Source organism: Caballeronia telluris (assembly GCF_001544495.1).
Taxonomy (GTDB): domain Bacteria; phylum Pseudomonadota; class Gammaproteobacteria; order Burkholderiales; family Burkholderiaceae; genus Caballeronia; species Caballeronia telluris.
In genome coordinates, this window is record NZ_FCNZ02000001.1 from 228,384 (window position 1) to 286,054 (window position 57,671).

A 57,671-nucleotide genomic window follows, 5' to 3' on the forward strand; every position below is an offset into this window, starting at 1 on the left:
GTTCATGCACAGCGCGAACGACGAAGGCATCGTCACGTTCCTGCTGACGGCGGCCGCGATCGGCATCATCTACAAGGAGACGGCGTCGATCTCGGGCGCCGAAGTCGGTTGCCAGGGCGAAGTCGGCGTCGCGTGCTCGATGGCCGCCGCCGCGCTCGCTGCCGTGATGGGCGGCACGCCGACGCAAGTCGAGAACGCCGCCGAAATCGGCATGGAGCACAACCTCGGCATGACCTGCGATCCGGTCGGCGGGCTCGTGCAGATTCCGTGCATCGAACGCAACGCGATGGGCGCGATCAAGGCGCTGAACGCGGCGCGCATGGCGATGAAGGGCGACGGCCAGCATTACGTCTCGCTCGACAACGTCATCAAGACGATGCGCGAGACCGGCGCGGACATGAAGACGAAATACAAGGAGACGTCGCGCGGTGGTCTCGCCGTGAACGTCATCGAGTGCTGAATCCAGCAAGCCTAAGCACGCCACGAAGGAAAGGAAACATCATGAGCCGTTATTCGATCTTCAGCCTGTTGCGCAACGGGATGTCGTATCACGAGAACTGGGAGCGTCAGTGGAAGAGCCCGGAGCCGAAGCGTGAATACGACGTCGTGATCGTCGGCGGCGGCGGGCATGGGCTTGCCACCGCGTATTACCTCGCGAAGGAACACGGGATTCGCAACGTCGCGGTGCTGGAGAAGGGCTGGATCGGCGGCGGCAATACGGCGCGCAACACGACCATCGTGCGTTCGAACTATCTGTGGGACGAATCGGCCGCGCTCTACGAGAAGGCGATGAAGCTGTGGGAAGGGCTTTCGCAAGACCTCAACTACAACGTGATGTTCAGCCAGCGCGGCGTGATGAACCTCGCGCATACGCTGCAGGACGTGCGCGATACCGAGCGCCGCGTGAATGCGAACCGGCTGAACGGCGTCGATGCCGAGTTCCTCACGCCCGCACAGATCAAGGAACTCGAACCGACCATCAACCTGAACAGCCGCTATCCGGTGCTGGGCGCGTCGATCCAGCGTCGCGGCGGCGTCGCGCGTCACGATGCGGTGGCGTGGGGCTTCGCGCGCGGTGCGGATCAGGCGGGCGTGGATATCGTGCAGAACTGCCAGGTCACGGGCATCCGTCGCGACGGCAGCCAGGTGACGGGCGTCGAGACGACTAAGGGCTTCATCAAGGCGAAGAAGGTTGCGGTGGTCGCGGCGGGCAACACGTCCACGCTCGCGGACATGGCAGGCATCCGTCTGCCGCTCGAAAGCCATCCGCTTCAGGCGCTCGTCTCCGAGCCGATCAAGCCGGTGGTCAACACGGTGGTGATGTCGAACGCAGTGCACGCGTACATCAGCCAGTCCGACAAGGGCGACCTCGTGATCGGCGCGGGCGTCGATCAATACACGGGCTTCGGGCAGCGCGGCAGCTTCCAGACCATCGAAGGGACGCTCGAAGCGATCGTCGAAATGTTCCCAGTGTTCTCGCGCGTGCGGATGAACCGGCAATGGGGCGGCATCGTCGATCTGTCTCCGGACGCGTGCCCGATCATCAGCAAGACCGACGTGAAGGGTCTTTACTTCAACTGCGGCTGGGGCACCGGCGGCTTCAAGGCGACGCCGGGCTCGGGCTGGGCTTACGCGCACACCATCGCGAAGGACGAGCCGCATGCATTGAACGCGGCGTTCTCGCTCGACCGCTTCTATACCGGTCATCTGATCGACGAGCACGGCGCTGCTGCCGTTGCCCACTAACGCCACGGGAGATAACACATGCTGCTGATCGAATGCCCCTGGTGCGGGCCGCGCGCCGAAACCGAATTCTCGTGCGGCGGCGAAGCCGACATCGCGCGACCGCTCGACACCGACAAGCTCACCGACCGCGAATGGGGCGACTACCTCTTCATGCGCAAGAATTCGCGCGGCGTGCATCGCGAGCAATGGATGCACGCGCAAGGATGCCGCCGCTGGTTCAAGGCGCAGCGCGACACGGTGAGCTACGAGATTCAGGGCTACGAGACGTTCGACCGTCCGCTGGCCGTCATGGATAGCAACGAGGGCACGACGAAATGAGCCAGAAAGACCGACTCGCCACGGGCGGACGCATCAACCGCGCGATCCCGCTGACCTTCACGTTCAACGGCCGCACCTATCAGGGCTTTCAGGGCGACACGCTCGCCTCCGCCTTGCTCGCGAACGGCCAGCACTTCGTTGCGCGTAGCTGGAAGTATCACCGGCCGCGTGGCATCGTGACGGCGGGCGTCGAGGAACCGAACGCCGTCGTGCAACTCGAAACCGGCGCCTACACGGTGCCGAATGCGCGCGCGACCGAGATCGAGCTGTATCAGGGACTCGTCGCGACGAGCGTGAACGCAAAGCCGAACATCGAGAACGATCGCATGGCGGTCAATCAAAAGATCGCGCGCTTCATTCCGGCGGGCTTCTACTACAAGACGTTCATGTGGCCGCGCAAGCTCTGGCCGAAGTACGAAGAAGTGATCCGCGATGCGGCGGGTCTCGGCCGCGCGCCCGAGCAGCTCGACGCCGATCGCTACGACAAGTGTTTCGCGCATTGCGACGTGCTGGTGGTCGGCGGCGGACCGTCGGGGCTGGCGGCAGCGCATGCGGCGGGTTTGTCGGGCGCGCGCGTGATGCTCGTCGACGATCAGCACGAACTCGGCGGCTCGCTCTTGTCGTGCCGCGCGGAGATCGACGGCAGGCCGGCGCTGCAATGGGTGCAGCGCATCGAAGCCGAATTGCGCAAGATGCCCGAGGTCAAGATTCTTTCGCGCAGCAACGCGTTCGGCTATCAGGACCACAACCTCGTGACGATCACGCAGAAGCTCACCGACCATCTGCCGGTGTCCATGCGCAAGGGAACCCGCGAGCTGATGTGGAAGGTGCGCGCCAAACGCGTGATCCTCGCGACGGGCGCGCACGAGCGGCCCATCGTCTTCGGCAATAACGATCTGCCGGGCATCATGCTGGCGTCGGCCGTGTCGACTTATCTGCATCGGTTTGCGGTGCTGCCGGGGCGCAATGTGGTCGTGTTCGCGAACAACGACGACGGCTATCAATGCGCGCTCGATCTGAAAGCGGCGGGCGCGCAGGTGACGGTCGTCGATCCGCGCGCTGGCGAGTCGAAAGGCACGCTGCCCGCGCTCGCACGACGCCACGGCGTCAAGCTGATGACCGGTGCTGTCATCACAGCGGCGCATGGCAAGCTGCGCGTTGGATCCGTCGATGTCGCCGCGTATTCGAACGGCACGGTCGGCGCGAAACAGGCCGAACTGAATTGCGATCTGGTCGCGATGTCAGGCGGCTGGAGCCCGGTGCTGCACCTCTTCGCGCAGTCGGGCGGCAAGGCGCACTGGCACGACGAGAAAGCGTGCTTCGTGCCCGGCAAGGCGATGCAGGCAGAGAGCAGCGTCGGCGCATGCGCGGGCGAATTCGCGCTGGCGCGCGGCATCCGCTTCGCGGTCGATGCGGGCGTCGAGGCGGCGCGCGCGGTGGGTCACATCGTGACGCGTCCGAATCCGGTGCACGTCGCCGAGATCACCGAAGCGCCGATGCAGCCGCTGTGGCTCGTCGGCGGACGCGAACTCGCGACGCGCGGTCCGAAGCAGTTCATCGACTATCAGAACGACGTGTCCGCTGCCGACATCTTCCTCGCCGCGCGCGAAGGCTTCGAATCCGTCGAGCACGTGAAGCGCTACACGGCGATGGGCTTCGGCACCGATCAGGGCAAGCTCGGCAACATCAACGGCATGGCGATTCTCGCGCAGGCGCTCGGCAAGACGATTCCCGAGACCGGCACGACGACCTTCCGCCCGAACTACACGCCGGTTACCTTCGGCACGTTTGCCGGGCGCGAACTCGGCGAGTTCCTCGATCCGGTGCGCAAGACGGCGGTCCACGAATGGCACGTCGAGAACGGCGCGGCGTTCGAAGATGTCGGCAACTGGAAGCGTCCCTGGTATTACCCGAAGGCGGGCGAGGACATGCACGCGGCCGTCGCGCGAGAATCGCTCGCGGTGCGCCAGAGCGTCGGCATTCTCGATGCCTCGACGCTCGGCAAGATCGACATCCAGGGTCCGGATTCGGCGAAGTTGCTGAACTGGGTCTATACGAATCCGTGGAGCAAGCTGGAAGTCGGCAAGTGCCGCTATGGCCTGATGCTCGACGAGAACGGCATGATCTTCGACGACGGCGTGACCGTGCGCCTCGCCGACCAGCACTACATGATGACGACGACCACCGGCGGCGCGGCGCGCGTCCTCACGTGGCTCGAACGGTGGCTGCAAACGGAATGGCCCGACATGCGCGTGCGCCTCGCATCGGTGACGGATCACTGGGCGACGTTCGCGGTGGTCGGTCCGAACAGCCGCAAGGTATTGCAGAAGGTTTGTCACGACATCGACTTCGCGAACGCCGCATTCCCGTTCATGAGCTATCGCGAAGGCACGGTCGCGGGCGCGGCATCGCGCGTGATGCGCATCAGCTTCTCGGGCGAACTCGCTTATGAAGTGAACGTGCCGGCGAACGTGGGACGCGCGGTGTGGGAAGCGATCATGACGGCCGGCGCCGAATTCGACATCACGCCGTACGGCACCGAAACGATGCACGTGCTGCGTGCGGAGAAGGGCTACATCATCGTCGGCCAGGACACGGACGGATCGATGACACCCTACGACCTCGGCATGGGCGGCCTCGTCGCGAAGTCGAAGGACTTTCTCGGCAAGCGTTCGCTCGCGCGTTCGGACACGTCGAAGGCGGGGCGCAAGCAGTTCGTCGGCCTGCTTTCCGACGATCCGACGATCGTGATTCCCGAGGGCTCGCAGATCATCGCAGGTCCTTTGCAGGGCGAGACCGCACCGATGCTCGGGCACGTCACGTCGAGCTACTACAGCCCCATTCTGAAGCGCTCGATCGCGCTTGCCGTCGTGAAGGGCGGGCTCGACAAGATCGGCGAATCGGTCACGATCCCGCTCGCGGGCGGCAAGCAGGTTGCAGCAAAAATCACCAGCTCGGTGTTCTACGACAGCGAAGGAGCACGTCAACATGTGGAATGAAACCAGAGGTTCGTCGACGGTCGTGGATCGCGCCATCGCGGGTCAGGGTGTGTGGCAGGAGTCGCCGCTCGTCGGTGTGGACGCGCTGCTGAAGAAGCATCAGGCGACGGCATCGAAAGCGTTTCGTCTGTCCGAGCGGCCGTTTCTCGAACTGGTGATCGTGCGCGGCGACACGCGCGATGCTGCGTTCATGAGCGCGGCGGAAAGCGTGATCGGCTGCCGTCCGCCGGAGAAGCCGAACACGATCGCGCAAGGCAATGGCTACGACGTGCTGTGGCTCGGCCCCGACGAGTGGCTCATGCGTTCGGCCACGGCGCACGATGCATCGCGCACGGCACCGCTGCAAGGCAAGCTGATTGCCGCGTTCAAGGGCGTGTTTGCGTCGGCGGTGGATATCGGCAGCGGCTACACGGTGCTCGACATCACCGGTACGCGCACGCGCGAGGTGCTGTCGCGCGGCTGTCCGCTCGACCTGCATCCGAAGCTGTTCGGCCGGGGGCAATGCGCGCAGAGCCATTACTTCAAGGCATCGCTGACGCTGCTGCCGACCGGCGACGACAGCTTCGAACTGATCGTGCGCCGCAGCTTCGCGGATTACTTCGTGAAGATCATGCTCGATGCGGCCGAACCGCTGATGTCGTGAAGCCGTTCGAACCGTTGTCTCCGGGAGGACGCGGCTGGCGCATCGCCGTCGATGAGCTGGCCGTGGATACGCGCGAAGGCACGCGGCGGCCGGGTATCGAACTCGACTGGCGGCGCGCGGACTTCGAGGCGTGGTCGATGCGGGAGCCATGACGTCATGCTGTCGACGCGGGTTGAAACTTCGCGGCTCTCCGAGCTTGCCTGCAAGCAACGCGACGTGAGTGCGGCGGTGGCCTTGCTCGAACAGAGCATTGCGCTCAAGCATCGGAAGATCGCGCTGATCCGGTATCTTCATGCGCAGTATCTCGGGGCGCCGCTCGATGAGCGGCATCACGAATATGCGCGCAGGGTGGCCGCGCGGCTCAGTCATGAAGCGCTGGCGCGCGTGGTGCTTGCTGCGCGGGCGCGGGTGAGGTGATCGCTGGTGTTCGTGCACGGTTGTGTTGTCCGGCACATTGGATTATTTGCACCTCGCTGCTGCGTTGAGAATGGCGGGGCGGCACTCATCAGGCAACGTATCGGCCATATGGCAATGCGACGCTCAGCGTACTACAGCAGGCTATCGAACAACGCCCGAATGCTGGCGCTGTCGATCAGCGCTTGATGCACTTCGACAACCATTCGCTGAAACTCCGGGTCGTTTCTCGTTTCATGCCCGAACTCCTCGGCAAGCATCCCTTCCACCATAAATCGCATGAGACTGCGTGCGTCGCTCACGCCGCTGTCTTGCAATGACAGAATCAGTCCTTGCAGATTCGCTGCTGCGTCGTTTGAACTTGCGTGCGGCCCTTTGCCCAAGCCTTTGTTGCGAACCTCACGCGAGCAATCGACGATGCAAGCCATGCGGTCGCGCTCCTGCAGCGCCTGACGCAGGATCACGATGACCCGGTTCACCGTAGACACGGAATCCATTTGAGTACTCGCTTCAATGCCGCGCCGTGCTGGACGCGTATCCGGCCAATAGCAGATGGCGATGCGTCGCCGGATTGGCTGACGCCACGTCCGGCCTGGTGTCTCGCTCCTCGATCGATTTCAGCGTGGCGCTCATGTATTCATTCAGGGCCGGATTGAGCGTGTTGCATTGAAGCGCCAGGCGAAGTCGCTCCGCCGCCTGATCGATTTCGTCATAGACGAGCAGAAACAAGCCGTGCGCGCAGAGGCGTAAGGCATCGTTCGGCTCGAGCGCATCTAGCGCCTTCCAGGCGACGATCGCTTCGTTCACGTGACCTTCGAAAAGTTCGAGAAGGCCGAGCATAAACCAGGCAGCGTGCAATGCAGGCTCCTTCGACGTGCAACGCAGAAACGCCTGACGCGCAGTGTCGAATTTGCCGACGCTGGCAAGATTTGCGCCTTGTAGAAACCATAAGCGGCTATCTTCCGGGTCACGGCTTAGTGCTGCTTCTATCATCTCTGGAGCGATTGCGTCGGATCGTTGCAGGGCGTCTGCGATCTTATGCAGCCGGGCGTTGTCTGCCAAGAAGTCATGTTCATTCGGATAAGCGTAGTCGGTCATGTCAGCCAATCGTATAAAGTTGCCGCGAACCGCCGAGATGATCGCGCAGTCGCGCGAGCGCGGCATGATGAAGTTGTGAGACGCGCGCCTTGCTCACCCCCAGAATGTCGGCGATCTGATCAAAGCGCAAGCCGTTGAAGTAATGATAGTGAATGATCTTGTGGTCGCGCTCGGGCAGACCCGAGACGGCCAAGAGCAGGCGCTGGCGAGTCTGACGCCACGCGACACTTTGCCACGGCGCCGGGATCGGGCTCGGCGTATTGTCGGCGTGCGCGAGCAGGCCGGTATCGTCGAGCATATAGCCGATCGCAAGGCCCGCGGTCAGTTGCGCGAGGCGCTCGAACGTGTCGTGCGGGGCGGCGCGGTTTGCGGCACCGGCAGCTTCGAGCGAGGCGAGCCGCTCACGCTGCGCGCGCTGCATGAACGAGATCTGTTCCTGAGCGTCGGTCAACTTCTGCACGCCGTCCAGCACGGCGCCTCTGATTCGGCGCGTGCAAAACGTTTCGAACGAGACGGATCGTTGCGGATCGAATCGATCGATCGCCTCAAGCAGACCGACGAGCGCTAGTTGCCGGAAGTCGTTGAAGTCGACGTCGTTGCGATGCCGCCCTGCGTAAAGCTGCGCGGCGAGCGTACGCGCGTAGGGCATGTAGAGCTGAAACAGCGCTTCGCGCGCCTGGGTGTCTCGGGTCGCGACGAAGGTTCGCCAATAATGATCGTACGGCGCGTTGGGCGACTGTTCCGCAGTGCGCTCGGGTGCCGTCATCGGAAGCTTCCCAGGACGCCGCGCAAGATCAATCCCCAACCGTCGACGAGTACAAACAACAGCACTTTGAGCGGTAGCGAGATCGTCGCTGGGGGCACCATCATCATGCCGAGTGAAAGCAGCACGCTCGATACGACTAGGTCAATGAGCAGAAAGGGCAGCAGCACGACGAAGCCAATCTGGAAAGCCACCCTCAGTTCGTTCAGAATAAACGCGGGCGTCAACTGCAACAGACTAACCTCGGCCGGTGTCTGCGGCAGCGCCTTGCCCGACAGTTCATAGGTAAGCTTCAGTTCGTCATCGTGGACTTGTCGGAGCATGAAATCGCGCAGCGGTGCGGCGCCTTTGGTGAGTGCCTCGTCAAGGTTGATCTGTCCGCTCATGAACGGCTGGAACGCGTCGTTGTTGACGGCTTCCAGAGTAGGAAGCATCGCGAAGACGGTCAATAGCAGCGCCAGTGCGATTAACACGGGCGTGGGCGGCGTCTCCGGCATTCCGAACGCGTGGCGGATCATGGACAGAACGACGATGATGCGGATAAACGCCGTCATCGAAATGACCAAGGCGGGGCCGACACTAAGTACGGTCACGAGCGCGGCCATGCGCACGGTGCTGGATGTTGCATCACTGGCGCGCGCGCGTGTCTCGTCCGACGCAGGAATGGACCATGTCGAGCGCGGCGTGTGCGCGCCATGAGCACGTGCGTCGGCCAGTGAGATGTTCAGGAAGGGCGAAGACACGATGAAGCACAGGGCCAACGTGCGCAGCAGGCTGAGAATGGAGAACTTCAAGGCTGGGTTTCCTGCTTCGACGTGGCGCTGTGCAGCGTCCTCGCCCCGTTCGAATCGCAGGCGATCAGAATCTGGGCGTCACCCGACTGGATCAAATGGAGCGTGGTTTTCGAATTTAACCGGACGGTATCGAGCACCTGAATGCGCTTGTCGACCGTACGAGAGCTGATAAAAAGCGGCATACGGATGCGACGCATGAGGATGACGGCGACGATGCTCATCAGCAGGCATAGCGCCAACGCCGCCACGACCCGGATCGGGCTGATGTCGCCACCGGCCAAGACACCGCCGATCGCCCGCATGTCAGAGACGGGCTGAATCATGAGAAAACTCGGTCATGCGCACGCCGAAGTACTCGCCCACGGCAACGATTTCTCCGTTTCCAATAAGGCGTTCGTTCAGTAGCACGTCCACGGAATCACCAAGGTGGCGGTCCAACTCGACGACCGAGCCGGGCGCGAGCGCCATCAGATCGGCGATCGACATCACGGTCGAACCGAGGCGGATGTCGAGCGTGACCTTTACGTCGCCGACGATATCAAGCGAGCGGGTGGGCTTTGTCGACCCATGCGTCGTGTAGAAGGTCTCGTCGAACTGTGGAAGTTCGACCGCGTGAACGGCTACCACGTCGTCTTCGCAGTGCTCCGTTTCGGCGAAAGCGGGGACCGGCTGTTGCTTCTTCATGCGTTTTCCTGAGCAGTATTGGAGTCGAGTTGGATCGAAAGGGCTGTGCCGGTGCGCCCCAGCCGGCCCGGTGCGATGGATCGTCCTGCGGTTCGATCGCTGGAAGACACCAGCAGATCGACTGGTTCGTGCAGCTTGCGATTCACCGTGATGACATCGCCCGGCGCCAGGCCGAGCAACTGATCGAGCGTGATCTGCGCCTGGCCAAGACGTGCGTGGAGGGCTACTGGTGTGGACGAAAGCGCGTCGTGTCGAGAGTCGACCGAGTGACGCCGGCGCGAATGATCGTCGCGTCTGGGAGCGCACCGCTCGCAAAGCAACGAGGGCGGACAGACGACTGCGCACAGCTCGCTCCCGCACGGAGCGGCGATGCTCAGGAGAACACCCTCGCGCGGCGCGGTGTCTTTGAATGAGGGCGTCAGCGGCCCGGCTTCGGCCGGACCCTCGCACAAGGACGCGAGCGCGCGCGACAACTCCGCGACCATGCGTTGCCCCAGCGCCCTGACTGCCGGCACAGCTTCGTTTGCCGCTCGAGGGAACGATGTCGCGGGCAAGTCAAGGGCGAGCGCAGCGAGCAACCGCGGCGCATCGCGTTGCAGCGCCCACCAAAGGGAGGATTCGCTTTGCGATACGCGCATCGCGCGCGCGAAATCGTAGGGCGCGTCAGCGGAAATGAGTCGCACCGCTCGCACGTCGAGGGCTTGGGCACCGCGCGCACCGAACCAGTCCTTGAGCCACGGCGCGATAACCTGGCCGATGAGCATGCGCGCATGCTCGAGATCGAACTGGGCGAGAGGCCGCCAGCGTTGAGGTGCTGGCTTCAACTTTGCCCTCGCATCTGGAAGAGTTGCATGATCATTTCATTGGCGGTGGTCACGACCTGCGAGGAGGCCTGAAACCCCCGCTGGATCAAGATCAGTTGGCCGAACTCTCGGGAGAGATCCACGTTCGACGCTTCGACGCTCGACGAGAGGAGGCGTCCCGCACCATCCCGACCGCTTGCGCCATAGGCCGGTGGCGATGCATGGGAGGCGTCGAACAAACCTTTTCCCGTCTGAATCAGTTGCTGGGGGTCGGCGAAATTCGCAATGGCGATCGAATCCGTGTGATCTGTTTTGCCGTTCGAATATTGAAACTCGAGTTGACCAGCGTCATTGATGGACATGGTGGTCAGCGTGCCGGCCGCATAGCCGTCCTGGTCCGCCATGCGCAGCGTGGACGTGCTGCCCGCGGAGAAATTTGTCACGCCATTCGAAAAATCCAGCTTGAGCGTCAAGGGCGGAGCGTCGGCGGAGGTCAGGGTGAGATCGATCGTGTCCGCGCCCGGCATCACGATGCCGCCGACGAACTGCAGTGAGCTTTCGGTCACTGGCAAACCTTTTTCATCCGACACAGTCACCTTCCAGCGGCCGGGCATGATGCTGGAATCGGGCGAGAAGGCGATGGTGAGCTTATGCTTGCCGCCCGTCGCGTCATAGACTTCGACGTCGGGAATCGAAAAGTCTGTAGCGCCCGGCGAAAGATTGTCCGTGAACTTTACGACGCTGGTGGCCTTCGGCGCGCTGATTTGTCTGTCGGTCATCGAGATCGGCACGGGCTTGCCCGACAGATCGAGCGCCGCCAGTTTGAAACCGCTCACCGCGTCCTCGATGAAACCGTCCGTGCCGGCGGTGAACTGGCCGGTGCGCACATAACGCGGCGTGCCGCCATCCAGCAAAGTGAGAAAGCCGTTGCCCTGGATCGCCAGATCGAGTTGCCCGCTGCTGTTGCGAATGTCGCCTTGCGACATGTTCAGAGAGGCATACCCGTAGTCGACGCCGCTGCCATAGGGCATCAGCGCCGGGGCGCCGGGGGTGTTGCGTGCGAACCGTTGGCCATAGTAGACGTCCTCGAACTGCGGCGTCGATGTCTTGAAGCCGGGCGTGTTCATGTTCGCCACGTTATTGCTGATGGTCTGCAAGCCCTTTGAAAAAGCGCTGAGTCCGCTCATGCCTACGTAGATGCTGTCGAGCATGTCCTGCGTTCCTGTCGAAAATCGGTTGAATGAGCCGGTCCGCGTCAGCGGACCGTGACGATTTGCGCGAGCGTCGCGTTGGTGAGGAACTGGCCGTCGGCAGATTCGATCGTCAGTTGCGGTTGCGATCCTTGCAGGGATACGCCCTTGACCACGCCCGAGACGAGCGACGCGTCGGTCTTCACATCCACGTTGCGGCCGAGCAGCCCGAAAGTCTGCCCTGCCGACTGGAGTGAGAGCAGGCTGTCCAGCTTGTCGGTCGTCTGCCGCGACTGTTCGAGCGAGGTGAACTGGGCTAGTTGCGAGACGAACTCGAAGTTGTCGACGGGCTTGAGCGGATCCTGATAGGTGAGCTGCGTCAGAATGATCTGCAGCAGCGACTGCATGTCGAGCCCAAGCGAATTCAAGTTGGTGTCGGTGCTGCCGCCAGCGTTTGCGGTCGAGCCGATAGGGCTAATCGCCATGATGTTCTCCATCCAGAGTAACGGTGTGGTGTTCCAGTCGCGCATGCGCATGCTCGACTCCATTCACGAGAAGGCGCACAGGCTTCGGGCCGCCTTGACGTCGAAACGTTTCGAGGGCGTGACGGGCAAGCGCGACGGCTTCGTCGGTTGTTGCCGACGCAATACGGATCGCTAGCGAGGCGCCGGAAGCACCTTGCAATAAAGTGATGCGGAGGTCGGACGCTTCGATGCGGAAGGGCGAGAGTGATGCGCCCGGCCTGGTCGCAGGTCCTTTGAGAGCGCTTGACGGCGGCCGCATGCACGGCTCCGGCGGTGATACCGGTGCCTGCGGGGCCCATGCGGGTAGGGACTTCAATGCGCTTGGCTTCTGTTGCTCAGGTCCGCACGGCTGGATCGGTTCGACTTGCGGCGATACTTCTTCGTGATCCATACCGTGCTCTGACATGGGGATCGACGGCGCCTGCTGGAGCGCGCTCGCGCGCACCTGGCGAACGGGCCAAGCCAGCCCGTCCCCGGAAGAGGGCGGAAGCGTTTGCGCCACGCGCGGCGCGTGTGTATTGTTTGGCCGGCAACCCGACGCCGCACCGCGCCACATGTCGCGTTCGAGCCGGCGCAACACGCTATCGAAGGCATCGGCGGCGCTTGCGCCCGGCTGATAGGACAAGGCGTCTTTGGCATACGTTATCGTGTCGATCTTCATGGCCGTACTCCCCGCGCGCGCAACGTCTCTTCGATCGCATCGCTTTGGCGTTGCTCAAGCGTGCGTGTGTAAGTCCGCGTCGTGCGTGAAACCGTTTCATCGGCCAGTTCTACCAACCGCTGGCTGTGCGCGTGCGCCACGCGTTCGCGCTCGTCGTGCTCGGCTGTGCGCTTCGCATCGTTCAGCGCGGCATCGGCACGGGCGCGCGCGGCGTTGATCGACGCGATGGAGTCAGCGATGAGATTGGGCGCGATCGCCGAGTCGGCTTGCAGCGCACGCCGGAGAGCCACCGTTTGTGCGTGCAGGAGCGCGCGCGCATCGATTTCGGCAACGTGGGCCCGAAGGGCTTCGGCTGCGACCCGTTGCGCTTCGAGTCGCTGCCGATCGAGTTGCAGCGAGCGGATTAGTGCCACTTGTGTGGCTGAACGCATGCGTTCGCGCGTGTTCACGTCGGGCTCCGGAGTAGTGCGGTGAGGGTAGCGATGGCGTCGTTGCGCGATACCGAAGACAGCGCCTCCTGTCGCAAAAAGGCGATGAGGCTTTCCCGCAACGCAATCGCCCGGTCGAGCGCCGGTCGCGTGCCTGCGACATACAACCCGGCTTCGATCAGGGTCCTCGACGCCTCATAGATCGAAAGCTGCGCGACGGCATCCATGGCGAGGGCCCGCTCGGCGGGTGTGGTGACATGCTGAAACGCACGGCTTATGCTGCGCGGCACGTCTATGGCGGGGAAATGGCCCTGCTCGGCCAGCGTGCGGGTGAGCACGATGTGACCGTCGAGTAAAGCGCGCATGGTCTCGGCCATCGGATCGTCGATCTCGTCCGTTTCGGTGAGGACGGTCATCAGTGCCGTGATCGCACCGCCCGAACGCAATCCTCCGCAACGCTCCACGATTTTCGGCAGCGCGGCAAACACGCCCGGCGTGTAGGCGCGCAGAGTAGGCGGCTCGCCCGCCGCAAGGCCGGTTTCGCGCAACGCGAGCGCATAGCGCGTGACGGAGTCCAGCAGTAGCAGCACGTGCGCGCCGGTCGATCGAAAGTACTCGGCCACCGACAGCGCATAGAGGACGCTGCGCGCACGGAGGATCGCGGGCTGGTCTGACGTCGCTACGATCATCGTTGAACGGGCGCGGGTCTCGTCGGAGAGCGTGCGGTGCCAGAACTCCTCGGCCTCGCGTCCGCGTTCGCCGACGAGGCACACCACGCAGACGTCCGCTTCAATGTGACGCGCAAGGCTACCCATCAGGGTCGACTTTCCGACGCCGCTGCCGGCGAAGATCCCGACGCGCTGCCCAACGCCGAGCGTGAGAAGGGCGTCGATCGCGCGCACGCCTGTCTGCACCGGCACGCAAGGCGAGGTGCGTTCGAGCGGCGAGAGAGCGATGCCGGCGAGCGGCCAGATTGATTCGAGCCCACGCGGCGCAGCGTTGCCGTCCAGCACTCGCCCTAACGGGTCGAGCACACGACCCAGCAAACCTTTGCCAACCGGAATGTCATGCTCGGCGCGCAGCGAAGATACCGCATCGCCGACGCGGATTGATGTAACGGCGGAAAAAGGTGCCAGTGTGACGCGGCCGATTTCCACGCGAACCACTTCGGCGAGGACGGGCGGCGAAACGTTTATCTGGCAAAGCGCTCCGATCGGAACGCCGGGACCATCCGCCTCGATGAAGGTTGACATCACGCGCGTGACCGTTCCGGTGCGTGCCAGCACGTCGGCTTCGCTAACGGCTGTCACGAAGCGGTGCATGGGGTGGTTCGCCGCGTACGTCATGAACTTGCTTCCAGCAGCGCCGTTCGGATGCGCGCCAGTTGGCCGTCCAGACTTGCGTCCAGCGTTCCGAGATTAAGTCGTATCAGGCATTGTCCGGCTTTCAACTGCGTGTTCACGCCGACGCGCACGGCGTGGTCTCGTGCAAGGGGACCTGCGGCCCGTGCGAGATCGTCACTCGAAGGAAAGTCGGTTGTGGCGAATTCAAGTGCGAGAACCGACCCGGCGGCCAATTGGGCGACATGATGCGCTGCTGTTCGGGTAATCAACTCTGCATGCTCGTCAGCGTCTCCGAGCATGCGTTCGAGCGCGACGACTGCGATGTCGATCGCGAGGGGCTCAAGAGCGCTGAGCGATGCATGGAATGCGGCGACGGCGGCATCGACGCCGCTGCGCAGGCTGGCGTCCCGCCTTTCGTGATCTTGCACCGCGAGTTCCCGGCCCTTCGCGAGTCCCTCTGCCAGGCCATTTTCGTAGGCGGCCGCCGCTTCCGCCGCAGCGGCATGTTCGAATTCCGCGTGCGTCGAAGTAAGCTGGACTAGTTGCGACTTGAGCGCGAGCAGCTCGGCGTCGCGCCCGTCTGGGGCGCTAATCGCTTGCTTCGACGTCTGCGATGTCAATGTCTGGTCGCGGGGCGTCTGCTCCATCAAACTCATTCCCAGATCGCCATGTGGTTTCGCGGCGGCATGCGCATTCCGCCGATATTGCACGCTGCGCGCTTTGATGAGAGTCGTCATGCTTGCACTCCGAATCTCCGCAGCACGCGAAGCAGCTTGCCGGGGAAACTGCCGGACGACGCTGCGCGCGTGACGCGCTTGTCGCCAAGGTTGCTACGGGCTGGCTCATCGGTGGCGACACGGACGCACACTTCCAGCCACGCCCTGCGCGCGTGCTCAGTGACGGAATCCATATCTCGATGCTCGCGCATCGCGCACAGGCGCGTAGCCGGCAGCCGTGAAGAGATGGCGCGCTGATGATTGCTCTCGAGACTGCCCAAGAGCCGTGCCGCGAGCTCGACGGGCATCGTCGCGACCTGATACGCGAGCAGGGCGATATCCCGTCCGCTTTCGACGGACTGTTCTGGTTGCGCATGAAAGGCCGTCGCGAGGCGTGCCGACGCCTGCTCGTTCAATCCGGATGCCGCCGATAGAATCGGCTTGAGCCGCTCGCGCTCGTCAGTCGAGAGCGCGTTCCAGACGAGTTCGACATCCTCGATCGGGTGTCGTAGCAGGTCCGCGACGGCCTTGCGCAGTTCGCGTTGCGGATCGGGCTTATTCACGAGCGGTCTCCTCGTGCGCAAGGAGCCTGCGCAGTCGCGCCGCGTGCTGTTCACGCTGTGCGTCGGTCAACCGCGCGGCTTGCGGCTCTTTCGTAGCGATGGACCGTTTGATGAGCCAGCAAAGCAGGATCAACAGCAGGGCGCCGCACACGAGCCATGCCGAAAGACGAGTCGCGGCTGGGAAACTCGCGCGCACAGCGAGCGCAGGTTCGGATGCGGGAGATGCCTGAATCGGTTGTTGTGCCGCCGCATTGGCTACGGTGCGCGCGTCCGCATCTTTTTTTACCTCGCCTTCGTGTCCTTCGCGCACAAAGGTCGACAGCACGTCGCCGCGCGCGGAGTCGAATCCGATCGCAGTCGAGATCACCGAGGTCAACCGCGTCATCTGGTCTTGCGGCAATGCGTGATCCAACACGATGCCGACCGACAACCGGCGTATTGCGCCCGTGGCTTTCACGACCTGTTCCAGATCGCGCACCGTGCGCGAATCTGTTCGCAACGACGGAGACGATGCTTGTACGGCGGGAAGCGGCGGTCTGCCCTCCTCGCGTATCGAACGCGAGGAGGGAAGGGGCACGCTGGTTGAGACCGAACCCGCGTCGCTCGCAAGCGGGCGCGTCACTGTGGCCTCGTGGGTCGCGCGAACCTGATCGTTGTTGATGGTTGCCTCGACACTCACCGACGCATGTCCGTCTCCCAACGCTGAGAGGATCAGTGCGGCGATCTTGCGCTCGTAGCTTCGCTCGATCGCCTGTTTCAACTGCAAACCCGGATCGTCGATCTCGTTGCTTGCTGCGCTCGCGGGCGCGCCACGCGCGTCAAGCACGGCGACATCGGCCGGCGACAGCTCCGGCACCGACGCCGCGACGAGCCGCTGGATGCCGCGAATCGCGTCGGCCTCAAGCGTCTGTCCGTCGCGCATGAAAAGAGCCACCGATGCTTTCGGCTTCTCATTGTCGTGGCGAAAGATCGACGATTCCGGCAGCGTAATGTGTACACGCGCCAGATCGATTTCGTCCAGCGTCATGATCGTGCGGGCGAGTTCGCCCTGGAGGGCGCGCTGATAATTGACTTTCTGCGCGAACTCAGTGAGGCCAAGATCCGAGTTGTTGAACAACTCGAACCCGACGACGCCCTGCAAGCGCAAGTCGCGGCTCATCAGTTTCAGCCGGGTCGCCCGCGTATCGCCAGACTGCACGAGAATAGCTGCGTTCTCTTCGTCGTAGCGGAACGGAATCTTTTGCTTTTCAAGTTCGGCGGCGACGGCAGCGGCATCCTGGCGCTTGAGGCCGCTGAACATGACTTCGTAGGACGGTCGGAGCGCGAACCAGACCGCGAGCGCAGCGAAGACGACGATAAGCGCCAGGCCGATGGCGAGCCAGGCGCGGCGCGCTAGCGACGCGCCTGCGATGGACGCTAGAAGACGTGAGGAGAGCGCATTCATGTTAGATCTGCATCCGCATCAGTTCCTGATAGCCCTCGACGATCTTCGCCCGTACCTGCAGCGCGAACTGCAATTGAAGGCGCGCGTCTTCCAATGCGAGCATCACTTGATGTGGCGGCATGTCGTCGCCAATCGCGAACCCGGTGACAGCCGCCTCCGACGCTTGCACGGCATGGTCAACGCCCTCGACGCCGCGCATGAGCAGCCCGCCGAAGTCCTGCGTAGTTGCGATTGGGCCGTTATTCCATGGGCTCGACAAGCGCGGCGCGTCGATCAACGCGATACTTTCGATGTTCATCCCTTGCTCCCGAGGTCGAGCGCGCGCATATACATGGAACGTGCGGCGCTGAACATCACGGTGTTTGCTTCGTAGACTCGGAGCGTCTGTACCATCAGTGCCATCTCGCCGGCATGATCGAGACCGGGGTAGTGGACGAAGCCCTTCGCATCGGCATGTGGATGCGTCGGGTCGTAGACAAGACGTGGCGGTGCATCGGAGGCCTCTACGCCAAACGTTTGGACGCCCGAATACGATGTGGCCGATAGCGCGTTTCCGTTTGATGTAGCGGCGACGGCCGCCAGTTGAGCATCGAATGCCGCAACGCGCGGGCCGGACACAAGGCGTAGCGGTTGGTACGCTTCACCCGTCGCTGTGCGCGTGGTATTCGCGTTGGCAAGGTTCTGCGCGATGATTTCAAGGCGTTGATGTTCGACATCCATGCCTGATCGTGCGATCGAAAAAATCCCGGTTGACATGCGGCGTCAGACTCCCTTGATGGCCAGCGTCTGCAACTGCAGCGTTCGGTCAAGCATGCCGGTCAGCATCGCGTAACGCGCGGATGTTTCGGATGCCGTTGCGATCTCCTGATCGAGTTGCACGCCTTCGCTGCGATTCATCGCAGCGAGGTCCAGCGTTGGCGTGACACCGGCGACTCGCTCCGACACCCGTGTCGGCTCGTCACCGTGACGCGGCGAGGCGGCGGCGCGTAGTGCATCCTCGAAAGAGATGCGCGCCGGCGTGAAGCCGTCGGAATTGGCGTTCGCGATGTTGTCGGCGGTCACCGTCTGCCGCACGAACAGTCCATCGAGCGCTTTGCTCACAATGGCCGAAACCAGATCGATACTCATGCTTTTCTTCGTTCCGAAACTTGCGGGTTATTGGATGATGAGGTCCGCGTGCAATGCCCCGGCGGTCTTGACCGCCTGCAGGATGGAGATGATGTCACGCGTGCTGACGCGGGATTTCGACAACGCCCGAACCAGGTCGCCCACCGTGCCGTCCGGGAAGGATGCTGCCACCGCGGGGCCGGGTTCCTCGACGGTGAGGTCCGTGTTGCCGATCACCATGCTGCGCACGCCAGGACCGGTGAAGCTGACGAGTCCGGGCTGCGACGCGGTGTATTCGGTGGAGATCGACACTCTGATGTCCCCGTGCGAGATGGTGATGGGCGAAATGCGGGTATCGCCGCCCGACACGACGGTACCCGTGCGCTCGCTGATGACGACACGCGACGACTGGTCAGGCTGTACCGCCAGCTCTTCGATACGCGCGACGTAATCGTTCATCGAACGCGCATTTTGAGGCGCGCGTATCTGTACGGTTTTGGCGTCGAGCGAGCGGGCGGTGTCGAAGCCGAGACTTTGGTTGATGCGTTGCTCAATACGTCGTGCAGTGCTTGCGTCCGCATCCATCAGCACGAAGTGGAGGTATCCGTCGTCGGCCAGCAGCTCGGCCCGCAAAGGAATTTCCACCGTCGCGCCAAGCGGCACGATGCCCGCGGTCGGATGATTCTTCTGCTTCGTGTTGCCATTGGCATCGTAACGGTACCCGCCGACCGACAGCGGGCCTTGCGCGAGCGCATAAGTCTTGCGGTCGGGCCCACGCAACGACGTCATGATGAGCGTGCCACCCGCGAGGCTGCGCGCGTCGCCCATCGAGGTGACATTGATGTCGATCTTGTCGCCTTTATCTGCGGTGGGAGGCATGGTGGCAGTCACCATCGCTAGCGCGACGTTACGGCTCTGGATCTGATCCTGCGTGATGGCCATGTCGAACTGCGACATCATGTTGGCGAGCGCTTGCCGCGTCGCTTGCGAGCGTGGGCTGTCGCCCGAGCCGGCGAGTCCTGTCACCAGGCCGTAGCCGACTAGCATGTTGTCGCGCCAGCCGAGAAATCGGCCCAGATCCTTAAGCCGTACGTCGCTGATTGCGGCGCTGGCATCGTGAGGCGCAGCGACGCAGGCGAACAGAAACGCGCATGCGAGCGCGGCGAGAAGCGAGATTCTGCGCATTACCATAATCCGAGCCAGGCGAGAAAACGCGGAATCAGTCCGGGGCGCGAGCGGTCGGTGATGAAGCCCTCGCCGGCATATTCGATCTGCGCGTCCGCGAGTCGGTTCGACTGCACGGCGTTGTTCTGCGCGATATCGACCGGGCGAACGCGGCCTTTGAGATGGATCTTGGTTATCTCGCCGTTGACGTCGATGTTCTGATTGCCGGCCACGATGAGATCGCCATTGGGAAGCACGTCGACGACCGTCGCGCTGATCTGCGCGAGAAGACGGCCAGTGCGCTCGATTTTGCCCTTGCCGCCGTAGTTGTCGCCGGCGCCGATCTGCGCCATGTTGTTGCCGGCGTACAGGGTGGAGACCTTGCCATTCAGCGCGAAGCTGGTGTTGGTCGAGGTGTCCGCGCTATTGCTGGCCGAAGAGTTCTCGTACACCAGGATCGTGATGATGTCGCCAGTTTTTGATGCGCGGCGATCGGCCGTCAGAGACTGCCAGGCGTCGGCATCGAAGAGGTTCGCGGCCGACGCGGCGGGCGACGTGGTCGCCAATGTCACGCATGCCATACACACGAGAATGAGACGGCGCATCAGGACTGGTCTCCGGATGACGACGGCGTCTCGCTGAGTGGCAGGCGGCCGATCGCTTCGTCGCGTGGTGCAATGAAAGTGCGGCTCACAGTGACGAGGCCTGCCGAGATGCTCGACATCGTGGGTTCGCCGCGCCGCACGCGCGCGAGCGTCGACAAGGGCAGCGCAGTAACGACGTCGCCGGGAGAAAGCGCCTGGGCCGCGTGTACGACACGCGTATCACGCGAGTACGCCACGCGACGCACGGCCTCGTTCCCACACGCAACGGTGGACGGATCGATATCGTCCCGACGGATCGCGACGCCGGCCGCCACCGGATGCTCGATCCGCATGCACGAAGATGCGTGGACGCGCGTCATCGCTGGCGCCTGCTGCTCAGCGACGCGCGTGCCATACTCGATCACGATGGTCCGCGACGCAATGTCGTTACCCTGCATCCACGGTGTGATGCCGGGCATTCGAAGGCGCGCGGCGCGGGCAAGCCGCGCAGTCGGCAGCTGGTTCGCTTTGCAGCACCTGGGCAGGTTCGCGACGACGATCCGCGCGGCTTCGGTCTGCCACTGCGCGGGCAGAACCGATAGGTTCACAACGTCGCCCAGACGAACTTCCCGGTCCGCCACATTGGCTGTATCAAAGAACACGACTTGCGGCAGCGGAGATGTGGCGCAGGCGAATTCATTGGCGAGCGCGATGACGATCGCCAGCGATGCGGCGCGCATGCGCGCCCTGAATAGGGGTAGTAGCAATCTGAGGGAGCAACGGGTCATCGCGTCGGTTCCTAACGTTTGAGCCCGTTGGCGATAGACATCAGTTCGTCGCCGACCTGAACGAGGCGCGCGTTGGCCGCATAGGCGCGTTGAAAAAGCATGAGCTTGACGAGTTCGTCCGACAGCGTCACGTTCGATCCTTCGCCGTAGCCCTGCACGAGCGAACCGGCATTGTCCTCGCCGGGTTTGAGGCGCGAGAGCGCGACGCCGTCGTCCTGGATGCGATAGATGCCATCGCCCTGCGTTTGTAACGCGCGCGTGTCCGTCGGCATGACGAGTTCGATCTGGCCGATCTCGAGCGGATCTGCTTGATCGGGAAGCATGGCCGACACCCGACCGTCGGTACCGATGGTGAGCGCGGCGGCGTCATGCGGCACGGAAATCATTGCCTTGAGCGCCTGTCCGTTGGGTGCCGCGAGAAAACCGTCCGTGCCGACGTGTAATGTGCCGCCGCGCCACAATGTCGCTTCGCTTGATGCGCGGTCGGATTGCAATTCGATGAAGCCATCGCCCTTGATCGCAACATCGAACGCGTTGCCGGTTTCATGCAGCACACCGGGGGTGAACACGCGTAGCGTGGGATCAACCGCGACGCCTGCCGCGACAGGTGCGGAACGCTGACCGCGCGCTACGTTTGCGGATATCGCCCCGTCGGTCATCAGTTCGGAAAACGATGCTTCGCCACGCTTGAAAGCGGCGGTATTCATGTTGGCGAGATTGTTCGCCGTGATGTCGACCGCGCTTTGCTGCGCATTCAGACCCGTCGCGCCGATGTAGAAGACGTTGTTCATGCTGACATTTCTCCGAGACGCTGCAGGGCACTACCCATCATGTCGTCGTATGTGTGGATCAGTTTCTGGCCGGCTTCAATGCGCCGCACAGCTTCCATCATCTGCATCATGTCCGTGGCCAGTGTGACGTTCGACGACTCAAGATTGCCCTGGCTGATCTGCACCCCGTCTACGGGCGCCGCGCTCTGACCATCGGCAACGAAAAGGCCGCCATCGATGCGCCGCAACTTCGACGGATCGCCGAATTCGACGACATTGATCACGGCCACAGGATCGCCGTTTTCGAGTACGGTGCCGTCCTTTTCGATACGCCAGTCGCCAGAAGAACTGACCACTACGTCGCCCCCAGAGCCTTGCAGCGGCCAGCCTTGGGCAGTCGTGAGTCGGCCGGACGCGTCGCGCGTGAAGGAGCCGACTCGCGTGTAGGCGGGACCGTCCGCTGTGGCCACTTCGAAGAAGCCGCGGCCATCGATCGATACATCGAGCGGGTTGCCAGTGTGGATGAGTTTGCCCGCCGAAAAATCCGTGCTCGTGGCGAAACCCGCTTCGTGGTTTTCAACGACCGGCACGGCGCTCGCCAACAGGTTCTGAAACGCAATGGCGCGCTTGTAACCGGGGCTCGCCGCGTTGGCAATGTTTTGTCCCGCGGTTTCCACGCGTCGCGTCTCCGACGCAATCAGGCGCGTGCCTAAAGCCATGATGCTATCCATGCCGATCTCGTGTTTAATGTCTCGTGTGTTGTGGTATCGCGGCTACGCCCGAACTAGCGCCGCGGTCGAACCTTGAGCTTCCCCGACTGCGTGCGACCGAGGCGCAGGGTGTGCCGGTGCAGCGTTCGCCTGACCGATGTCTACCAGGCCGAACGAACGCAGATTGATCTGATGCGGAACCTCGTTCATGGACAGCACGACAAGCCGGGCAATGGCGCGTCGCGTGAAGGTTTTGAGGTGACGCCGGATGTCGGGACGGCAGAGCAAGACCGGCGAAAGCCCTTTGCGCAGCATGGCGTCGCTTTGCGCCAGGAGTCGGGCCAGAAATGCTTCGGCCATGCGCGGGTCGACGACAAACGCGGCACCGTCCGCCGCCCCCAAGTTGTGCGCGATGGTCGCTTCCAGCGCGGGATCGAGCGTGAGCACGGCAAGCGTATCGTGATCGCCTTGGGCGGCCTGGCAGATCGCATGACCGAGCCTCTGGCGGACTGTCTCGACAAGCATCAAGGGGTTCTTTTCATGACGGCCATTGTTCGCCAGCGTCTCCATGATGAGATCGATGTTGCGGACTGGCACCTGCTCGGCAAGCAGGCCCTGCAACACCTGCTGGATATCGCTCACGGCCAGCACGTTAGGCACCAGTTCCTCGACGAGACCGGGCTGACGCGTGCGCACGCCTTCAAGCATCGTCATCACGGCGGCGCGGGACAGCAGCATCGACGCATGCGCGCGAATGATCTCGATAACATGCGTGATCAGCACCGTGACGGGATCGACGCACGTATATCCCTGCGCGCGGGCCGGTGCTTGCTGGTTAGCCTCGATCCATACCGCGGGCATGCCGAAGGCCGGATCGCGCGTCGCAATGCCCGGCAGGGGATCAGTGCGCGTTTGCGCATGGATCGCAAGAATGCGCTCCGGGTAGAGCGTGGCATGTCCGAAGCGGCTGCCGAACAGCGTGACGCGGTAGTCGTTCGCGACTAGACCCGCGGCATCGCGAAACACCACCGCAGGCACGACGAGGCCGACCTCCATGTGGAACTGCTCGCGAAATGCGGAAATGCGTTCGGCGAGCACCGCTTGCATAGGCGTCCAGGCCGTCGAGAGGGCCGGGCCGAACAGTACTTCGATCGCAGCCAGCGCGGGCGTTTCGTTCTGCGTGTCGGCGGGTGCTCGCTCTCTTGCTTCGGCACTTGCCGACGAAGCAGGCGCGCGCTTCGATTGCTGCAGCAGGAAGCGTCCGCCGAGCGCTGCGAGCGCGAGCAGGGCCATCGGCCACTTGGGCATGCCCGGTAGAACGAGCAGCGCGGCGACTGCTCCGATCACGAGAAACTGGATCTTGGGAAAGCGCACAAGCTGACGCAGCACTTCGTGGCTGAGTTTGCCGTCCGCCGATGAGCGTGTGACGATAATGCCCGTGGCCACCGAGATCACGAGAGCGGGCACTTGCGTGACGATGCCGTCGCCGATTGTCAGTAGCGTGAAAGTGCGCATGGCGTCGCCGAGCGACATGCCCATCTGCGCTACGCCGACCGCCCAGCCGCCAAGGATGTCGATGAGCAGGATCACGATGCCCGCGATCGCGTCGCCTTTGACGAACTTGCTCGCGCCGTCCATAGAGCCGTAGAAGCCCGCTTCCTTTTCTAGATCTTTGCGGCGACGCTTGGCTTCGTCCTGGTCGATGAGACCCATGTTGAGGTCGGCGTCGATGCTCATTTGCTGTCCCGGCATGGCGTCGAGCACGAAGCGCGCGGCGACTTCCGAAACGCGCTGGGCACCTGCTGTCACAACTACGTACTGCACGACGATCAGGATAAAGAAGACAATCAGCCCGATGACGAAGTTGCCTTGCACGACAAATTCGCCTATCGCACCAATCACCTGCCCAGCGGATGCGCCCGACAGAATCAACCGCGTCGCCGCGATGTTGAGCGACAACCGGAAAAGCGTGGCGATCAGCAGGAGCGACGGAAATGTCGAGAAATCGACCGGTCGCGCGACGTAGAAGGTCAGCAGCAGAATCGTGAAGGCAAAGGCAAAATTCACGATGATGAAGAAATCGAGCGCGCTGGCGGGGATTGGCGTGAACAAGATCAGCAGAATCACGACGACGCCCAGCACGAGCGCGAGGTCGGACTGGTTGCGCAGTCGCTCGAGCAGCGCGTTCATGTGGCGCTCCGCTGTGAAGGCGCGAGCCCCGCGCGCAAGAAGAGTTCGGCTGTGTCGCGATACAGGCCGCCCGGAATCTCGCGTTCGAACGCGGCTTCGCGGAACAGCCGTCGCGCCAGCGCGCGCGACTCGATCACCGGGACGTTGTAGATGAAAGCGAGCCGCTTCAGACGCAACGCGAAGTCGCCGCTGCCGCGCGCGACGAGGGTGGGTGCATCCATTGCCGCGGGCTCGTAGCGCAGGCCGACCGCATAGTGAGTCGGATTTGTGACGAGCACGTCCGCTCCACGCATATTCCGCATGCTGGCGGAGCGTTGCAGCAGTTCGCGTTGAAGCTGACGGCGGCGCTGACGGATGCGCGGATCGCCCTCGCGCTGCTTGTGCTCCTGACGCACTTCGTGACGGCTCATGCGCATCTGTCTGGCGAATGCGCGGCGCACCAGCAACTGATCGATGACCGCAAAGATGATCGCTGCGAACAGAAGGGACGTCAGCAGCCTGAGACTGCGCGCGCTCAATGCTTGAGCGAGAGCGACAGCCGAAAGGGAGGCGTGATCGGCTGCGGTAATCGTATCTGCAATGCAGACCCATGCAATTGCGCTATAGACGATCATCTTGAAGCATGCCTTGGCTGCTTCCGTCAGGATGCGCTTCGAGAAAAGCCGCTTGAATCCCTGTGCCGGATTCAGGCGGCTGAAATCGGCCTTGAGCGCGGCAGGCGCGAAGAGAAGCCCGGTCTGCATCAGCGAGCCCAGAAGCGCGCCCGCGACTGTTATGCCGATGAACGGCGCGATGCTGCGCACCGACCGTAGCATCAACTGGCCGATCCAGACCAGGATGCCCTGACTGCCCAGCGAGAGGAAGGCGGCGTCGCGCAGCGCGTGCGCGCCGATGAACGCGAGCGCTTGGGCGGTCTGGTCCCCCTTTGCCCACAGGTAAACTACGGCGCATGCGAGGCTGACTACGATGCCCGCATCGGGGCTGCGCGGCACCATGCCCTTCTTGCGCGCCCGCTCCAGCTTGTAGGCGGTGGCCTGCTCGGATTTGTTCTGGTCGTGATCAGACATGATTCAAACCAGGGAAGAAAGAAAAGCGAGCGCCATGTTGATGAGGCGAAATACTGCAGGCGCGATCAGCCCCGTCGAAACGGACGCGACTACCAAAGTGGCGAGGGTCTTCACCTGCAAGCCGAGCATTAACGCATTCATTTGAGGCAACGTGCGAGACAGGAATGCGATCACGATGTCGATCATGAAGAGCGACAAGATGATCGCGGCTGCCGCGCCGAGTCCCGTCATCATCATGAGGCCCATGTAGGCGATGACCTCGCGCGCATCAATGCCGACGCGTGCGAAACCCGGTGGGAGGATCCGCGCGAACTGCGCGATCAGCCTGAGCAACTCGCCGGGGCCGTCGAGCGAAAAAAACATCACGCCGGCCACGAGCGTGAACATCGTGCCGAACAGCGGCGCCTGCTGTCGCGAGCCGGGGTCGATCACCATGGCAAGGCCATAGCCAGCCTGCACATCCACGACACGGCCAGCGAAAGACAACGCGCCGAATGCCGCCTGAAAGGCCAGGGCAATGACGAGTCCCAGCACCAACTCGACGCACGCGGCAACAACGAGTTCTCCGTTTCCCATCGTGGCAAGCGATGTCGACGGACTCGCGTCCGCCAAGCAGGCGCCAATCGTGAACGTGAGGCATACCCGAACCCGCAGCGGTATTTGCAGTTGGGAGAACGGAGGCGCTAGTACGAACAGTGGCCCGATGCGCAGGCAAAGCAGCAGCGTAGAGAGCCCCCAAGCGGTTGCGGCGAGAGGAAGCATCGTCAACCGAGCGTGGGAATGATATTGAACAGGGACGTAGCGAAGCGCGTGAGACGGCCGAGCATCCAGGGCGCCATGGCAACGAGCACGATTGCGGCTACTGCGAGTTTCGGTACGTAACTCAGGCTCATTTCCTGGAGCTGCGTAACTACTTGAAACACGCTGACGGCCAAACCGACGATTAAACACGCCCCAAGAACCGGTCCCGCAACGACCAAGCCAGTCCACATCATTTGCGCCATATATTGGAGCGCTTGGTCGGTCGACATATTCAGCCTCGTTTTATTGTCGTTAATTTATAGGCAGGAAGTCTAACAAAGCGAAGTAATAGTTCGTAATGCGATACATGTGAATTTTACACTTTTGTATCAGATATGTTTTTTTGCGCCCTCCATCCGCAAGGCGATTAGCGACCCGAGCGACGGTCCCCCAGCGGTCAGCGAACCCTCCATCGCCTGACGCATAACCTCGGTCGCGCGCGCCTGATCTCCCGCCTGCGAAGCGAGCAGGCTCGAAGCGAAGGCCGCCGCGAGGCATTTTGAGTCGAGGCGAAGCGCGGTCGTGACCAAGTGACGTGCCTCGTCGAAGCGCTGTTCGCGACAAGCAACGACAGCGAGCCCTCCGGGCGCTTCGGCGAAGCCTCTGTCGATGTGCGCGGCTCGTTCGAAGCACCTGCGCGCGGCGGCGAGATCGGCAGCAAAAAGGTGCGCCCATGCGGCGGCGGCCCACGAACCCGCATGAGATTTCAACGTAGCGGCGGCGGAGTCCAGCATCTCGGCGGCCCGACCGAATTCCTGCCGCGCGAGCAGACACAGCCCCATGCCAAGCTGAACTCGGCCACTCGACGGGCGCGCGGCTATCGCGCTCTCGAGGAGCGTGGACGCCGTGTCCTGCTCGCCTTCGTTCAGCGCGAGGAGTGCGAACACAGCCTGACAGTCTGGCGCGTCCGGGGTGAGAGAAGCGAAATGCCGGGCGAGTTCGAGCCGCGATGCGTCGAAACAGACGGTCGCCAGGGCGCCGGGCAATTCGCGGTCGAACTCGGCATGTTCGAGGTGACGCTGGCCGAGTTGTATGGCTTCGTCGAGTTGCCCGAGATGATGCAGCACTCGCACGCCGAGCGTCACGGCGGGTGGCAACGCTTGTACAGCCGGATCTTGGAGCAGCGCGAATGCCTCTTCGTAGCGTTCGAGCATCGCATTGGCGTAAGCGATGTTATAGCGCAAGGTCGGGTCGGTGCGTGCAGCGTCGAGCGATGAGAAATGCACGAGCGCGGTTGTGTAGTCTCCTTCCGACATGCAAGCCAGGCCGTGGAGATTGACGAGCGACGAGCTCAAGGCTCCCGGCGCCTCTTGGCGGCTCAGAATCTTGCGGCAGAGCGCGTATTGACCGGCATCAAAGGCAGCTTGCGCGGCGTGTTGTAGCAAATGGGTATTGTGCGGATCGATCTCAAGGTAGTCGAGCCACTTGGCGAGTTCCGTTGGAGGGAGTGTCGAATTTTGAGGCATTGAGTATCCAGATATTTGGCTGACTTCGGACGAAAGCGCACGCCATCATCCGCTCATGAAATTGCTGTTAGCAGTATGCGCTGCTGGCTTGCGACGCGCCAGCAGGCGCTGATGAGGATGACGCTCACGCAAATCATTCTCGGTGAATTTGTAAAGGTATGCAAAATATAACGCCCGACCCTTAACTCAGTTTGAATCGCACGGACAACCTGCATATAAACCGGACACGTTGAATCGGTGTCCAGATCGAACCATCATCTAGGTTGAGGTGCAAAGTGGTAGCAATCTTCACGGGTAACGGGCTGGGCACGCATTCGTCGTTGGCATTCGGTTTGGGCAAGCGCGGGCAGGTAGGCGACGCCGCGTTCGGTCAGACCGGTGAGCAGATCTTCGTGAACGCGGCCAACGGCAACCTTTTGGTTGAGGACCGTGATCAGATGCTGCTCGGGCGCGGCGACGAGGGTGCGGTGTACAGGGCATACAACAGCCTCGGCGCGGTTCCGGATGATAGCTGGCGGCCGGGAGGCGTACGCACGGTGAACGGGCTTGGCGGCGTCCTCAACACGGCGGGCAGCACGGTATTGCTCACCGACTGGGACGGTTCATCCACCTCGTACACGTATGACGTCGCGCGCAAGGTCTATGTATCGACTGCGTCTTACGCGGATGTGGCGCCCGCGCCGAACGCCGGCCCCGCCACCGTGACGACCCCCGGCGCGCGCGCCACGCTATCGTTCGACCTGGCCACGCAAAGCTGGCTCTGGAGGGATGGTGCGAACCAGCTCACTCAAACCTTCGATGCTGCACATGATGGCCGCCTCGTGTCCAGTAGCGACCGTGACGGCAACGCTGTCAGCTATGCCTACAACGCGCAAGGCCAACTGACGCGCGTGACGACCGCTGGCGGTGACGTCAGCTATCTCGACTACAACGCGTCAGGTCAGCTGACGGGTCTGCGGGCCGAATATCGTCAGCCGGGTGGCGGTGTCGTGACAGCGACGACCACGCGCTACGTCTACGATGCCAAGGGCCGGTTGTCGGAGGTGAACGTAGATCTGAGCCCGCTCGATGGCAGTATCGCCGACGGGAATGTCTTCAAGACCACCTATGCCTACGACGGCGCAAGCAGCCGGATTGCGTCGATATCGCAATCGGACGGATCGCGCGTTGCGTTCACCTACCAACTGGTGGGGAGCGATTACCGCGTGGCAACGATCGCGCAGACCGGCGACGGTGGCGCGACTCGAGTCACGTCACTCAGCTACGACACGGCTACGCGCACAACGACCGTCACCGATCCGCTCGGCTCTCAACAGCTTCTCACCTACGATGCCGCGGGGCGCCTCACAAAGATCGCTACGAGCGGGTCGGGAGATACGCACAGCCAGTCGTTCACCTACGACGCGCGAGGCAATGTCCAACAGATCAACGATAGCGAGCTCGGTAGCGTTCGGTTGGTCTATGACAGTGCCGGTAACCTCATCCAACAGACAGGCGGAGGATCGGAACTGCTCCGCACCTATGGCGCGAGCAATGAACTGCTGACGGAGCGAGTTTCGGGCAGTAGTCCGACCACCACCACAGGTAACCAGACGGTTCGCTACGCCTATGACGGGCTGGGTCATCTTCGCTATAGCGTGAGCGGCGAGGGGCGCGTCACCGAGTATCGCTATAACGCGCAGGGCCAGCGAATCACCGAGATCCGCTATGCGGGCGGCGTGTTCGATGTGAGCAGCCTCGGCGCAGATGCACCCGTGCCGATGTCGGCGCTGGATGCGTGGGTGGCTGGCCTCGGCGACCGCAGCGATGCTGTGCGCATCGACACGACATGGGACTACCGCAGCCAAATCGCCAGCGAAACTCGCTATGAACGGTTAAAGGCAGATGGCAGCGGCGATACCGCAGCGGGAATCGTGCAGACGCGCTACATTTACGACGCCTTCGGCCGTCTGCTTCAACACTTTGTCGGCGCTCCAGGCCAAGAAACGGTCGAGCAATTTACCTACGACGGACTTGGACGCCTGTTGAGCGCGACGAGCTTCGATGGTGTCGTCACGCTCTACCAATATGACGACGCGAAGCATACCGTGGCGGTGACCTTCGGTAACGGTCTCACGCGAACATCCGCGTACGACGCGGCGGGCGAACTCGTTTCTGTATCCGACAGCGTGCAGGGCAAGCTGCTGTCCCGGATCACCAATGCGTATGACTCCGACGGCCGCTTGCGCATGAGCACGGACGCCGGCGGCAAGGCGACCCAATATCTCTACAACGGGCGCGGCCAACGCGTGGCGATGATCTCCGCGGATGGCACGCTCACAGAGTACAAATTCGATGCCCTGGCAGGCTATCAAAACGCCACTGTCACTTACGCGACGCGTCTTAGCAACGCGCAGTTGAGCACGCTCGCGGACGGCTCGGGACGACCGGTCGAGCGGTTGCCTTCCGGGGCCGCGCTGACTCTCGACAGTTCCGGGCTCCGTCCGCAGGCTTCTACATCGGACCGGGCGGAATGGCTGGTGCGCGACAGCAACGGCCAAGTAATTGGCACCATCGACTCCGACCGGCATGCCATCAAGTACGATTACGATACACGCGGCAATCTCATCAAGACGACGAAGTTCTCGAATCTCGTAGACGCCAGCAAGCTATCCGGCGCCAGCGTGAAGAGCGACAGTTTTCCAGTTGCCGATGTATCGCGTGATCGCGTCAAAGACTACTACTACGACCGCGACGGGCTCCTGCGCGGCGAGATCGATCCGGAAGGCAGCATTACCGAGTACCGCTACAACGCGGCGGGAGAACGCACGGAAACGGTTCGGTATTTCACGCAAATCGATGCGGCGACGCGCCTGTCCGGGCTCGACTTCGCGAAGCCAATTCCATACGCGCCCGCTCGGGATGAGTCCGAGCGCTTCGTCTACGACGCGCGAGGCCTGCTCAGCGCACAAATCGACGCGGAAGGATACGTTACCCGATATCGCTACGACGCGCGCGGCAATGTGATCGAGCGCGTTCGTGGCGAGCGCATCGATCCAGGCATGTTGAGCCAGCCGCAAATGGTGCCCATGACGTTCACGGCAACCGGTCAGACCGGCGCGCCGCTGGAGATCTGGATCGATGGCCTCAGGCAGGCCAGCCTGACCCTGACGTCGCCAAGCGGCTCATACTCCGTGATGGTGTTGAACCAGATTCCACTTGCGAGTCATACGATCGAATTTCGCAGCGTGAGCGCGAATCCTGTCAAGGTGGGAACGGCATCGTTTGGCGAACGTGCCTTCACGGGAGAAGTAGCGGATTCGATAGCGATTGGCGGCAATCCGCCGATGACCGGCGTGCGCTACGCCGCAAGCGCGGCCTCGCTGCTCTCCTCGGTCATGACCGGCGCTCAAACCGAGCGCACGACATACGCTTACGACGCGATGGGCCGTGTGCTCGAGCGTTCGATGTATGAAGTGACGGGATCCCGTACGACCCGTTATTCCTACGACAGCCAGGGAAATCTGACAAGCCAGACGGAAAATGGACGCACGCAAACCAATCGCTACGACGCCCAAGGACGCCTGACCGGCCAACTTACGGGCGAGGGCAGCGCCGCTCTTGCCGCGCTCGGCGCCAATCCTGCACAAGCGCAGATCGATAGCGTGTGGAGCACGTGGGGCGTGCGTTATACGTACGATCCGGCGGGCCTGCGGACCGCGATGACGGATGCGAACGGCAACGTCACGCGGTACTACTACGATACGGCGGGGCGTCTTGCCGTCATCGTCAACGCGCTTGGCGAGGTGACGCAGTACGGATTCGACGCCTTCGGCGACAGAACGCAAACTACCGTATATGCCACGAGGGTCGCGGCGAACGTACTGTCGACGCTAACCGGGGGGACGTTGAGCGACGCCCTGACGCAAACCTTCTCAGCTCTGGGCGATGACGGAAAGGCGTCGCGCACCTCGTTGAGTTACAGCACCACGGGCCGCGTACTCAGGCGGACCGATGCGCTGGGCGCTCGGACGGACTTTGCGTACAACGCGTTCGGCGAGATCACGTCAGAAACGCGAGACCTCAGCGCGGGCGCGCGGGTCACGATGTCGTTTACGTATGATCGCATGGGCCGCCAGGTACAGCAGATCAGCGACTTGCGCGGCCTGAATGTGTTCACCAACGCGGTCTACGACGCGTTCGGCCGTCTGGTCCAGACGGTCGACGCGAACGGTACGAGGCGTTACACCGACTATGATCGCAACGGCAACGTCGTGGTGGTCACCGACGCTACCGGCGCTGAGACCTCGATGACCTACGACGCGTTCGGCAACGTGCTCACAAGGACGGACCGCACGGGCAAGACCACGCAGTACGCTTACAGCGCAGCCAGCCGGCAGATGAGCGTGACGACACCGGAGGGTATCGTCACCGTCACGACCTACAACGAAAGCGGCCAGGTCGTCGGCATAAAGGATGGGCGCGGGAACACCACGAACTACGCTTACGATCTCGACGGCAACCTGATTCAGACGCAAAACCCGGTAGCGACCACTGGGCAAGCCTTCGACCACGCAGGTCAACTCATTCGTATGACCGATGCACGCGGCGTGCAAACCACCTTCTCGTACGACGCAGCCGGGAGAACGCTCACGCGCACGGTCGATCCGGGCGGCTTGGCGCTCGTCACGCGCTATGAGTACGATGCGAAGGGCGCGGTTGTTCGCACGACCGATCCATCGGGCTTGGTCACCGAGACGCAATACGATCTGGATGGCCGGAGCGTGTCGGTTATCGCCGATCCGTTGGGGCTCAGGCTGCGCACGGACTTCGCTTACGACAGCGCCGGGCGTGTGGTGACGGTCACCGAAGGTGCGGGCACCGCAGCGGCAAGAATCACGCAAAAGACCTACGACAATCTCGACCATTTGCTGTCTTCCGTGGTCGATCCCACTGGCCTGAAACTCAAGACACAGTACGCCTACGACGCCAATGGAAACGTGGTCGCCGTGACGGATGCCGCGGGCGGCGTGACGCGCTATGTCTACGATCAGGAGGGGCGTCAGATCTGGTCGCTTGACCCTACCGGTGCGGCGGTCCAGTCGGGCTACGATGCCGAAGGGCGGCTGATTTCGCAGCAGCGTTTCGATGCGCGGATATCCTTGAGCGGCATGTCTCTCGCGACGAGCGCCGCCCAGATCGCCGCACGCATTGCGCCCTCGGTGCAACGCGACGAACTGACTCGTTACGCATACGACGCAGACGGCCGCTTGCGCTTCAGCGTGGATGCGCTTGGCTACGTGACGGAACAAGTGTACGACGCGAACGGCAACGTGGTGTCGCGCATCGCTTATGCCACGCCCGTTTCCCTCAGCGGTCTGCCGGACGCCGCGGCACTCGCAAACACCTTGAGGGCGCAGACGAGCGCCATGCATGCGAGCGACCGGATCACGCGTACGGTCTACGACGCGGCGAACCGTGCCGCCTTCAGCATCGACGCGCAGGGCTATGTCACGCAGAACCGCTTCGACGCGCAGGGTCATCTCACCGGTCAAACCACGTACGCGCTGGCATGGAATGGCGGTGGCAATCCCTCGGTGAACGATCTTACGCAATGGCTTGCGTCGCCGGGCGTCGTGCGTGCGGCGCAGGACCGGACCACGAACTGGATCTTCGACAACGCGGGCCGGCCCGTCTACATTGTCGATCCGGAAGGCTACGTCACGGCGAACCGATATGACGCAGCGGGACATGTCGCGCAGTCCATCCGTTATGCTGGCCGGTACGACACCGTACGCACGGCCAGCCCGTTACAGGCCGCGGCGCTGCTGCCATCGACAGCGCCGGCCGACGCGGTCGTTACGCAATATCGTTACGACAGCGGCGGCCGGTTGATCGAAGTGGTCAATGGCATGGGAGTCGTAACCCATTACACGCTCGATTCGCTGGGCCGGGCAGTGGAAACGGTACTGGCTTACGGCACGGCCCAGCCATCGGCTACGCACTCTGTTTTCGACGCCGCGGGAAATCTCATCGAGCAGACGCGCGCCTGGGGATCACCGGCAGCATCCACCACGCGGTACGCGTATGACGGTTTGGGGCGGCAAGTCGCGCATATCGATCCTCGCGGAGTCGAGCTCTCTGGGCAGGATACGCAATGGGCGTTGTCGGAGCGCAAGGCGCTCGGCTTCGTCGATGGCAGCGGCAATGCGCTCACGGTGGCAGCGCTGACCGACGGCCAGCGGCAGTCGCTGCTCGCGCGCTATACCAACACGCAGACGTACGATGCGGCGGGCCATCTGACTGCCGCGACCAACGCGCTGGGCTACACGACCCGCTATCAGTACGACGCGTTCGGGAATCGCGTGACCACAACCGATCCGTCGTCGGCGACGACCGTTTACTTCTACGACGGTCTGAACCGCCTCGTGACCCAGGTCAGTCCGGACAATTCCGTGGTCAGTACGCGCTACGACGCCTTCGGCGATCCGGTACAGGTGACGCACTACGCGCAGTTCCGTGCCGGTGCCGCTGACGAGGCCTGGAAGCGCGACGGCTGGCGCGCCAATCCGGCGCTTGTGTTGCCGCCAGCGGACTCGCGCGATGCGGTGACGACGCTCGAATACGATCGCGCGGGACGGCTCGTCAGATCGACCGACGCAGAGGGCTACGCCGAGACTTACGGTTACGACGCCTTCGGCAACCGGACGAGCCATGCGAACAAGCTGGGCGGTGTCTTCACGTACACATACGACCGGCGTGGGCTGAAGCTGTCCGAAACATTGCCCGCAATGAATTCGAAGAATGTGCCCGTTGTGAATCTCTACGCATACGATTCGCGGGGCAATTGCGTCACCGTTACCGAGGCGTCGCGGTCGGACTCTGTGTCTCCTTCCGAAGAGCGTGTCACGTACTATGCGTACGATCTGCTGGACCGCGTAGTCTCCAAGACCGGCGTCGCGAACTACACGAACAACTACGTCACGCCGGTCGAGCGGTACGCATACGACGCACGCGGAAACCAAGTGTCGCGGACCGACGCGACCGGCAACAAGACGACATGGTACTTCGACGCGGCGAACCAGCGCACGGGCGAAGTGAATGCACTTGGCACACTCACTTTATGGGCGTTCGATGCGGCCGGCAATGTAAACAGCACGCGAGTCTATGCGGATCCGGTGAGCGCCGTGGGCGGTTCGCAGCCGCCGATACCCAAGAACGCCGCCAACGTGCGCGAGACACGTTCGGTCTATGACGCCAATGGGCGGATCATCGAATCGCGCGTGATGAACGTGGCGACCGGCTACTTCGATCCTACCGCGGGTGAGGATCAACGGGGCGCGTACTTCCTTACCTCCGGCAGCGAGCTCGTCACGAGGTGGGAATACGACGGGCGGGGCCTCCTCGTTGCAAAGACCGACCCGTCGGGTTACCGGTCGCTTTACTTTTATAACGGCAACGGCCAGAAGACGCTCGAAATCGACCCGAAGGGATACGGCATCGCTTACACGTTGGACGCACAGGGCAACGTTACGCGCGAAAGCCATTTCGCTCAGGCATATCCGGATCCGGTGACGGCGGGCTCATCGCTTGCCGCTACGCTTGTCGACACTTGGCCGCGCAGCGGTGATGACCGGATTACCGAATACACGTGGGATCGCAACGGACGTAAGACCAGCGAGACGCGTCTGAACGTTCAGTACGCGAACGTTGACTCGAACGGCAAGTTGCAGCAACTGACGGGCAACGCCACGAGCCGCTATGCCTACGATGGCGAAGGTCACTTGCTACGTCGAATCGATGCGAACGGCAGCCAATACGACTTCACCTATGACGCGCTCGGACGACAGACGAGCCAGAAGCTTCCGCAGTTTGCGGATCATCAGGGCCGGCTGGTCAGAACGACGACGAACTTCAAGTACGACGGGCTGAATCGCGTCGTCGAGGAGGACGTGCAGGCTGGAGACGGCACGCTAGCCCACACGTATCTGTACAACTACTGGTATGGCTATGCGCTGTTGTACGTAACGGATCTGCAGGGATATGGCTCTACGTCCTTCGGCTATGACGCTGCGGGCAATACGACGTCCATCAGCACGTACTGCACGGATGCCGACGGCAACGGCTGGGATTTCGTCACGAATATGGGCTACGACGCGCTTAACCGCGAAGTGTCGCGCTCGACCTTTTCGAGGGCCTGGAGCGATGCGTCGTTCGGCACGAATGGCAAGCAAATCGAACGAAGCTACAACGCGTACGGCGAACTGACGGCTCGCCGCACGAACGGCGGCGGGCCGGGCGGCGCGTGGCAGGAATACTCGGACTACGACAACGCTGGCCGCGTGGTGCGCACCAATTTCGATGACGGCATCTCGCATCTGTTCGTGTACGACCGCAATGGCAACGCGACGTTGAAAGTCGAGTCCATGAACGCGGACTTGCGCGGCAAGAAAATCGACACGGGCGAGGATCTGAAGGCGTTGCTGCAAAGCGTCGACATGATGCAGACGTTCACGCGCTACGACGAGCGCAACCAGGTCATTCAAATTCGCCAGCCGAAGACCTCGGGCGGGGTGCCGTATATCCACTTCAGTCCGGTCGATATTCCGATCGACGGGGGGCAGTTCGCGAATACGCAGCTGAGCATTAGCGGGTGGACAGACGCGGCCAATCGGCCGGTGACGGGACCGACGTTGCCGGTCGAGGGGGGCGACATCTTTACGAATAATGCGGAGGACTTGGCGGTTACCACCACAGTCTCGTGGAAAACGGACTCTAACCCGGCAGGTTTGGCAGGCATTGGCATAAGCGCACTGGAGATTGATCTGCCTGACCTGCGCGGGATTTATGGTGCATATGAGGTGAATGCGGTCGTGCACTACAGCTACGATGTGAAGTGGGTCACATTCAGCGGTGACGATGACAACCTTATGGGGAACCAGCAAAGTATCGGCGAAGACGTTCCTTATTACACCCCTCCAGTCACGGCGACCTCCATATCACCGGGTAGACTTGATATACCGCTGCACGTCATTTGGGGCGACGTCACTTCGTTCAATTTTTCGTATCGGGTCGAACTGACGTTTATTCCTCGGAGCGGGCAGGGCACTCCGATCACCCAGACGATTGCCAAAACTGCGCAGCTCTTAGGAACAAACGTCAAACCCGATGCGCTTGATACCTCAGTACGGTTGGACGGCATAGCGGGATCCAACTCGATTACGGTTGCCTTGAATTCGCTCGCTCATGCGGAGAGCATGCTGTACTACCGTCCCGCAGGCTCGACTGAAAATTTCAAATCGCTGCCGAAGAGCGCCGATAGCCAGTCGAACTCCTACACTGCCGACGTAACCGACCTTCCCGACGGCGACTACGAAATGATCTTCATGGCAGTGAGCGACGGTGGCAATGGCCCCGCCGGCACGCTGCTGCGCCGCGACGGCTACTCGGCGCATATTTCGCGCTCGGGTGGGTCGAGCGTCACGCACGTCGACATTCCCCAGCACGCACCGAGCGATCTCGCGGGCTTCAAGGTCGATGCGTCAGGAAGCTATCTGTGGTCTGCGCCGCAGGTTCTGAACCTGTATTCGCCGCGAAGCAGTCAGATGCAACTGGCGGACCATCTCGTCGTTCATCTGCGCAAGCCGAACGACGCAGGCTGGAAAGTCGACGTGCCGGTCTATCGCAACGCGGCCACGGGCGCGTTCACGCTCGATCTGTCCGGCTACGGCGCGGATAACTACAACATCGCCATCGATCTGTGCGACGCCAGCGGGGCCACGCTCGATTCGTTGCTAGGCACAGTCGCCCTGACGGGCGGCAACGGCACGCCGTCGCTCTCGCTCGGTTATCAGGCCGACTTCAAGTCCATGGTGGTATTCCATTCGCAGCCGGCCAGCACCGATTACATGGTGGTGTCGTGGGTGCAAGGCGGTGCCACGAAGTACGCGACCTTGCACAACACGGGCGGCGATTTCATCTGGGACACGAGCCAGTACGGCCTACCGGCGAACTCGACCTGTTCGATCAAATTCACGTCCTACGACTACGCGGGCATGCCGCTGTCGATGGGTCAGGGCGACGTGACGATCGGCAGGAACGCGCAGGCGACGCTCACGGGCAGCGCGCGCGCGTCGATCCTGCAGTTCACGCCGACGGACAACCAGGGCAACGCGCTTGGCAACGTCGATACGCTGACGTTGATGTATCGCCAGTCGACGCAAAAGGACAACGCCTACGATCGCCCGTTTACGACCATCACGCTTCACAAGGACGCGGCGGGCCGCTTCCTGTTCGACGCGGGGAGCTTGCCGACCAACGTCGAATACGAATACCGCTACTGGGCGAAGGACGCAGCGGGCAACGTGCTGATGGAGCGTCAGAGCTACTTCCTGACGGGCACGCGCAACAATCCGGTGACCAACGTCGATATCGTGGGGGTGATCGACGAGCTGTCCAAGGACATGACGATCGACCGGTTGCAGCATCACAACGCGTTCGAAGAGGTGTCGGGCGAGCGCGACGGACGTGGCAACTGGACGTACTCGTCGTATAACACGATGGGCATGCTGGTGCTCAAGCAGCAGCCCACGGTGAGCGTGACCTTGACCAACGGCGCGAAGATCGAGACCACGCCGCTGACGCACTTCTACTACGACCTGACCGGCAATCTGGTCGGTCTGCTCGATGCGAACGGCCATCTGAGCACGCAGCAGTACAACTACGGCACAGCCAGCCCGAGCGTGGCGAAGTCCTGGGACGCGCTCGGCTACAGCAAGGCGTATCAATACGACGGCTACGGCAACCTGCGGGTGTCGAGCGACGAGTTGGGGCGGCGCACCGACTACAAGTACGACGCACGTAACCGTTTGACCGAAGTGGACCGTCCGGTGCTCGCCGACGGCCAGCGCAGCATCGATCGCTACGAATACGACGAGCTGGACCGGCGTATCGCGCACACCAACGCACTGGGCGGACGCGAGAAGACGTTCTACGACGCGGCGGGGCGCATCGTGAGGACGGTGAGCGCGGCGGGCCGCGCGGTGCAGTACGACTACAAGTGGGCGAGCGGTATCGCCTCGATCGGCACATCGTTGAGCGGCGGGTGGATCAAGACGACCACTGATGCGAACGGCCGCACGATGGCGGACGAGCAGGATCTGTACGGGCGGGTGGGCAAGCACACGGACCTGGGCGGCCACGTGTACCGCTACACGTACAACTGGGCGGGGCTGGTGACCAAGCAGACGAGCACGGCGGGGCAGGACGTGGACTACACGTACTACTCGCACGGTCTGGTGCGCTCGATGGTGGACAACGCGACGAAGACGCAGTCGCTGTACGAGTACGACGGAGACGGCAACCGCACGGCGGAGTACTTCACGAACTTCGGTGACTCGTACGTGTTCGCGCAGTCGCGGGTGGAGTACGACGCGCTGAACCGGGTGGTGTCGATCAGCGACAACAGCTACCAGGTGAGCTACGAGTACGACGCGGTGGGCAACCGCCGGCGGATGGTGGCGTCGTACACGGACATGGTGGGGTATCACCAGAAGACGCAGGACTACTGGTACGAGTACGACGCGCTGAACCGCTTCACGGTGTCGATGGGCACGCTCTCGGGCGAGCGGGCAAGCGATCCGAACGACACGAGCGTGCACATCGTAGCGGGACCGGCGGGCGGCGAAGGGGTGCAGTTGGGCTACGACGCGGCGGGCGAGCGGGTGCTGGCGGTGTATGCGAAGGACGGTCGCACGGAGCGCTACACGTACGACGCGAACGGCTACTTGCAGACGCAGACGATCAACGGGGTGGTGGCGCAGGAGCGCGCGAACGACCTGCTGGGGCGAGTGAGCACGCAGCTCGAGCGTGACGTGAAGACGGGCAAGGTGGTGTCGAACGTGACGCGCACGTGGGATGCGGACAGCCTGCAGAGTTCCGAGCGCGATGCGTTGAACGGGCTGAGCACGAGCTACACGCGCCTAGCCGACGGCACGCTCGTGCAGATCGACTCGAAGCCCGACGATGCGAACGGCACGCGCACGGTGTCGACGTACACGTACGAGTGGTGGGAGGGGGCCAAGCAGTCGAAGGTGGTGGTGCAGCCGAGCAACCCGAACGCGCCGGGGTGGAAGGCGGCGACGACGTACTACAACTACGACGCGAACGGGAACCTGAAGAGCACCTACGACGACGGCGGAGGCGATGCGAGTAAGGCACGCGCGTTCCAGTACTGGACGGATCTGCGCGGTCAGGTGCAGCGTCGGGATGAACTGACGGGCGTGAGGGTGGACGCGAACGGGCGGATCACGGGCGCGGCGGGGGACCGCAAGCACAACTACTACTACCTGAACGGCAACCGGGTGGGCAACCAGGGCAACGACGGGATCGACTCGATCGACTACGTGCAGGAGCTTTCGGGCAAGCTCACGCGGGGCGGCAACGAGAGCCAGTACAAGGTGTTCACGCCGATCGGCACGGCGGACTTCGACGAGAACTTCATGGCGATCGACGGGACGTATCCGGGGGTGAGCCCGGGGACGTGGACGGTACGCGATGGAGACACGCTGCAGAGTATCGCGAGTGCGCTGTGGGGGGATGCGACGCTGTGGTATCTGCTGGCCGATGCGAACGGCTTGCAGGGTACGGACGTGCTCAAGGCGGGTCAGACGCTGAGCGTGCCGAACAAGGTGACGAACGTGCACAACACGGCGAGCACGTTCAAGCCGTACGATCCGGGCCGAGCGATCGGCGACACGCAGCCGACGTTGCCGGACCCGCCGCCGCCGCCGGGAAGAGGCGGAGATGGATGCGGGACGTTCGTGCAGGTGATCGCGATCGTGGTGGCGGTGGTGGTGACGGTGTATACGGCGGGAGCGGCGGCGGAGTTGCTGGGCGCGGCCGCGGGTGGATTGGCTGGGGGCGGTGCGGCCGCGGGCGGTGTTGCGGCCGGTGGTGTAGCCGCGGGAGGTGTGGCGGCGGGAGGTGTGGCGGCGGGGAGTGCGGCGACGCTGTCGGGCGCGTGGGCGGCCGGCGTGGCGGCGATAAGCGGAGGGTTGACGGGCGGTATCGCGGGAGCGGCAAGCGGCACGATCGCGGTGGCGGCGGGCGCGGCGGCGGGGTCGCTCGCGTCGCAGGCGGTGCTGGTCGCGGGAGGTCAGCAGCGGGGGCTGGACTGGAAGGGCATGGCGATCTCGGCGGCGAGCGCGGCGGTCGGCGCGGGGGTGACGGGCAGCTTGAGTTCTGTGTCCGCATCGGCGCTGGGCGGAGGAGCGGGCGCGGCGGTGACGGGCGCGGTGCGCGCGGCGGCGGGCGAAGGGCTGGGTATCGCGTTGGGAGCGCAGCACGGGTTCGACTGGCGGGGTGTGGCGGCGGGGGCGATTGCCAACGGTATTGGGTACGGTACGGATCAGACGGCACTTGGCGGGACCGCGCTGGGAACGGGCGCTTCGACGGCGGTCTCTGGAGTGGCGAGCACGCTGGTGCGGGGAGGAAGTCTCGAGCGCAATATCGGATCGATCGCGGGCGACACGATCGGCGCGTTGGTGACGCAGCAGATGGCGAGCCAGAGCGTGGCGAAGCCGGATACCGAGGTGGCGAACCAAGGTCGCTACGCCGATGCGGTCTACGATCAGTTGATGGATGCGTTCGGCAACGCATCGACGCCGGATACGTACACGACGCCTGACATGCGGTTTGCCGGACCTGGTGCGCCATCGCGTGAGTTTCTGTTGCCGCCCATACATGTGACGCCCGAGACATCTTGGGTTGATTACGTTGCATCGCCGGGGCAAGCCGGTGACTTTGCATTCGGCGCGGGCTATGACAGCGCATTCACCGGTACGGCCGTACGTACGGAATTTGACCTGAATGAGTCGGCGTTCCGTGGCGCGATGATGGGTGAACAGTCGACACCGGATTTGAGTGTTGGCGAAACCACCCAGCAAGCATTCATGCGTGGTATGACGGGAGGCTACGCTGGAGTGCTCGATCCGAGTCCGAGCGCGGCTTATGCGGGTAAGATCGTGTATGACGCGGGGCAGAGCCTTGGGCAGTTTGCCTACCAGTTGATCGGTGCGCAAAGTGCGACTGAGGCTCGTGCTGAATGGAACGGTGGTAACTACGGGTTTGCAGTTGCGAAGGAAGTGCAGGCGTTTGGGGAAGCTGGTCTTGCATTGATGGGAGCGGGAGCCGGCAGGATCGCAATGCAGAAAGCCATCGCGCCGGTTTCCATTGCTTCGCTTGGCAGCAGCGCAGGCGCGGATATTGTGGGACAGTCTGGCGGATCGATTGGCTCCCGGTTTCCACGAACTGAAGGGTTAGGTACGCACACCACGCTGGACGAGTTGCGCGCCACAGGAGCGTTACCTGGTGAGCAGGGCGTTGTTGTCACTGATCGAACCGTGCGATTTGGAGATCTTTATAAGTTGGGTACTTTAGGCGGCCGACAGGTTGAATTTTCACTTGTCACCGAACGCTTAGACAGTGCCCTGGTCAAGAAGTTGTACAGCGGAGATGCATGGACCAGTCCGGTACCGCGAGATGCACGGTTGATAGGCCATGTCCATCCGAACGAAAATTCGTTACAGATGTGGCCGTCGACACAAGACATGAATATGGTCAATGCTCGATATTTCCGAGAACTGATAGTCAATCCCAACGCTGCACCTGCTCCTACAAGAGTGTTTTGGGGGCCGGGCAATGTAGACAACACGATCTTCTATCCGGGGTTCGGCAAGACCCCGCTGCCTCGGTGAGGGTGCGAGAATGGACGAGATAAATTTGAAAACTACCGCTGACAATTTCTTGTTCGGCGGAGGACTGAAACTGGAAAACTACTTCATCGAGCAAACTCCGGTGTCGGAAATTCTTTGTTATAGGAACGCAGAAGGCCGTGAATTTGATCTGCCAATTAACGACCCGCAGTTAGCTGCCGCTGTGCTCGATCGGTTGAAAAATTTAGGAGTTCGTATCGTAAAGTTGGGGTAATTCAGCAGGTTCAGCCATAAGGAGGCGCCGTCCGGTGCTCGCCGACGGCCAGCGCAGCATCGATCGCTACGAATACGACGAGCTGGACCGGCGTATCGCGCACCAACGCACTGGGCGGACGCGAGAAGACGTTCTACGACGCGGCGGGGCGCATCGTGAGAACGGTGAGCGCGGCGGGCCGCGCGGTGCAGTACGACTACAAGTGGGCGAGCGGTATCGCCTCGATCGGCACATCGTTGAGCGGCGGGTGGATCAAGACGACCACTGATGCGAACGGCCGCACGATGGCGGACGAGCAGGATCTGTACGGGCGGGTGGGCAAGCACACGGACCTGGGCGGCCACGTGTACCGCTACACGTACAACTGGGCGGGGCTGGTGACCAAGCAGACGAGCACGGCGGGGCAGGACGTGGACTACACGTACTACTCGCACGGTCTGGTGCGCTCGATGGTGGACAACGCGACGAAGACGCAGTCGCTGTACGAGTACGACGGAGACGGCAACCGCACGGCGGAGTACTTCACGAACTTCGGTGACTCGTACGTGTTCGCGCAGTCGCGGGTGGAGTACGACGCGCTGAACCGGGTGGTGTCGATCAGCGACAACAGCTACCAGGTGAGCTACGAGTACGACGCGGTGGGCAATCGCCGGCGGATGGTGGCGTCGTACACGGACATGGTGGGGTATCACCAGAAGACGCAGGACTACTGGTACGAGTACGACGCGCTGAACCGCTTCACGGTGTCGATGGGCACGCTCTCGGGCGAGCGGGCAAGCGATCCGAACGACACGAGCGTGCACATCGTAGCGGGACCGGCGGGCGGCGAAGCTGTGCAGTTCGGCTACGACGCGCCGGGGTGGAAGGCGGCGACGACGTACTACAACTACGATGTGAACGGGCGGATCACGGGTGCGGCGGGGGACCGCAAGCCACAACGACTACTACCTGAACGGGAACCGGGTGGGAGACCAAGGCAACGATGGGATCGACTCGATCGATTACGTGCAGGAGCTTCGGGCAAGCTCAGGCCTCCGTTGATGTCGCATGAACACCAGCCGGCGACGCATTTCTTCCATCACCTCCTTTAATGTCGGCATCTACTGAACAGGCCCAACTTGTCCGCGGCGCGCGTCCGCAAAAGGAAAAAGCCATGTCAACTGCCGTCCCGCCGCGCGCAAGCGCTGCTGCCCGACTCGAACGCCTGCCGTTATCAGGCTATCACCGCACCATCTTCATCATCATCGCCATCGCGTTCTTCTTCGATTCCGTCGACCTCGGCACGATGACCTTCGTCCTCGGTTCGATCAAGACGGAGTTCGGCTTGTCCACCGCGACCGCCGGCCTTGTCGCGAGCGCGAGCTTCTTCGGCATGGTGATCGGCGCGGCGGTCGCGGGCCTGCTCGCGGATCGCTTCGGACGCCGCCCCGTGTTCCAGTGGAGCATGGTCCTGTGGGGCCTCGCGTCGTATCTCTGTTCGACCGCGCATAGCGTCGAAGCGCTGATCTTCTATCGCGTACTGCTCGGCGTCGGCATGGGCATGGAGTTTCCGATCGCGCAAACGCTGCTTTCCGAGTTCGTGCCCGCCGCCTCGCGCGGACGGCTCATCGCGTTGATGGACGGCTTCTGGCCGCTCGGCTTCATCGCGTCGGGCGTGGTCTCGTACTTCGTGCTGCCGCAGTTCGGCTGGCGCACCGAGTTCGCGCTGCTCGCCATCCCGGCCGTGTTCGTGCTGATCGTGCGGCGCGTCGTGCCGGAGTCGCCGCGCTGGCTCGAACATCGCGGACGTCTCGCCGAAGCGGACAAGGTGCTCGCTGAAATCGAAGCGAAGGTGATGAAAGCGCGCGGCGTGCGTGAGCTGCCCGCACCCGCGATGCTGAGCGAACCGCACGCGCCGAAAGGCACCGGCGCGTTCCGCGAGATCTGGAGCGCGGCGTATCGGCGGCGCACGGTCATGGTGTGGATGCTGTGGTTCTTCGCGCTGCTCGGCTTCTACGGCCTCACGTCCTGGCTCGGCGCGCTGATGCAGCAGGCGGGCTTCGCCGTGACGAAGTCGGTGCTCTACACGGTCCTGATCTCGCTCGGCGGCGTGCCCGGTTTTCTCTGCGCGGCGTGGCTCGTCGAACGCTGGGGACGCAAGCCGACCTGTATCGCGTCGCTCGTCGGCAGCGGCGTGATGGCCTACGTGTACGGACAGACCGCCTTGCATGCGGAAACGCCGACGCTCCTCATCTGCGCGGGCCTCGCGATGCAGTTCTTCCTCTTTGCGATGTGGGCCGTGCTCTACACCTACACGCCGGAGCTGTACGGCACCGGCGCACGCGCGACGGGGTCCGGCTTCGCGTCAGCGATCGGCCGCGTGGGTTCGCTGATCGGACCGTATGTGGTGGGCGTCGTGTTGCCCGTGTTCGGGCAGGGCGGCGTGTTCTCGCTCGGCGCGCTCTGCTTCGTGATCGCGGCGGCAGCGGTGTGGGTGCTCGGCATCGAGACACGCGGACTCGCGCTGGAGACGCTCGTATCGGAAGCGGTCGAGTCCGATGCGAGCGGCGTGCTGAGACCCGTGCGCGAGTAAGGCAAGGAGCCGCTTCGTCAGCGGCTCTTTCGACATTCAGATTACAGCGAACTCCTTCTTCCTCGCCTTCGCGCCGTTCGCGACGAAGTAGGGCGTCTGAACGCGGGCGAGCGCTTCGCGTCCGCGAATGCGATCCGCGATTTTCTCGGCGAGCATGATCGTCGGTCGTGAGTTCGGCGCCCGGATGCAGCTCGCGTCCGCGATAGGTGTCGAGCGCACAGCGATTCGGTGGCTCGACTCAGCGGCGCGCTTCGAGCACGTGGTCGATGTAATCGTTGGCGAGACCCATCGCCGCTTTGAGACCTGGTCGATGGTCAAAAGCGCGGCGTCGATCAACTGCGCGCGGCGGATCGCGCGTGTCGCAATCGTTCAAACCCGTGTCGCGTTGGGCGTACCTCTCAGGGTGCATGCGGCGCTACGCTCGTTGAACGGGGCGTGACGTGAAGTCGTGCCGGCCGTCCACGAGACATGGAGACGAACAATGAGCAGCAATCGCGGCGTCGTGTATCTAGGGCAGGGCAAGGTGGAAGTGCAGTCGATCGACTATCCGAAGATGGTCGATCCGCGTGGCCGCGACATCGGCCACGGCGTCATTTTGAAGGTTGTCAGCACCAATATCTGCGGCTCCGACCAGCACATGGTGCGCGGCCGGACCACGGCCGAAGTCGGCCTCGTGCTCGGGCATGAAATCACCGGCGAAGTGATCGAAATCGGCCGAGATGTGGAAACGCTCGCCATCGGCGATCTGGTGTCCGTGCCGTTCAACGTCGCGTGCGGACGTTGCCCGACGTGCAAGGCGCAGCACACCGGCGTGTGCCTGAACGTGAATCCGTCGCGGGCGGGCGGCGCGTATGGCTATGTCGACATGGGCGGCTGGATCGGCGGACAGGCCGAATACGTGTTGGTCCCGTATGCCGATTTCAATCTCCTGAAGTTTCCCGACCGCGCGCAGGCGATGTCGAAGATCCGCGACCTGACGTGCCTTTCCGACATCCTGCCGACGGGCTATCACGGAGCGGTGATGGCGGGCGTGAAGCCGGGCGCGACCGTCTATATCGCGGGCGCGGGGCCGGTCGGCATGGCGGCGGCGGCTTCGGCGCGTCTGCTCGGCGCGGCGTGCACGATCGTCGGCGACATGAACGAGGAGCGTCTCGCGCACGCGCGCAAGATGGGCTTCGAGACCATCGACCTTTCGAAGGACGCGACGCTCGGCGAGCAGATCGAGCAGATTCTCGGCAAGCCGGAAGTGGATTGCGCGGTGGATTGCGTCGGCTTCGAGGCGCACGGCCACGGCAGCAGCGGACACAACGAGGAAGCGCCCGCGACCGTGCTCAATTCGCTGATGGAAATCACGCGCGCAGCGGGCGCGATCGGCATTCCGGGCCTTTACGTCACCGACGATCCGGGCGCCGCCGACGCCGCCGCGCGCAAGGGAAGCCTGAGCATTCGCTTCGGACTCGGCTGGGCCAAGTCGCATTCGTTCCATACGGGACAGACGCCCGTGATGAAGTACAACCACAACCTGATGCAGGCGATCCTGTGGGACCGGCTGCCGATCGCGGATATCGTGAATGTGTCGGTGGTGTCGCTCGATGAAGCGCCGGAAGGCTACCGGAAGTTCGATGGCGGCGCGCCGCGCAAGTTCGTCATTGATCCGCACGGGCTGCTGAAAGCCGCCTGAGCGGCGCGCGGGCGGCCGCGTTCACGGCGGCCCGCTTGAACGCGCGTGTTAGCGCTTGGTCAGCATCGCATACATTTCGATGACCGTATCGGGCGAGAACGTGAACGGCACCCAGCCGTGGCCGGTATGACGCAGCACGAGCAGACGGTCGCCGTTCGACTGCTTCTGCGTCGCCATGGCCGGATTGCGCGTGGCGGCGAAACGCCAGCCCGGCGCGAGGCCGCCGGGCTGTTCCACCGTCATCGAAGCGCGCGCGTTCGCGAGTTCCTCGATCAGGCGCGACACGCCCTCGGGATTGAGCAGCACCGACTGTCCGCCGATCGACATTTCGATTGCATCGCGGTCCGGGCGCGACACGTTCAGCATCGGCTTTTCGTCGACCGCGCTTTCGGCGGGTGCGTTGGCCGCTTCGGTTTGTGCGGCGGGACCGGCGGATTCGGTATCGACAGGCGTACTGGCGGCCTGAAGGAGTTCGTCGAGGCTCGATTCCAGTGTGCCGAGCTGGTCTTCTAGTTTCATGCGGTTGCCTTGCGTCTCGTGTGCCGTGCTATCCAAGGCCGCGATTTTAACCGCTGCATCCTCGCGTCGTCCGTACACGTTGTAACAAAATGCGCGTAGCGCCTTGATCCGAGGCAGTCAATACGCGCCGTCAGGGCAGAACTACCGAGCATTGCGCCGACAGTCTCCCCGCGATCGGTCGGGCCCCGGTTTTGCCTCTCGGGAAATCCGGCTGTCTGTGCGTAGTCGCACAATGGGCGCCATTCTGATCCGTTAGCCTTTTCTGGTCATCAATCCAACCCGCATGCTTTCCTGTTGCAGCCCTGCACGAAACAACTGGCACGAAAAAGGGCATGCCGGCCGGGAAGATGCGTCGACCGGAGACCGAGATTGCCCAAGCTCATGTCAGTTGTCGTGCCGGCCTACAACGTCGAGGGATTCATCACCGCCGCGCTCGATTCGCTTCTTTCGCAACCGAGGGCGGCGGAGGTCGAACTCATCATCGTCGACGACGGCGCCACCGATTCGACCTTCGAGCGCATCGAGGAAGTCCGCGCCCGCCATGCCGACAAGGACATCAAGGTGATCCGGCAGAAGAACGGCGGGCTGAGCGTCGCGCGCAATGTCGGCATCGCGGCGGTGACGACGCCCTACATCGGCTATCTCGATGCCGACGACCTGCTGCACCCCGATTTCTGCAAGATCGTCCTGCCGCTGGTCGAGCAGCAGGCGGCCGACATCATCGAATTCGATGTTCGCGTGATGAATCTCGAAGGCGAACTCGTCGATCATCTCAAGCTGCTGCCGCCGGGGGCTTCGGGCTTCACGCCGGGCGGTACGGTCGCGCTGATGGAATTCGCCAGCGTCTGCCAGAACTTCGCGTTTGCGCGCGTGTATCGCCGCGAACTGTGGGACGGCGTGCCTTTTCCGCCCGGCCGCGTGTACGAGGATTTCGCGGTCATTCCCGGCATCTATACGAAGGCGCGCAGCCTGTATCGCGTGCCGGAAGAGCTTTATATCTACCGGCGCCGGCGCGACAGCATTACTTATCGGGCGAGCAGTTTCACCGTGCACTGCCTCGGCCTCTGCGCGGAAGAAGCGCTCGAACGCAGCGACGCAGACAAGCCGAACGAAGCCTACTGGCTGACGATCTTCGACAAGGCGTTTCGCTACATGTGCCTGGAGGCGTCGAAGACGCCTGGCAAGGATCAGCGGGAGGCGGAAGCGCGCGTGCGCAGCGTCGCGGACAAATATCGCGAGCATGCGGCGGGGCGGACGTTGCCGCCGGTCGTCAAGTATCGCCGCAAGCTGTTCCTGGACCGGCGCGTGTTTCAGGCGAAGCAGATCGTGAAGCGGTTCGTGCTGCGGGCGGCGTGAAGGCGCATCGCGCATAACGATTGTCTGAGGCAACGGGTATTCCTTGACTAGATTACTGCCGAGGCGAGTCGCTCGCCCGCCGCAACGATCGAACCGCCCGATCCCGACACCGGGCGTCGGCGGGCAAAGGAGTACACGATATGCGCGCATTCATCGTTCGCCCCTTCGGCACGAAGCGTGGAATGGACTTCGACCATGTCGGCGAGACGCTTATTGGTGCCGCGCTGACGCAATGCGGCATAGAAGGCCGGACGACCTCGGAAATCATGAGCCCCGGCAACATCCGCGAGTCGATGTTCGAGCTGCTGCTGACCGCCGACATCGTCATCGCGGACGTCACCCTGCACAACGCGAACGTCTACTACGAACTCGGCATCCGCCACGCGTTGCGCGACCGGATCACGGTGCTCTTGCGCGGCGTCGGCGGCGAGCTTGCCGAGCTGGCGCCCGACGCCGTGCCCTTCGACTTGCTGACCGATCGCTACGTGGCGTACCCGATCGGCAATCCGGCCGAGGCGCTCGGCAAACTCGTCGCGGCGATCAGTCAGGGCTCGGCCTCATCGGCGTCGGACAGCCCCGTCTTCAAGCTTCTGCCGAAACTTCGCGCGCCCTCGCCGGACGACTTCCTCGCGGTGCCGGTCGGCTTCAAGGAATGCGCCGATCGCGCCATCGATCGGGCGAGCAAGTACGCCGGAACCGATACCCGCGATCTCTACTGGGGCGACCTCGCGCTGCTGGCCCGCGAAGCGCGCTCGTTTCCGTGGGCGCGGGCGGGCTTGCGCCTGATCGGCCGCAAGCAGTTCGATCATAAACGGCACGTGGGCGCGCGGGCGACCTGGGAGGCGATCCTTCGCAACGACGAATCCGACCTCGAAGCGAACCTGAAGTTGAGCACGATCTATCAGAAGCTCGGCAACTACAACGCGTCGAACGATGCGGTCGAACGCATTCGGGCGCGCACCGATCTCGCGCCTAAACTGCGTGCCGAAGAGCAGGCGCTGCTCGGGAGCAACCTGAAGGTGCAATGGCTGGAATCGCTCAAGGCTTCGCCGCCGGAGAGCACGCTGGAGTCGGCGCTCTTCGCCGATTCGCTCAAGGCCTACGAGGAAGGCTTCAGGGCGGACCGCAACCATTACTATTCGGCGATCAACGCGCTTGCGCTCACGGTGATCCGGCGCGAACTCGCAGAGCGTTATCCGCAGCAGTGGGAACTCGGTCAACCCGACGACGACACCTTCGAACCGGGCGAGATGGCGTCGCGGGAACTCAATCGCGTGAAGGAGAGGATCGAGTGCCTGAAGGCCGGCGTCGCGCTCGCGCTCGAAAGCGCGGACGAGTTCGAAGCAGAGCAAAACGCCGTCTGGCGCGCCTTCACCGCCGCCGATCTGCGCTGCCTCGTCAGCAGCGATCCGCGAAAGGTCGGGCTGGGCTACCGGCAGGTCATCGAAAAGTACAGGGACGCTTTTCCGTTCGCGATCGATTCCGCGCGGGCGCAGCTCAACTTGTTGCAAACGGTCGGCGTGCTGAACGACAACGTCGCCGCGGGACTGGCCGCTTTTCCGCCCGTCGTGAAAGCTCAAGCCGGGGCGCCGGCCAGCGCACGCGGCCGGATCGTGCTCTTCGCGGGCCATTGCGTCGATTCATCCGGCCGGCAAAATCCGCGCTTTCCGCGCACGCCGGAGGCGAAGCAGGCGGCGGCGCAGGCCATCGATACGAGATTGCAGCGCGTGCGCGCGCGCCCGGGCGGCGTGGCACTCGGAATGGCAAGCGGGCGCAGCGGCGGCGACATCCTCTTTCACGAAGCCTGCAAGGCAAGCGGTATCGCGACATGGCTGTATCTCGCCCGGCCGTCGGCGTACTTCACGAATGTGGCGGTGAATCCCGCCGACGACGACTGGGCCAGCCGCTTCTACACGCTGCTCGACGAGCGCGGCGAGGCGTGCCGCGTGTTGCAGGACCTCGATCCGGACGCCGATCCGCAAGCGGGCCTGCCCAAATGGTTCGCACAACAGCCGCCCTACGACGTCTGGCACCGGAACAGCGCCTGGATGCTGTTCAACGCGCTCGCCTTCGGCCCGGACCGCGTGACGATGATCCTGCTGTGGGACAAGGACCCCGCGGGCGACGACTCCGGTGTCACCAAGCGGCTCGTCGATCTCGCGGAAGAGATCGGGGTCGAAGTCGACGTGATCGACAGCAAGACCGTGTTCGGACTCGCCTGAGGCCTGCGTCAGCGAGTGAGATAGCCGTGGGTCCGGAACCAGTCGAGCGCGTCGCGCAGGCCTTCGCGATACGGCCGCGCGCGATAGCCCAGATCGCGTTCGGCTTTCGCGGACGTGAAGTACATCTTGTTCTTCGACATGCGCAACGCGTCGATGGTCACGAGCGGCTCGCGTCCGGTGAACTTCGCGACCATCTCCGCGCCGACGGCGAGCGGATAGAGCGGGCCGCGCGGCAATCTGATGGTCGGCGGCTTGCGGCCCGCGATTGCGGCGATGTCGGCGAGCATCTGCTGCAACGGCAGGTTCTCGCCGCCGAGGATGTAGCGCTCGCCGATCACGCCGCGTTCGAGCGCGAGGAAATGGCCCGCCGCGACGTCGTCGACGTGCACGAGATTCAGGCCCGTGTCGACGAACGCGGGAATCTTGCCCGTCGCGGCCTCGACGATGATGCGCCCGGTCGGCGTCGGCTTGACGTCGCGCGGGCCGATCGGCGTCGACGGATTCACGATCACGGCCGGCAGCCGGTCGTTCGCGACCATCCGCTCCACCGCGCGCTCGGCCAGCACCTTGCTGCGCTTGTACGCGCCGATGGTCTGGCTCGGGTCGGCGGGCTTCGTCTCGTCGACTATCACGCCCGCGCTCGTCACCTTTAGCGTCGCGACGCTGCTCGTGTACACGATGCGCTCGACGCCCTCGGCCAGCGCCGCGCGCATCGTGGCTTCGGTGCCGGTGAGGTTCGTGCGCTCGATCTCGCGCGGGTCCGGCGCCCAGATGCGGTAGTCGGCTGCGACGTGAAACAGGAAGCGCACGCCCTTCAACGCGGCGCGCATCGACGCTTCGTCGCGCATGTCGCCGAGCACGACTTCGGCGTCGAGCGCCTCGATGTTCTGCCGCGAACTGGTCGTGCGCATCAGCACGCGCACGTCGAAACCGCGCTCGACGGCGATCCGCGCGACCGCCGATCCGACGAATCCGGACGCGCCGGTGACGAGCACGCGGCCCCATGAAAAATCGGTCATTCTTTCCTCTTCTGTGCCTTCCGCGAATGGTGCGCGGGTAACTTGTGCGGGCCTGCGGCGCCGGTTGAAACGCCCGCGGACCCACGTGTGACAACGACTTGCGGGACGTGCTATGGTCCGTGCCTGCCGCTTCCGGGCCATGCGCGCGGTCCCAAACAAAAAGCCAACAGCCTATGTCCAAAGACAGTCGAAACCTATCCGTCTGGCTCTACTTCGCCATTTCGATCCTGCTCGTCACGGTCTTCATGATCGACTGGCTCACGCCGATGCGCGTCGCGATCTGGGTGTTCTACGTCCTGCCGGTCGTGATGTGCATGTGGACCGATCGCCCGATCGTGCCGGTCGCGACCGCGAGCGCCGCTTCCGTGCTGATCGTCGCGGGCTATGTGCTCTCGAACAGCAGTGCCGCCGCCAACACCGACGTGCTGTCGATCAACCGCGCGATGGGCATCTTCGTGCTGATCGTGCTGGGCGCGGTGGCCTACCTCTATATCAAATCGCGGCTGAGCGTACAACGCATCGCGTGGCTCCAGCACGGCGTCGCGCAGATCGGTTTGCAGATGCGCGGCGAGCAGTCGCCTGCTTCGATCGGCGCGAGCATCCTGCGTTCCCTCGTGCCGTACGTCAATGCGAAAGTCGGCGTGATCTACGGGCTCGACGGCGACGAACTCACGCGCATCGCGTCGTGGGCGCTGCCAGGCGAAGACGCCGCACCGCGCACGATCAAGCGTGGCGTCGGACTCGCCGGCCAGATGATCGACGAGAAGCGCGCGCTCGAATTGCGCGACGCCTCGGGCCATTATCTCAGGGCGGGCTCGGCGCTCGGCTCGGCGAGCGCGTCGAAGGTCGTGATGGCGCCGCTCTTCGCGGATGGCGACCTGGCGGGCGTGATCGAAGTGGGCTTTTTCGGCGACGACAACCGTTTCGACGATACGCGCGAAGTGCTGGAGATGGCGTCGGAAAGTATGGGCATGGCGCTGCGCTCCGCGCGTTACCGCTCGCGGCTCGTCGAGCTGCTCGAAGAAACGCAGCGTCAGAGCGAGGAACTGCAGGTTCAGCAGGAAGAACTGCGCGTGTCGAACGAGGAACTGGAAGAGCGCGGGCGCGCGCTGCTCGATTCGCAGGCGCGGCTCGAAACGCAGGCCGCCGAGCTCGAACAGACCAACGTGCAGCTCGAAGAGCACACGCAGCATCTGGAGCGCCAGAAGGCGGAGCTGCTGCGGGCGCAGCAGGAACTGTCTGCGAACGCGCTCACGCTCGAACGCGCGAGCCAGTACAAGTCCGAGTTCCTCGCGAACATGTCGCACGAGTTGCGCACGCCGCTCAACAGTTCGCTGATTCTCGCGAAGCTTCTGCAGGACAACAAGCACGGCAACCTGACCGACGAGCAAGTGCGCTACGCCGCGACGATCCATTCGTCGAACAGCGATCTGCTCGCGCTCATCAACGACATCCTCGATCTTTCGAAGGTGGAGGCCGGGCAGATGGACGTGCAGTTCGCGCCCGTCGCCGTCGATTCGATCCTGCAGTCGCTCAGGCAGTCGTTCGCGCCGATCGCGCAGAACAAGGGCGTCGAGTTCGTGACCGGGCACGGCGCGGGCGTGCCGCAATATTTCGTCACCGACAATCAGCGCCTCCTGCAAGTGCTGCGCAATCTGCTGTCGAACGCGTTCAAGTTCACCGAGCGCGGCCAGGTGAGCGTGGCGGTCGAGATGGCGGGCGACAACGCCCTGCGCTTCGACGTGCGCGATACGGGCATCGGCATCGCGGCCGAGAAGCAGGAACTGATCTTCCAGGCATTCCAGCAAGCCGACGGCACCACGAGCCGCAAATACGGCGGCAGCGGCCTCGGCCTCTCGATCTCGCGCGAGTTCTCGCGGCTTTTGGGCGGTTCGGTGAAGGTGTCGAGCGAAGTCGGCAAGGGCAGCGTGTTTTCCGTGACGCTGCCGATCGAGGCGCGCTCAGGCACCGTGACCGCGAAGGTCGACACCATCGGCAATCCGATGCAGCCGGCGGCCGGCGTCATGCAGTCCGCGCCCGTCTCGGCGCTCGCGGCGATGGCGCCTGCGCCAGTGCAGGCCGCGCCGGTGCGTGAGGCGGCGGCGTGGACGGCGCCGCCGGCAAAGGCGCCCGCGCAGGCGACCCCCGCGCCGAGCCCGATCGCCGACGACCGCGCGAATCTCCAGCGTCCGGACCGCGTGATCCTCGTGATCGAAGACGATCTGCCGTTCGCCAACATCCTCTACGATCTGTCGCACGAGCTCGACTTCGACTGCGTGCACGCGACCACGGCGACGCAAGGCGTGGAACTCGCGCGCGATCTGCAGCCGAGCGGCATTCTGCTCGACGTCGGCCTGCCGGACCAGTCCGGCCTGACGGTGCTCGAATGGCTGAAGCACGATCCGCTCACGCGCCACATTCCGATCCACATCGTGTCCGCGACCGATCACGCCGACGTCGCGCTGCATCTCGGGGCGATCGGCTATACGCTCAAGCCGAGCGCGCGCGAGACGCTCGCGGGCGCGATCCGCAAGCTGGAGGCGCGTTCCGCGCAGGGCATGCGGCGCGTGCTGGTGGTCGAGGACGATCCGGTGCTGCGCGAGAGCGTTCATGCGCTGCTCGCGAGCGAGACGGTGGAGATTGTCGAAGCGGGCACGGTCGCGGGCGCGCTCGACGAGATGGCGCGCGCGACGTTCGATTGCGTCGTGATGGACCTCGCGCTGCCGGACGGCTCGGGTTACGAATTGCTGGAGCGCGTCTCGACGAGCGGCGAGCACGCGTCGCCGCCGGTGATCGTCTATACGGGGCGGGTGCTGTCGCAGGACGAGGAGCAGCGTCTGCGGCGATATTCGAAATCGATCATCATCAAGGGTGCGAAGTCGCCGGAGCGTTTGCTCGACGAGGTGACGCTCTTCCTGCACAGCGTCGAGAGCGCGCTGCCGCCGGAGCAGCAGCGGATGCTGCGCGCGGCGCGCCAGCGCGACGACGTCTTCGAGGGACGCACGATTCTTCTCGCCGAAGACGACGTGCGCAATATTTTCGCGCTGTCGCATGTGATCGAACCGCTCGGCGCGAAGCTGGAAATCGCGCGCAACGGACGCGAGGCGCTCGAAGCGCTCGCGCGGCATCCGGCTATCGATCTGGTGCTGATGGATATCATGATGCCGGAGATGGACGGGCTGACTGCGATGACCGAAATCCGCAAGCAGCCGGAGCACGCACGTTTGCCCATCATTGCGCTGACCGCGAAGGCGATGCCTTCGGATCGGCAGAAGTGTCTGGAAGCCGGCGCCGATGACTATATTTCCAAACCGATCGACGTCGACAAGCTGGTCTCGCTGTGTCGGGTCTGGTTGCGCTGACGCTCGCGGGTGTTTGCCGGACAATCGACCTCAATCCCATCCCGAACGCCAGCGATCAATCCAGTGTCAGAAAACCATCCGTCCGAAGCAACGACGACCCCGTCCACATTCGACATCGAGCTGAAGCTCGTGCTGGAGGCGATCTACCTGCGCTATCAGCACGACTTCCGGCACTATTCGGTCAGTTCGGTGCGGCGGCGCCTCACGCAGGCGCTCGCGGACCTCGGCATTCCCACGCTTTCGCAATTGCAGGAGCGCATCCTGCGCGATCCCGCGCTTTTCGCGCGCCTGTTCCAGTACCTCACGGTGCAGGTGAGCGAAATGTTCCGCGACCCGCATTACTTCCGCGCCATCCGCGAACAGGTCGTGCCGATTCTGCAGACCTATCCGTCGATCAAGGTCTGGGTCGCCGGGTGCAGCAGCGGCGAGGAACTGTGGTCGCTCGCGGTGCTTTTCGCCGAAGAGAAGATCGCCGATCGCACCGTGTTCTACGCCACCGACATCAACGCCGATGCGCTACGTCAGGCCGAAAGCGGGATCTATCCGCTCGACCGGCTGGCGGGCTTCAGCCAGAATTATCTGGCCGCGGGCGGCAAGCGCTCGCTGTCGGACTACTACCACGCGGCATACGGCGCGGCGAAGTTCTCGCAGACGCTCAAGTCGCGCGTCGTGTTCGCGGACCACAGCCTTGCCACGGACAGCGTGTTCCTCGAAGCGCATCTCGTGTCGTGCCGCAACGTGCTGATCTATTTCGACCGCGCGCTGCAAGACCGCGCGCTCGGGCTCTTCAGCGAATCGCTCGTGCGGCGTGGGTTTCTCGGCCTCGGCAGCAAGGAGAGCCTGCGCTTTTCCACGCACGCCGCGAACTTCGCCGAGTTCAACGCCCGCGAACGCATTTACCAGAAGGTGTAGCGATGAGCCCGACATCCGAAGCGTCCGCTTTCGATCCCGCCTCGGTCGAGGCCGTGGTGATCGGTGCGTCGGCGGGCGGCATCGAGGCGCTCAACCGCCTGCTGCCCGATCTGCCGGCCGACTTCGGCGCGGCGATGTTCGTCGTCGTTCACATGCGCGCCGACGTGCCGAGCCTCCTGCCGGAACTCTTCGCCTCGCGTTGCAGGCTCGCCGTGGCGGAGCCGAACGACAAGGACGCGATCGAACCGGGCACCGTCTACGTGGCGCCGCCCGGCTATCACATGCTGGTCGAACCGGACCGGACGATCGCGCTCTCCATCGACCCGCCCGTGCGCTTTTCGCGGCCGTCGGTGGACGTGCTGTTCGAATCGGCCGCGTATGCCTACAAGAGCGCGCTGCTCGGCATCGTGCTGTCGGGCGCGAACGACGACGGCGCGCGCGGCGCGCTCGCCATCCGCGAAGCCGGCGGCCACTGCTGGGTGCAGGACCCCGCGACGGCGGGCGCGTCCGCGATGCCCCAGGCTGCGATCGCCAACGGCGCAGCCAACCAAATAATGACGCTCGACGACATGGCGGCGCTTCTTTCCGCCAGCGTCGGGCGCGCGCGACCTGGAGCCAACCGATGACGCAACCCATCCACGTCCTGATCGTCGACGACATCCGGAACAACATCACCGCGCTGGAGGCCTCGCTGGCGCGGCCGGACGTCTCGGTGCTGAAGGCGGAATCCGGGCCGGCCGCGCTCGAACTGCTGCTCAAGCACGAAGTCGCGCTCGCGATCCTCGACGTGAACATGCCCGGCATGGACGGCTTCGAACTGGCCGAACTGATGCGCGGCAGCCCGCGCACCGCGCGCGTGCCGATCATCTTCCTGACCGCGACCGCGCAGGACACGGGCCGCACGTTTCGCGGCTACGAAGCGGGCGCGGTGGACTTCCTCTATAAGCCCTTCGATTCGCGCATTCTCAATTCGAAGGTGGACGTGTTCATCCAGATCGAGCGCCAGAAGCAGCAGCTCGCGGCCCAGCTCTCGACCGTGCAGCAACTGCTCGACGCAAACGAGATGCTGATGGCCGTGCTCGGCCACGATCTGCGCACGCCGCTGTCGGCGGTGATCGCGTCGGCGGAATATCTGTCGCGCTTCGTGCAGGACGAGAACGTCGCGAACATCGGCACGCGCATCAAGTCGAGCGGCATGCGCATGGTGCGCATGGTCGACCAGTTGCTCAACCTCGCGCGCCTGCGCGGCGGCCGCGTGACGCTGCAACCGCGCCCAGTGGAAC

At 63.4% G+C, this 57,671-nt stretch carries 49 protein-coding genes (2 of these 49 cut by a window edge); 19 read left to right on the plus strand and 30 right to left on the minus strand.

Features of this window, described 5'->3' with window-relative positions:
- The 7 genes in view from AWB66_RS01025 to AWB66_RS01050 are tightly spaced (at most 41 nt apart) and all read left to right on the plus strand, a layout consistent with a single transcriptional unit that may run on beyond the window.
- Positions 1 to 460: the final stretch of an L-serine ammonia-lyase gene (locus tag AWB66_RS01025; RefSeq protein WP_087628395.1), read on the plus strand. The gene continues 935 nt to the left of window position 1, outside the view; 460 of the gene's 1,395 nt are visible here — the last part of the coding sequence; the start codon falls outside the window, past its left edge; it ends in the stop codon at positions 458 to 460.
- Positions 461 to 501: 41 nt separating this feature from the next.
- Positions 502 to 1,746 (plus strand): sarcosine oxidase subunit beta family protein, encoded by a 1,245-nt coding sequence (locus AWB66_RS01030; RefSeq protein WP_087628396.1) that lies wholly within the window; start codon positions 502 to 504, stop codon positions 1,744 to 1,746.
- Between the two features lie 18 nt (positions 1,747 to 1,764).
- A complete protein-coding gene (locus tag AWB66_RS01035) occupies positions 1,765 to 2,064 on the plus strand; it encodes a sarcosine oxidase subunit delta (RefSeq protein WP_087628397.1) in 300 nt (99 codons plus the stop codon).
- The gene (locus tag AWB66_RS01040) at positions 2,061 to 5,063 is read left to right on the plus strand and encodes a sarcosine oxidase subunit alpha family protein (protein WP_087628398.1); all 3,003 of its coding nucleotides are present in this window, start codon (positions 2,061 to 2,063) and stop codon (positions 5,061 to 5,063) included. Before AWB66_RS01035 ends, AWB66_RS01040 begins: the two co-directional genes overlap by 4 nt.
- Entirely contained in the window at positions 5,053 to 5,706 is a 654-nt protein-coding gene (locus tag AWB66_RS01045; protein ID WP_087628399.1) for a sarcosine oxidase subunit gamma, read from the plus strand. The genes AWB66_RS01040 and AWB66_RS01045 overlap by 11 nt, the downstream gene beginning before the upstream one ends.
- A complete protein-coding gene (locus AWB66_RS33930) occupies positions 5,703 to 5,858 on the plus strand; it encodes a hypothetical protein (RefSeq protein ID WP_200818896.1) in 156 nt (51 codons plus the stop codon). The genes AWB66_RS01045 and AWB66_RS33930 overlap by 4 nt, the downstream gene beginning before the upstream one ends.
- A gap of 4 nt (positions 5,859 to 5,862) precedes the next feature.
- Positions 5,863 to 6,123: a hypothetical protein gene (locus AWB66_RS01050; protein WP_087628400.1), complete on the plus strand. Its 261-nt coding sequence runs from the start codon at positions 5,863 to 5,865 to the stop codon at positions 6,121 to 6,123.
- A 131-nt stretch (positions 6,124 to 6,254) separates the two neighbouring features.
- On the opposite strand, the gene AWB66_RS01055 is transcribed toward AWB66_RS01050, so the two are convergent.
- The 28 genes from AWB66_RS01055 to AWB66_RS01185 form a co-directional block, all read right to left on the minus strand.
- Positions 6,255 to 6,617: a hypothetical protein gene (locus AWB66_RS01055; RefSeq protein ID WP_087628401.1), complete on the minus strand. Its 363-nt coding sequence runs from the start codon at positions 6,615 to 6,617 to the stop codon at positions 6,255 to 6,257.
- A 13-nt stretch (positions 6,618 to 6,630) separates the two neighbouring features.
- A complete protein-coding gene (locus AWB66_RS32745; RefSeq protein ID WP_125469628.1) occupies positions 6,631 to 7,218 on the minus strand; it encodes a tetratricopeptide repeat protein in 588 nt (195 codons plus the stop codon).
- 1 nt (position 7,219) lies between these two features.
- Entirely contained in the window at positions 7,220 to 7,984 is a 765-nt protein-coding gene (locus tag AWB66_RS01065) for a sigma-70 family RNA polymerase sigma factor (protein WP_087628403.1), read from the minus strand.
- Complete coding sequence (fliP, locus tag AWB66_RS01070; RefSeq protein WP_235020938.1) at positions 7,981 to 8,775, minus strand: flagellar type III secretion system pore protein FliP; 795 nt, start codon at positions 8,773 to 8,775, stop codon at positions 7,981 to 7,983. Before fliP ends, AWB66_RS01065 begins: the two co-directional genes overlap by 4 nt.
- Positions 8,772 to 9,098 carry a flagellar biosynthetic protein FliO gene (locus AWB66_RS01075; RefSeq protein ID WP_087628404.1) on the minus strand — a complete coding sequence of 109 codons (327 nt, stop codon included), beginning with the start codon at positions 9,096 to 9,098 and terminating at the stop codon, positions 8,772 to 8,774. Before AWB66_RS01075 ends, fliP begins: the two co-directional genes overlap by 4 nt.
- Complete coding sequence (fliN, locus tag AWB66_RS01080; RefSeq protein WP_087628405.1) at positions 9,079 to 9,459, minus strand: flagellar motor switch protein FliN; 381 nt, start codon at positions 9,457 to 9,459, stop codon at positions 9,079 to 9,081. The genes AWB66_RS01075 and fliN overlap by 20 nt, the downstream gene beginning before the upstream one ends.
- Positions 9,456 to 10,223, minus strand: coding sequence for a FliM/FliN family flagellar motor C-terminal domain-containing protein (locus AWB66_RS01085; protein WP_087628406.1), 768 nt, complete (start codon positions 10,221 to 10,223; stop codon positions 9,456 to 9,458). Before AWB66_RS01085 ends, fliN begins: the two co-directional genes overlap by 4 nt.
- Before the next feature lie 56 nt (positions 10,224 to 10,279).
- Positions 10,280 to 11,473, minus strand: coding sequence for a flagellar hook protein FlgE (locus AWB66_RS01090; protein WP_087628407.1), 1,194 nt, complete (start codon positions 11,471 to 11,473; stop codon positions 10,280 to 10,282).
- A 44-nt stretch (positions 11,474 to 11,517) separates the two neighbouring features.
- Positions 11,518 to 11,937, minus strand: a complete 420-nt coding sequence (locus tag AWB66_RS01095; RefSeq protein ID WP_087628408.1) for a flagellar hook assembly protein FlgD — start codon at positions 11,935 to 11,937, stop codon at positions 11,518 to 11,520.
- Entirely contained in the window at positions 11,927 to 12,637 is a 711-nt protein-coding gene (locus tag AWB66_RS32750) for a hypothetical protein (protein ID WP_125469629.1), read from the minus strand. Before AWB66_RS32750 ends, AWB66_RS01095 begins: the two co-directional genes overlap by 11 nt.
- Positions 12,634 to 13,086 (minus strand): hypothetical protein, encoded by a 453-nt coding sequence (locus AWB66_RS32755; RefSeq protein ID WP_125469630.1) that lies wholly within the window; start codon positions 13,084 to 13,086, stop codon positions 12,634 to 12,636. Before AWB66_RS32755 ends, AWB66_RS32750 begins: the two co-directional genes overlap by 4 nt.
- Positions 13,083 to 14,411, minus strand: a complete 1,329-nt coding sequence (locus tag AWB66_RS01105) for a FliI/YscN family ATPase (protein ID WP_087628410.1) — start codon at positions 14,409 to 14,411, stop codon at positions 13,083 to 13,085. Before AWB66_RS01105 ends, AWB66_RS32755 begins: the two co-directional genes overlap by 4 nt.
- The gene (locus AWB66_RS01110; RefSeq protein WP_125469631.1) at positions 14,408 to 15,145 is read right to left on the minus strand and encodes a FliH/SctL family protein; all 738 of its coding nucleotides are present in this window, start codon (positions 15,143 to 15,145) and stop codon (positions 14,408 to 14,410) included. Before AWB66_RS01110 ends, AWB66_RS01105 begins: the two co-directional genes overlap by 4 nt.
- Positions 15,142 to 15,687 (minus strand): hypothetical protein, encoded by a 546-nt coding sequence (locus AWB66_RS01115; protein ID WP_087628412.1) that lies wholly within the window; start codon positions 15,685 to 15,687, stop codon positions 15,142 to 15,144. The genes AWB66_RS01110 and AWB66_RS01115 overlap by 4 nt, the downstream gene beginning before the upstream one ends.
- On the minus strand, positions 15,680 to 17,131 hold the full coding sequence (gene fliF, locus AWB66_RS01120; RefSeq protein WP_087628413.1) for a flagellar basal-body MS-ring/collar protein FliF: 1,452 nt from the start codon (positions 17,129 to 17,131) through the stop codon (positions 15,680 to 15,682). The genes AWB66_RS01115 and fliF overlap by 8 nt, the downstream gene beginning before the upstream one ends.
- A 1-nt stretch (position 17,132) precedes the next feature.
- Positions 17,133 to 17,429 carry a flagellar hook-basal body complex protein FliE gene (locus AWB66_RS01125; RefSeq protein ID WP_087628414.1) on the minus strand — a complete coding sequence of 99 codons (297 nt, stop codon included), beginning with the start codon at positions 17,427 to 17,429 and terminating at the stop codon, positions 17,133 to 17,135.
- Positions 17,426 to 17,887, minus strand: coding sequence for a flagellar basal body rod protein FlgC (flgC, locus tag AWB66_RS01130; protein ID WP_087628415.1), 462 nt, complete (start codon positions 17,885 to 17,887; stop codon positions 17,426 to 17,428). Before flgC ends, AWB66_RS01125 begins: the two co-directional genes overlap by 4 nt.
- A 6-nt stretch (positions 17,888 to 17,893) precedes the next feature.
- Positions 17,894 to 18,259, minus strand: coding sequence for a flagellar basal body rod protein FlgB (locus AWB66_RS01135; protein ID WP_087628416.1), 366 nt, complete (start codon positions 18,257 to 18,259; stop codon positions 17,894 to 17,896).
- 27 nt (positions 18,260 to 18,286) lie between these two features.
- Positions 18,287 to 19,423 carry a flagellar basal body P-ring protein FlgI gene (locus AWB66_RS01140; protein WP_235020939.1) on the minus strand — a complete coding sequence of 379 codons (1,137 nt, stop codon included), beginning with the start codon at positions 19,421 to 19,423 and terminating at the stop codon, positions 18,287 to 18,289.
- A complete protein-coding gene (locus tag AWB66_RS01145; RefSeq protein WP_407642257.1) occupies positions 19,423 to 19,974 on the minus strand; it encodes a flagellar basal body L-ring protein FlgH in 552 nt (183 codons plus the stop codon). Before AWB66_RS01145 ends, AWB66_RS01140 begins: the two co-directional genes overlap by 1 nt.
- A 32-nt stretch (positions 19,975 to 20,006) precedes the next feature.
- Positions 20,007 to 20,726, minus strand: a complete 720-nt coding sequence (locus AWB66_RS01150) for a hypothetical protein (RefSeq protein WP_087628419.1) — start codon at positions 20,724 to 20,726, stop codon at positions 20,007 to 20,009.
- Positions 20,727 to 20,785: 59 nt separating this feature from the next.
- Positions 20,786 to 21,565 (minus strand): flagellar hook-basal body protein, encoded by a 780-nt coding sequence (locus AWB66_RS01155; protein ID WP_087628420.1) that lies wholly within the window; start codon positions 21,563 to 21,565, stop codon positions 20,786 to 20,788.
- On the minus strand, positions 21,562 to 22,275 hold the full coding sequence (locus AWB66_RS01160) for a flagellar hook-basal body protein (RefSeq protein ID WP_087628421.1): 714 nt from the start codon (positions 22,273 to 22,275) through the stop codon (positions 21,562 to 21,564). The genes AWB66_RS01155 and AWB66_RS01160 overlap by 4 nt, the downstream gene beginning before the upstream one ends.
- A 42-nt stretch (positions 22,276 to 22,317) precedes the next feature.
- Positions 22,318 to 24,444 (minus strand): flagellar biosynthesis protein FlhA, encoded by a 2,127-nt coding sequence (locus tag AWB66_RS01165; protein ID WP_087628422.1) that lies wholly within the window; start codon positions 24,442 to 24,444, stop codon positions 22,318 to 22,320.
- Positions 24,441 to 25,511, minus strand: a complete 1,071-nt coding sequence (locus AWB66_RS01170) for an EscU/YscU/HrcU family type III secretion system export apparatus switch protein (RefSeq protein WP_087628423.1) — start codon at positions 25,509 to 25,511, stop codon at positions 24,441 to 24,443. The genes AWB66_RS01165 and AWB66_RS01170 overlap by 4 nt, the downstream gene beginning before the upstream one ends.
- A gap of 3 nt (positions 25,512 to 25,514) precedes the next feature.
- Complete coding sequence (locus AWB66_RS01175) at positions 25,515 to 26,273, minus strand: flagellar biosynthetic protein FliR (RefSeq protein ID WP_087628424.1); 759 nt, start codon at positions 26,271 to 26,273, stop codon at positions 25,515 to 25,517.
- Between the two features lie 2 nt (positions 26,274 to 26,275).
- Positions 26,276 to 26,542 carry a flagellar biosynthetic protein FliQ gene (locus AWB66_RS01180; RefSeq protein ID WP_087628425.1) on the minus strand — a complete coding sequence of 89 codons (267 nt, stop codon included), beginning with the start codon at positions 26,540 to 26,542 and terminating at the stop codon, positions 26,276 to 26,278.
- A gap of 99 nt (positions 26,543 to 26,641) precedes the next feature.
- Positions 26,642 to 27,778, minus strand: a complete 1,137-nt coding sequence (locus tag AWB66_RS01185; RefSeq protein ID WP_087628426.1) for a tetratricopeptide repeat protein — start codon at positions 27,776 to 27,778, stop codon at positions 26,642 to 26,644.
- A 275-nt stretch (positions 27,779 to 28,053) separates the two neighbouring features.
- On the opposite strand from AWB66_RS01185, the gene AWB66_RS01190 reads away from it, so the two are divergent.
- The 6 genes from AWB66_RS01190 (at position 28,054) to fdhA (ending at position 46,998) form a co-directional block, all read left to right on the plus strand.
- Positions 28,054 to 42,513 carry a LysM peptidoglycan-binding domain-containing protein gene (locus AWB66_RS01190; RefSeq protein WP_087628427.1) on the plus strand — a complete coding sequence of 4,820 codons (14,460 nt, stop codon included), beginning with the start codon at positions 28,054 to 28,056 and terminating at the stop codon, positions 42,511 to 42,513.
- A 25-nt stretch (positions 42,514 to 42,538) separates the two neighbouring features.
- Entirely contained in the window at positions 42,539 to 42,745 is a 207-nt protein-coding gene (locus tag AWB66_RS32760) for a hypothetical protein (protein ID WP_125469632.1), read from the plus strand.
- A gap of 155 nt (positions 42,746 to 42,900) precedes the next feature.
- Positions 42,901 to 43,836 (plus strand): hypothetical protein, encoded by a 936-nt coding sequence (locus tag AWB66_RS01195; RefSeq protein WP_159462864.1) that lies wholly within the window; start codon positions 42,901 to 42,903, stop codon positions 43,834 to 43,836.
- 62 nt (positions 43,837 to 43,898) lie between these two features.
- Positions 43,899 to 45,317 carry an MFS transporter gene (locus tag AWB66_RS01200; protein WP_087628429.1) on the plus strand — a complete coding sequence of 473 codons (1,419 nt, stop codon included), beginning with the start codon at positions 43,899 to 43,901 and terminating at the stop codon, positions 45,315 to 45,317.
- A gap of 154 nt (positions 45,318 to 45,471) precedes the next feature.
- Entirely contained in the window at positions 45,472 to 45,756 is a 285-nt protein-coding gene (locus AWB66_RS33935; protein ID WP_200818916.1) for a hypothetical protein, read from the plus strand.
- 42 nt (positions 45,757 to 45,798) lie between these two features.
- Positions 45,799 to 46,998 carry a formaldehyde dehydrogenase, glutathione-independent gene (fdhA, locus tag AWB66_RS01210; protein ID WP_087628431.1) on the plus strand — a complete coding sequence of 400 codons (1,200 nt, stop codon included), beginning with the start codon at positions 45,799 to 45,801 and terminating at the stop codon, positions 46,996 to 46,998.
- 48 nt (positions 46,999 to 47,046) lie between these two features.
- Here the strand turns inward: fdhA and AWB66_RS01215 are convergent, their stop codons facing one another.
- A complete protein-coding gene (locus AWB66_RS01215; protein WP_087628432.1) occupies positions 47,047 to 47,517 on the minus strand; it encodes a hypothetical protein in 471 nt (156 codons plus the stop codon).
- A gap of 369 nt (positions 47,518 to 47,886) precedes the next feature.
- Between AWB66_RS01215 and AWB66_RS01220 the strand changes: the two genes are divergently transcribed.
- Together AWB66_RS01220 and AWB66_RS01225 are read left to right on the plus strand one after the other, a co-directional pair.
- On the plus strand, positions 47,887 to 48,873 hold the full coding sequence (locus tag AWB66_RS01220) for a glycosyltransferase family 2 protein (protein WP_125469634.1): 987 nt from the start codon (positions 47,887 to 47,889) through the stop codon (positions 48,871 to 48,873).
- Between the two features lie 140 nt (positions 48,874 to 49,013).
- Complete coding sequence (locus AWB66_RS01225) at positions 49,014 to 51,095, plus strand: tetratricopeptide repeat-containing protein (protein WP_087628434.1); 2,082 nt, start codon at positions 49,014 to 49,016, stop codon at positions 51,093 to 51,095.
- Positions 51,096 to 51,103: 8 nt separating this feature from the next.
- Here the strand turns inward: AWB66_RS01225 and hpnA are convergent, their stop codons facing one another.
- Entirely contained in the window at positions 51,104 to 52,114 is a 1,011-nt protein-coding gene (gene hpnA, locus AWB66_RS01230) for a hopanoid-associated sugar epimerase (protein ID WP_087628435.1), read from the minus strand.
- 173 nt (positions 52,115 to 52,287) lie between these two features.
- Here hpnA and AWB66_RS01235 point away from each other — a divergent pair, with 173 nt between their 5' ends.
- The 4 genes from AWB66_RS01235 to AWB66_RS01250 form a co-directional block, all read left to right on the plus strand.
- Positions 52,288 to 55,476: a response regulator gene (locus AWB66_RS01235; protein ID WP_087628436.1), complete on the plus strand. Its 3,189-nt coding sequence runs from the start codon at positions 52,288 to 52,290 to the stop codon at positions 55,474 to 55,476.
- 63 nt (positions 55,477 to 55,539) lie between these two features.
- Positions 55,540 to 56,388 (plus strand): CheR family methyltransferase, encoded by an 849-nt coding sequence (locus AWB66_RS01240; RefSeq protein WP_087628437.1) that lies wholly within the window; start codon positions 55,540 to 55,542, stop codon positions 56,386 to 56,388.
- Between the two features lie 2 nt (positions 56,389 to 56,390).
- Positions 56,391 to 57,014 (plus strand): chemotaxis protein CheB, encoded by a 624-nt coding sequence (locus tag AWB66_RS01245; protein WP_087628438.1) that lies wholly within the window; start codon positions 56,391 to 56,393, stop codon positions 57,012 to 57,014.
- On the plus strand, positions 57,011 to 57,671 hold the 5' portion of the coding sequence (locus AWB66_RS01250) for a hybrid sensor histidine kinase/response regulator (RefSeq protein ID WP_087628439.1). 479 nt of this gene lie beyond the right edge of the window; the window shows 661 of its 1,140 coding nt (coding positions 1-661); it begins with the start codon at positions 57,011 to 57,013; its stop codon lies off the right edge, out of view. The genes AWB66_RS01245 and AWB66_RS01250 overlap by 4 nt, the downstream gene beginning before the upstream one ends.

What these genes read in the sequence shown, in the direction of transcription:
- AWB66_RS01030 (WP_087628396.1), top strand. Translation starts at nt 502, where the DNA reads ATGAGCCGTTATTCGATCTTCAGCCTGTTGCGCAACGGGATGTCGTAT.
- AWB66_RS01035 (WP_087628397.1), top strand. Translation starts at nt 1,765, where the DNA reads ATGCTGCTGATCGAATGCCCCTGGTGCGGGCCGCGCGCCGAAACCGAA.
- AWB66_RS01040 (WP_087628398.1), top strand. Translation starts at nt 2,061, where the DNA reads ATGAGCCAGAAAGACCGACTCGCCACGGGCGGACGCATCAACCGCGCG.
- AWB66_RS01045 (WP_087628399.1), top strand. Translation starts at nt 5,053, where the DNA reads ATGTGGAATGAAACCAGAGGTTCGTCGACGGTCGTGGATCGCGCCATC.
- AWB66_RS01050 (WP_087628400.1), top strand. Translation starts at nt 5,863, where the DNA reads ATGCTGTCGACGCGGGTTGAAACTTCGCGGCTCTCCGAGCTTGCCTGC.
- AWB66_RS01055 (WP_087628401.1), bottom strand. Translation starts at nt 6,617, where the DNA reads ATGGATTCCGTGTCTACGGTGAACCGGGTCATCGTGATCCTGCGTCAG.
- AWB66_RS32745 (WP_125469628.1), bottom strand. Translation starts at nt 7,218, where the DNA reads ATGACCGACTACGCTTATCCGAATGAACATGACTTCTTGGCAGACAAC.
- AWB66_RS01065 (WP_087628403.1), bottom strand. Translation starts at nt 7,984, where the DNA reads ATGACGGCACCCGAGCGCACTGCGGAACAGTCGCCCAACGCGCCGTAC.
- AWB66_RS01075 (WP_087628404.1), bottom strand. Translation starts at nt 9,098, where the DNA reads ATGATTCAGCCCGTCTCTGACATGCGGGCGATCGGCGGTGTCTTGGCC.
- fliN (WP_087628405.1), bottom strand. Translation starts at nt 9,459, where the DNA reads ATGAAGAAGCAACAGCCGGTCCCCGCTTTCGCCGAAACGGAGCACTGC.
- AWB66_RS01085 (WP_087628406.1), bottom strand. Translation starts at nt 10,223, where the DNA reads ATGCTCATCGGCCAGGTTATCGCGCCGTGGCTCAAGGACTGGTTCGGT.
- AWB66_RS01090 (WP_087628407.1), bottom strand. Translation starts at nt 11,473, where the DNA reads ATGCTCGACAGCATCTACGTAGGCATGAGCGGACTCAGCGCTTTTTCA.
- AWB66_RS01095 (WP_087628408.1), bottom strand. Translation starts at nt 11,937, where the DNA reads ATGGCGATTAGCCCTATCGGCTCGACCGCAAACGCTGGCGGCAGCACC.
- AWB66_RS32750 (WP_125469629.1), bottom strand. Translation starts at nt 12,637, where the DNA reads ATGAAGATCGACACGATAACGTATGCCAAAGACGCCTTGTCCTATCAG.
- AWB66_RS01105 (WP_087628410.1), bottom strand. Translation starts at nt 14,411, where the DNA reads ATGACGTACGCGGCGAACCACCCCATGCACCGCTTCGTGACAGCCGTT.
- AWB66_RS01110 (WP_125469631.1), bottom strand. Translation starts at nt 15,145, where the DNA reads ATGACGACTCTCATCAAAGCGCGCAGCGTGCAATATCGGCGGAATGCG.
- fliF (WP_087628413.1), bottom strand. Translation starts at nt 17,131, where the DNA reads ATGAATGCGCTCTCCTCACGTCTTCTAGCGTCCATCGCAGGCGCGTCG.
- AWB66_RS01125 (WP_087628414.1), bottom strand. Translation starts at nt 17,429, where the DNA reads ATGAACATCGAAAGTATCGCGTTGATCGACGCGCCGCGCTTGTCGAGC.
- flgC (WP_087628415.1), bottom strand. Translation starts at nt 17,887, where the DNA reads ATGTCAACCGGGATTTTTTCGATCGCACGATCAGGCATGGATGTCGAA.
- AWB66_RS01135 (WP_087628416.1), bottom strand. Translation starts at nt 18,259, where the DNA reads ATGAGTATCGATCTGGTTTCGGCCATTGTGAGCAAAGCGCTCGATGGA.
- AWB66_RS01140 (WP_235020939.1), bottom strand. Translation starts at nt 19,423, where the DNA reads ATGCGCAGAATCTCGCTTCTCGCCGCGCTCGCATGCGCGTTTCTGTTC.
- AWB66_RS01150 (WP_087628419.1), bottom strand. Translation starts at nt 20,726, where the DNA reads ATGCGCGCCGCATCGCTGGCGATCGTCATCGCGCTCGCCAATGAATTC.
- AWB66_RS01155 (WP_087628420.1), bottom strand. Translation starts at nt 21,565, where the DNA reads ATGAACAACGTCTTCTACATCGGCGCGACGGGTCTGAATGCGCAGCAA.
- AWB66_RS01160 (WP_087628421.1), bottom strand. Translation starts at nt 22,275, where the DNA reads ATGGATAGCATCATGGCTTTAGGCACGCGCCTGATTGCGTCGGAGACG.
- AWB66_RS01165 (WP_087628422.1), bottom strand. Translation starts at nt 24,444, where the DNA reads ATGAACGCGCTGCTCGAGCGACTGCGCAACCAGTCCGACCTCGCGCTC.
- AWB66_RS01170 (WP_087628423.1), bottom strand. Translation starts at nt 25,511, where the DNA reads ATGTCTGATCACGACCAGAACAAATCCGAGCAGGCCACCGCCTACAAG.
- AWB66_RS01175 (WP_087628424.1), bottom strand. Translation starts at nt 26,273, where the DNA reads ATGCTTCCTCTCGCCGCAACCGCTTGGGGGCTCTCTACGCTGCTGCTT.
- AWB66_RS01180 (WP_087628425.1), bottom strand. Translation starts at nt 26,542, where the DNA reads ATGTCGACCGACCAAGCGCTCCAATATATGGCGCAAATGATGTGGACT.
- AWB66_RS01185 (WP_087628426.1), bottom strand. Translation starts at nt 27,778, where the DNA reads ATGCCTCAAAATTCGACACTCCCTCCAACGGAACTCGCCAAGTGGCTC.
- AWB66_RS01200 (WP_087628429.1), top strand. Translation starts at nt 43,899, where the DNA reads ATGTCAACTGCCGTCCCGCCGCGCGCAAGCGCTGCTGCCCGACTCGAA.
- AWB66_RS33935 (WP_200818916.1), top strand. Translation starts at nt 45,472, where the DNA reads ATGATCGTCGGTCGTGAGTTCGGCGCCCGGATGCAGCTCGCGTCCGCG.
- fdhA (WP_087628431.1), top strand. Translation starts at nt 45,799, where the DNA reads ATGAGCAGCAATCGCGGCGTCGTGTATCTAGGGCAGGGCAAGGTGGAA.
- AWB66_RS01215 (WP_087628432.1), bottom strand. Translation starts at nt 47,517, where the DNA reads ATGAAACTAGAAGACCAGCTCGGCACACTGGAATCGAGCCTCGACGAA.
- AWB66_RS01225 (WP_087628434.1), top strand. Translation starts at nt 49,014, where the DNA reads ATGCGCGCATTCATCGTTCGCCCCTTCGGCACGAAGCGTGGAATGGAC.
- hpnA (WP_087628435.1), bottom strand. Translation starts at nt 52,114, where the DNA reads ATGACCGATTTTTCATGGGGCCGCGTGCTCGTCACCGGCGCGTCCGGA.
- AWB66_RS01235 (WP_087628436.1), top strand. Translation starts at nt 52,288, where the DNA reads ATGTCCAAAGACAGTCGAAACCTATCCGTCTGGCTCTACTTCGCCATT.
- AWB66_RS01245 (WP_087628438.1), top strand. Translation starts at nt 56,391, where the DNA reads ATGAGCCCGACATCCGAAGCGTCCGCTTTCGATCCCGCCTCGGTCGAG.